Below are 47,021 nucleotides of genomic sequence, written 5' to 3'. Positions count from 1 at the left end.
CAGCAGTCTGAAAAGAGCCTATAAAGGCTCTTTTATATTATAGGAAATTATCTAGTACATTGGCTTTGCTATGGAGTTTACTAATAGAACTAGTATCTAACTGAATATACTTCCTAGTAGTGCCTATCTCGGTATGTCCCATAATCTTCTGAAGTGTGAAAACATCTCCACCATTTTTAACAAAGTTAGTAGCGAAAGTATGGCGGAAAGTATGGGGGCTACACTGAGCTTTGATGTCAGCTTGTTTGCCTAGTCTGTAGAATCTATATCTGATAGCTTCATAGGGAAGTTGTTCACCAAAAGTATTAAGGAATACATAATCGCTATTATAGTCTTTAGATACCGTTACAAGAGCTTTGAGAAGCTTCGTAGTGGGAGGAATCTAGATGCTCTGGTCTTCGCTATTTCGGCTCTGACGGTTATTATTCCAGTCTTTAAATTAACATCATCTATTTTTAGATTTAGAAGCTCGTTTATTCGTATTCCTGTATCTAGTATTAGAACCATGACAGTATAATCCCTCAGACCTACAAAAGTATTTAAATTACATAATTTTAAAAGTGATTTAACTTCAGAAGCGGAAAGTGGATGAACAGTATCTATAGGAGTTTTTAGTAGTTTAATTTTAGAATGAATATTGATGATATAGTCTTCTTTATTTAACCACCTTAAAAAGGCTCGGATAGTTCTTAATCTAATGTTAATAGTATTGTTTGATAGTCCTTTTTGCAATTTCATGTAGGCTATATATTCATTGAAGTATTCAGCTTTTAACTCTACGGACTGAGGGAGTCCGAGTGTATCTAATAGATATTTCATCAAGTAGTTAAAGTGAGTATTATAGTCCTTTAAACTCCTTGCAGATAGACCTTCAAGAGTTTTTTTGTTAATGAACTTTTGATACAATTCCATAAGATTTTCTAGAGTGAATTTAGCTTCGGTTTTAATGTCACACGGACTAAAGTTTTCCTTTAGACTTAAAGCTATTTTCTTTCTAACCATTGATATTACTCCCTTCACAGTGATTTTATTAAAATCAAAAGAGAGCCAATGTACCACACGGACTATAAACATACAAAACAAAAAGGACTCTAAGCACTAAAGTACCTAAAGTCTTTGACACAACTTGTTTGGTGCCGAAGGCGGGAGTCGAACCCGCACGAGTGTTAGCTCGGCGGATTTTGAGTCCGCTGCGTTAATCTATGTTATTCAAACGTAGTGTTTAAGCGGTTTTGTTATAATTTATATTGTTTAGCAACGTCGGACTAAGTGCTTATGCACATTAACTTATTTTGGCAAATCTGCCGTTGTAATTTTATTATACTGCTAAAATGAAAAGATGCCAATGAAAAAGTGATGCTGTCCTAAAAAGAGATTGGCACGTACTAGAAACTTTCTGAGTAGTTACGTTCAAGAAATGTTATCCAATTAGTGTTATAATTTGAAGTAGATATAATGGATCATAATATAAACAACAAATTGAGTGAAACTTTCATATTAAATATTTTAATCAGGAGAGAGTAAATGAAAGAAAATATGATACCTATATGCCATACATTGACAAAGGAAAAACTAGCCCATTTAAGGAAGACCCATGAAATTAAGGAAATTGCAACGATGTATGATTGTAGTAGTACGTATGTTGTAAAACTTATAAACGAATATAAGCTAGAAAAGAAGATAGGGTGGTTGCAGAAGAAATATCCATATGAAGTTATAAAATACTATTACGCTGACTTAGAAATGTGTGCTAGAGAGATCGCACAAGAACTTGGCGAAAAACAAAAGAGAATTGCTTATTTAATCACTACCTATAATTTAGGAAGAGATACTTCTACAGCAAATTATCTTAGAAATAGTAAGCATTCTTCGGTTAATGTAGATTTTTTTAAATATGAAAGTAAGGAGTTTTGGTATATTGTTGGAATACTATTAACTGATGGATGTATAAAGGATAATGGAACTATAACTTTGGGGCTGTCTAATAAAGAGACAATAGATTGGATAGTACGTACTATCGACTACAAAAATAAAATTTATGTAATTAAACCTAATAGTAAAGGAAATGGGATTGTAAAAGGAAGAGCGGTGAAACAGAAGAGCATACACTATGAAATTGCCTTTCGTAATCATGAAGTAGCTAAGATTCTTCAAAATTATGGCCTTGTGCCACGGAAAACTAAAATTCTAAGATCTCCATATGTTCCAGACAAATTTTTAGGTGATTTCCTTAGGGGAGTTCTTGACGGGGATGGAACAATACCCGTGTGGGAAATAAAAAGATTATATGGAGGAATAATTTCGCATAACGGTAATTTTACTGTCTCTGTTGCATCAAAGGACTTTGCATATGGTATCAAAGAATGTGTAGAAAGGTTAATAGGTGGTGATAGAAAAGTGCACGAAAAGGAAGTAAAGGGTTATAGTACAATGTATTACTATAGTATAACCCTTAAAGAAGATTTAATTGCACTTGCTGATAAAATTTATAAAGATGAGCTATTTACTATGGGATATAAGAGAGAGAACTTTAGAATTTTACAAAATGAAGGGATAATTCTACGAGTCTATAAATCTTCAATTAGTGAAGGTGATGTTACTTTTGAACAAGTAGATTATTTATATAATTTCAAGAGATATACGGTTAAACAGTTAGCTGAACATTTCGGTAAATCCCATACTTGTATGCTTGACATAATGGAAAGTCTAAACATAAAGCGTAGGAAAAAGGGATCTTGGCGTACGAGAGAAGATTATCTTATAGACTTTACTTCAAAAGAAGAGCTGATTGAACTATATGTTGAACAGAAATTGTCTGTACCAAAGATTATAGAATTAATAAATAAGAAAAATAACAAAAACTTTAAAGTATCAGCACTATACTTTTGGCTTAATAAGTTAGAAATTTTGCCAGAGTTTAATGAGTATCATAAGAAAAGGAAGTGACTTAAAAATAAAAAGAAGGTCTATTTTAAAACTTCTACTTTCCTATTTCTAACCTCTCTAATCAATGTACTTTTACTTATATTAGTTATATCAGCCACTTCATTATAACTATGCTTTCCACCGTTAACAGATAGCATACTTAAAGCATGATCCAGTTGTTTTCTAGTATAGCTTTTTGGTCTACCTTCTTTAAATCCTGCTTTAGTCTTTGCTATTGCTTTTCCAGTTTGAGTACGCTCTATAATTGTATTTCTCTCCATTTCTGCTACTGCTAAAAGAGTAGTTAAAAAGAATTTACCCATAGAAGTGTTTTCTAGTAATCCAACGTTTAAAACGTGAACCGCTACACCTTTATCAAATAGCTTTTGCACTGTATCTATTCCCTCTACAGTGTTTCTAGCAAGTCTATCTAGCTTGGATACCACTAGAGTGTCCCCCTGCTCTAAATCGCTTAAAATTGATTTTAGCACTGGTCTATCCGTTGTTGTTCCAGTAAATTGTTCTTTGTAAATTACTGCATTAGCGTATTTCTCCAATATGGTATTTTCTTGTTGCTCCAAACTATTGTTATCTAATTGCCCCTTGCTACTAACTCTACAATAGCCTATTATTTTACCCATTTTTGTTCCTCCTTTTTTGAATACAAGTTTTGACACTGTTCTATGCCTTGATTATACGTCATCAATTTACTGGTGTCAATACTATAAAGTTACGACACGAATTCAAGAAAAACAAAAAAAGGCATTACTGCCTTTTCAATTAATACACAATATACGAAATATACGACAGACCCGAATGTAAAATTATGTTGAACCAACCCTACAAATTGGAATTTGTAGAGTTGATTGTTTTTCCACAAGAATCAATTACTTCTCTTCAGTGTATCTTTCTAGCCGCAAAAGTTCCTTAACCTCGCTAAGGCGTAAATCCCAATACTTTTGCATAAGGTAAATGATTTTCTTTTCTTCAACTTCAGCTTCACAGAGAGCCGCAATTGCCTTTTCAATTCCGATGACTCTTTCTTGAAATGCAGCTTCATCTAGCCTTGCATTCTTATTTTCTCTTATGCGTTCCAACAATTCACTACCAAATCCCGAAAGGGAATCTCTAATAGAACGTGCCATATTTATTCCCCCCTAAATTCCTACCTATAATTATATTTTTAACATTAATCATCAAACATTGGTGTATCTCTGTTTTTGTTTATAGAGGAATCCCAGTATATTCTAATTGTGAAGTTTTATTTCACTCAAAAATTTTATGCATAGTTCGAATTTTTTCTAATACATTGCTCGTAACAAGTAGTATCTTATTAAGCTAAGTGTCAAAGATATTTTAATATCAATTTTAAGGATAATATGGGTTAGGCTTAAATAAAACTACACCTATCCCTAAAATCCCTCCTGTACAAAGATATAATATCCCGAAAAATATTCTACCTTCATAAAATTTATGTATTCCTAATACACCTAAAAACAAGCATAAGAAGAATGATATCCATTTATTTTTCGCAACTGTTACTCACCTCTTTAATCACATTTATCTCATTTTAATAGAAACTGGCTTGAGTTGAAAAAGACCGGAAGTCTCATTATATTCTCCAACCGTAGCAATTATATGGATATTAAGACCTACACCTAAAGTATCAGGAACACTATCTCCTGTGAGATGCAAATCAAAATAATTAACATCTCTAAATTGGAAAGAAGGTCCCGAGACACTAGTTTTATTATAGTCTCCAGTATGAATTAGATAGTCAAATCTTGTTTTATAATCTCCATGTTGATTCACAGCAGCGGTATTACCATCAAACTCAATTGTTTTTCCAGCATACTTCTTAGCAAATTCTTTAATAAGAGGATTAAACTCATCTTTTGTGCTAAGTATTTCTGCCAAATCTTTGCAATTATCTATTGTTAAGAGTTCTACTGTCGGTTTTTTTGCATTTGAATCAGCTTTTGCCACAGATTCTGCTGAACCCTCAGTATCTTTTCCTTTGAATGTGTGATACTTAATAATAACCTCTGCATCTGCAGATATCCATTCATCTGCAGAATAATTGACATCGCCGCCAACAGATACTTCTTCAACTTCTCCATCTTTTGTCATCAAACCTGTAATTAAATCTTCAAGTTTTTCTGTTTTGATGTTCTTGAATCCTTTTGATTTAAAGTCATCAACTACCTTATTATAATCTCTACCTTTTTGAATCTTTGAACCTGACGGCGTTTTTGCTTCACCTTCATGTTTGTTCGAATTGCCACCACATCCAACTAATGCCATAACCATAATACATGCCAAAAGAACACTAATTATTTTTTTCATTTTTGATTATCCTCCAATTAATATATTTATCTATTAGTCAATCTACTATAAAATAATTTCTATTTCAACATATATAATCATGACATAAAAACCCAATTAAATTTACAATCCCGACGTAAGTTCTTAATAATATTATACCATGATATACCTTTTGTACGCATATTCTCGTTTCAGTGCCAATACTTTTTAGGTTATGATACCGAGAGAATAATAAATAAGAGCAGATTTCTCCGCTCTTGATGATTCACATTATAACTCAATTATCAATATCCAATAACCTTAGATGATACTTCCTCTATAATTTCTGGAGAAATACAACTCATTTCCAGTAAATAGACATTGTTTAGTCTTGGATTGAATATCCCTAAACTTTTAATTGTCTGAAATTCTTCATGTATTGAATGGATTCCCATTAAATAATACATTAGTAATTGCAAAGTATGAGCATTGGTAGGTGCTTTATTTGAAACTTTAAAATCCCATAAAGTTGTTTCAGTTAGAAAATCACCATCACCGCTTGAAACTATATCTGTATAACCACCTGCAAATGTGAAGCCATCCTTAGTTACAGGTCCGTATTTTTCCATAAACTCCAAACTTCTTTTAATCATATTTCGGATATTAGAAATAGTATTAGAATCAGCCTCAATATCTTGAACAGGTTTATATCCAATCACTCCAGCTCTAAAGCAAACGTCATATCCTACTAATTTACATGCATTAGATATAGAACTATCATCTAAACCTTTTATACCTTTTAATAATTTTTTCGCATAATCATCTTCCTTAATTAAAGAAGCACCTAAAAGTGAAATTCTAAAAGCTTCATCTATTGGTGTCCCCGCAGTATATCTTGTCATATAATCCACTACCAACCCTATTAAACTGCTATGAATATTTTCATCCGAATATAAATCAACACCATCTTCAAGACTTATAATCGTAAATTCTTTCGGCTTTATATATCCTCCTCTTGGTTGTTTTATTTCTTTTATTCTTTGTGTAACAGAAGCCATATAATATCCCCCTTCATTCCATATATTACCTAAAATTATACTCGTTTTAGAGTTAAGTTGCACTTATTAAAATTTTACACAACCTCACCTCTACAGCTTGTACAACTTGATTATTTCCAACAAAAATGATGATTATTCAACTTTTTATTATAAAATAGATATTTTATATAATCCCTTATCTACCTACAGCTTCCATATCAATCACAATATATCCATTCTATTCCCAATCATCTTGTTGTACACCCCCTTGGAGGAAGTAAAGCAACTTAGCTCAAAAGGGGAAGCACCGCTCATCTCGTACCTTGAAGCCACCCTCTTGCAAGAAACACCTCTACCCAATATTCTGTATACGCTTGGTGTAAAACAGAAATAAGCGTGGGAACTCAAATATAGCACATAATCAATAATAATTATTCATTACTATAATCTAGGTCATTACTCAATATGCGAGCAACTAGCAGTACCGCTTGCTCTAGCTTTAAGTATGTCATATTGTGACATGCCACCCTGGTGTGCAAATTTGAATTTATAGAATCTCCAAATTGGATTTTCACTATAGAAATTTTTTTGAAAACACGAGGGGGATAAGGGTGGGTGTCGTAATCTGTCGAACGATTTTTGGGGTGAAGGGGGTTAATTACCCCCCTCTGAATCGCTTATGGATGAGAGAAATACTTTTTAGAAAGGAGGAGAACTAGATGAATACCCTACAAAAGAAAGAATTGGCATTTACTAGAATCATTGAAGCACTAAGGATTAATATAAATTCGCTCTATGATCTAGCAGATGCAAATGACATTGATGATGCGCGATTATTATGTGAGCAACTCGATGATAAAGTATCTTCAATCTATTATCAACTTAATATTAAGTAACTTAGCCATTTGGGTCTATACACCAGATAGTTTTATTATTTTCTAAAATTAATGAATATAAGAGTAAAGGAAGAAATTAGTATGTTAGTTTTTAGCAAAGAAAAGAAAGGTATTATAATTGATTTTTCAGAGGAAAGCAACGAGTATGCTGTTGGAGTAAAAAGAGCGGGCAATCTTGGGCTTGCTGGTATAAGTTTCACTGATGTTTCCGAGGGTTCTGAAGAGCAAGAAATTAAAAAAATGGTATTGATATTTGACGATATTAACCAGGTTAAATTCATAAGAAGAATGTTGCAATCTGTAATGGAAGTTTTAGAGGAACAAAGGAGTGGTAGAAATGAATAATTTGCAAGCATTTAATAGCAGTGAATTTGGACAAGTAAGAGTAGTGATGGTGGGAGAGAAGCCTTACGCAGTAGCATCTGACGTAGCAAGAGCTTTAGGTTATAGTAATCCAAGGGATGCGATATCAAGACATTGTAGGTATGTCGTGAAACACGACACAGTTACTACACAAGGAAATAAAACAAGTATAGCAATAATCCCTGAAGGAGACATCTACAGACTTATAGTAAAATCAAAGCTTTCGGCCGCAGTAAAGTTTGAATCTTGGGTATTTGATGAGGTGCTTCCTAGCATTAGAAAAACTGGAGGCTATGTAAATAACGAAGATCTGTTCATAAAAACTTATTTACCTAATGCAGATGAGGCAACAAAAGGATTGTTCAAAGTTACTTTAGAAAGTGTTAGAAACTTAAATAAGCAAATAGAAGTAATGAAACCTATAGTTGAATACTGTGAAAAAGTTATTGCTCCTGGAAAGCTAGTGCGTACAAGAACAATAGCAAAGGATCTTGGTTTTAGAAGCGACAGAGGGTTATATGAAGTTCTAAAAGAAACTAAAGTCATATATAAGAAAGACGGTGTTTACCAACCATATGCTAACTATGCCTTCTTAGTTACAGATGGTTATGCTGACTACACAATCAATAAATATGGACAAACATTTAAATGGACAGAAAAAGGCAGAAAGTGGTTAATTAATTTTCTTAAAATGAAAGGCGTAATTTCGCCAACCACATTAACAAAAGTAGTTCTATCACAGAAGGATCTAAGTGAGTACTATAGATTAATCTGGGATAGTTTGTCCTTAAACTAAAGAGGGAACACATATAGCCTTTTATTTATGCAGACTTGTAAGGTTATCTTTAGAAGAACAATATTCGGATACCTACGGTCTGCATTATTACTACTTATGATAAAGAAACAACAGTAAGGATGTGACACAAAAGATATGGATACAGCAATAAAGTACTCAGAAGATGGCAGCACACGTTATGTAACTAATATAGAAAGTGGTGAAATTCTACACGAACATAAGAAACAAGAGGTATGGGTTCAGGATGGAGAGCAAGTCTATGTTCATAAACCTAAAAAAGCTAAGGCAAGAAAGAAAACCATACATTTTATCAAACTTCACCGGATTAACTGGCGTGGCATAATAAGGAACAACTTGCTTACAACGCCAGAGTTAGCGTTACTTACATCACTTTTAGCCTTTTTAGATTGGGAATCAAATTATATTATTGATGATGAAACGAAGCAGCCGTTTAACGAATCAAGTCTAGCGAAAGCAATTCACTGTGATAGAAGGAACTTGCACACACTATTGAAGAGCCTAGAACGTAAAGGCTTTCTTTTAATTGAGAAACAAGGGCGGGGAAAGCCAAACAGATTTTTATTAAATCCTAACATCGCAGTATTTGGAGAGTGCGTTAAAGATGCAACAGAACATGATAAATTTAATGACGTTGAATATCGACCAAAATCACCGATTAAACCATAATGGCAGCGTAAAGGGGACACATATATTAATTAACAATTTTAAACTAAATTTAACGCTATGAACGAATGAGATTACTACTACATCCTTCTAGTTAAATTTAATAATTATAAAGAGATATTAGTTTGTTTTAAACGAGCGTAGCGAGTTTAGCAGACACTTGCGAAGCAAGTGGATGCACTAAAGCGGATAAATGTATATAACGCCTTAACTGTTGTAATCAATACTACATTTTTCTAGTTATAAAGTGAGAACGTACTATCAAAGAATAAGAAGTAAACTAAGACTAAAAAGTCGTGTATGCATTGATATTACATGCTTAGAACCTATTTTCAGCATGCGTGTGTAAACACCAAGTGTAGGCGGATACATACACATGTTAAATAATAAGGAGAAATTTAATAAATGAATGATTGAAAATAATAAATATTAGAGAATTTGATAAAGGGTCAATTACTGTATATAGTAGTTTTGATGAGTCTCTATTTTTAGCCAAAGAAGTTGCTGGATGGTTTGGACATAGTAATCCTAGGATGATGCTACAATCAATTGATAGCGATGAAAAGGTAGTAAACGATATTTAGTTGAGGCGTAGTTCCTTACGCAATACGATTTATATGGAGTTCTAATGGAAAGTGGAAAGTAAATATAGCAAAGGAATTTAAAAGACATGTTAGAGCATGGTAAAAGGTATTCGTAAGTATGGCATCGTAGTAACTCAAGAACGTCTAAACGAAATCAGCGACAATCCCGAGGCGTTAAAGCGATTACTTGACACATTATGAAGGATATTAAGTGTCTTTTAATTAGATCTATTAAATAATAATGTTGATGTAGCTATATGTAAGTATGTGGTATAATTTTGATAGGAGTTATTTTATCTGTATAACTTAGAATATAATAAATATTTATAGTCTCAACTTATAATGAATAATTATAAATTAGTGTGGAAGGAATTTTAAATGCAAAATGTAGTGGAAGATGAGATAATTTCAATTCAATTATCAGAAAAACCAGAAATCAGAATGGGGGGGAATGTATATATTCCTCCAGTACAAAGTGCCAATGTACTATTTAGATTTTTTACTAAAATTGATTATCTGAAGGATGTAATTAGATATAAAGCAATGGTCCCTCGTTACTATGAAGAAATGATAGCTTATCTTAAGCTTGAAGAGTGCAAAAAAATTGCTTTCCCAATGTGTTGTTTTTGTGATATACATTTGAATAAATTAGTATCGCACATGGAGTTCTATGGTTATTATGGTATAGGGCTAAATAAAGAATGGGGAATAAATCGAGGAATACAGCCCATTCAATACATCAATCCAAATTCAAACTTAATAAATGATTATAGAGTTGTTTTTTCAAAAGCACTTCAAGCTAATGATAATGATAGAATAATTATAGATGATTACAGCAACTATTTATTAACAAGTTTATTGTTTATGAAACCATTGGAAGGACAAATGTTCAGAAATGGAAAATATGAAAACCGAAATTTCCATGATGAAAAAGAATGGAGGTATATACCAGATATAAGCAGAACTCAAACTGATTTACCATTAACAATTCCTTTAGAGTACATGAATCCAAAAGCATATAAAGCATATTCAGATGGAATTGTACAATGCCAAGATTTATGGCTAAAATTTGAATACGAAAATATTAAGTATTTGATAGTGAAAGATAATAATGACCGACTAGAACTTATAAAGCTTATCAGAGATCAGATTGAAACAACAGAGAATGAAAAACTTATTTTAATTTCTAAAATATTAGTATTTAATGAGCTAAAGGGAGATTGGTAGAGTGATGTTTTCAAATTTTCAAAAAGCATTTTTAAAGAAAAGTGAAATTAATGAATTAATTCCTAAAGAGATTGTAAAATCACTGGGTGAAAAACTTCCTGAAGGATTTGAATATAAATGTATTGGTCATGATACATGTGGAATTGCACCAACTTCTTTACAGCTAAACATTGGAATGAGTATTGAAATTCCAGATGATTTGTTTAAAGAATTTAAACCATCAACTATGCACGAATTAATGGAATTTATTTATAGAACTCAACGTCAATTAAAGGTGGTCCCTGATGAAGAAGGTTGCATATTGCTTAATGGAATAAAATTTAAAATAGAAGATATGATTAAGTTTCCTTTAGAGGATAAAATAATGGTTGGCACAGAATTATATATTCGCCCAGAACCTTTTCAACCGCCATTTAAAGTACGAATAGAGGGGGAAGGTATAACTAAACATATTTCATTTCAAAGACAACCATATGCAGATATGCATAAAAGCTACTTCAAGAATGTAGATGATAGTGTATTGCAAATTTCATATATATTAGATGAAAAAAATAACACAATAAAATTTATATTTAACATAGACATAGAAAAATCTAAAAATGCGAAAGAAATAATTGAAGGTTTAAAATTATATCAATCTTGTTTAAAAGGAGAAGTAAAAATTGCAGGAATTAACCTTGCAAAGTTTATTGATGAAGATAAGGCAATTGAAAAAACAATTGAATTTTGGAATAGAATTTGTCAACTAGAAAGAAAATTAGATGTTGAATTTTTATTAGACTTTCCAATTAAAATAGATGATATTACCTGGATAGAAAAATTGTATAGATCATTTGTAGAAGAAAAACCATATAAACAATATGTAAATGTAGACAAGATTACAATTAGGAAAATAGATAAGTATAATAAAGAAGAATTAACAACCAGCAGTGATTTAATGTTTTATTTTGTTCAAAACTCTGAACTTGAAATATGGGGCGTAAAAATTAATATGTATGATGGTGTTGGACTATTTGGTTTCAAAGTATCAGATATAGTATTAACTAACAAAGAGATGGCGGAGTATGAGTTATTGTTAAAGTCTACAACTGATAGTGGAATTTATCAATCAATTCGTCATTTTGCAAAAAAAGAAGAAGCTGAAAAATATAAGAGCTGTATAAAAGATTTAGAAAATGGAAAGTTAATCAGTATAGACTAAAAAAATATGAATTTAAATAAACGATTGGGCCTATTAGGCAATTATTTATTTTATACTGTTGTACCATCAATTTTATCTATCATGATATAATTGTTTAAAATCTATCTTTTCCTTAATAGTAGGTTTGCATACAAAAAGTGATTAAAAGAAAAAAAGGGCGTTCCATGTGTGGACGTCCTTCATTTTTACTTATTATTATGATTGTCAGATTATATAAAAGGTTAAAGTTCCTAAAGTCGTAATATATCTAAGCTAGGCGTACTATAAGAATTGGGTATTAGCATAAATCTATTTCAGCTTTCGTACCCTAGTCCTAGTAGATGGTCCGCCTTTAATTAATTTATTAAGTGGTGACGCAGTTTTATGTGTTTCAGTTAAGTCTTTACCAGTAAGATTAAGGTATCTTTTTGTCATGCTTAAATCAGTGTGTCCTAGCGTCTTTTGAAGTGTAAAAACATTGCCACCATTACGTAGATATAATAAAGCAAAAGCGTGTCGTAAATCATAGGGGCGAATTTTAACGCCTAGGATGGTGGAGTATTTATCTAGTCGTCCCCTTAAACTATCATGGGTCATTCTTGTACCTTCGAATGAACAAAATAGTGGAATATCATTCGACCATTCATTAGGGCGTACTTTAATTAACTTCTCAATTGCATTTATAGTAGGGGGCAATAGTGGTAAAGTTCTAGACGTTCTTGTCTTTGCTATTTTAGCTGGTATTGTTGTGACTCTGTATTTTAAATCAAAGTCATTTGGCAATAAAGATAGAGCTTCTGATGGTCTAGCTCCTGTATCTAGTATAAAAAGGATCAATGTGTAATCACGTAGTCCACTATATGTTTTTTTGTCTGGAAGAGCTAAAAGTTTTGTCAAAATATCTTCAGGTAGTTCTACTACTCTTGGTTCTGCCTTACGTTTCTTGAATTTAGTTAATGGGTTACTTTTAATATGATCCTCTTCAAGCGCATATTGAAGAAAGCTTTTAGATATGTTAGTCGTAAATTGAAGGTGGCAGGTTTGACATCTTGGGATAGATATTCAAATAAATCACTTTTTAATTTTTCTTCATTAACTTTATTTGTTTCAGCCCAAGCGTTTGGATGACACTTAAAGAAATGATTTACCTGTTTGGTATAGTCTTGTATAGTGCGGTCACTTAAACCTTGAACACGCTTATAATACAAAAAGCTTTCTAGTATTCCCATCCATGTAGGGCGTAAAAAAGTTTCAGAATGTTGGGATGCTGATAGGGTGGTAATTCTTTTTTTACTCATGTTTAAACCTCCTCGTAACCGCTTAAGCTCCGAGTCCGTCGTGTCTATTTTGACGTTTTTAGCCTCGTCGGACTACGTAAAAATAGACATAAAAAAAGCAGTTTCAAAACGTATCTAAAACGTCTTAAAACCGCTTAATGGTACCGAAGACGGGAGTCGAACCCGCACGAGTGTTAGCTCGGCGGATTTTGAGTCCGCTGTAGTAATATATATTCTTGTAGGATAGACTGAAGACACTATTACAGGAACTTTAGCTGAGCTCTACGTTGTAAGACTTACTTTACGAATGTCACCTTTTATATTGTGAAAATCTATTCTCTTAAGTGAGTTAATAGCTTAATGCAAATAAAAAGGCTAATACTATATTAAAAAGCAATTATGGAAAGAATATTTTTAGAGTAGAAGCTATTGCTTAGTAGCAACTTCTGGTGTTTGTATAAATGTGGTTAAAAAATATATAGAAAGTTAAGCTATAAAGTGAGGCGGTTGGGTGTTAAGGGCTTACAAATTTAGATTATATCCAAATGAAGAGCAAAGGATTATTATAGGTAAAACCTTTGGTTGTGTTAGATTTGTTTATAATAAAATGTTAGTTGAAAGAAAAGAAATTTATGAGTTATATAAAGATAATAAAGAAGAATTGAAAAATAAAAAATTACCAACACCAGCAAAGTATAAAAAAGAATTTCAATGGCTTAAGGAAGTAGATAGCTTATCATTAGCTAATGCACAAATGAATTTACATAAGGCTTACAAGAATTTTTTTAGAAAAATTAAGAATGGTGAAAAAGAAGTAGCTTTACCTAGATTCAAAAGTAAGAGAAACCCTATAAAATCATATACTACAAACAATGTAAATAATAATATTGCAGTAGATAGAAATAAAATTAAATTACCTAAGATAGGATATATAAAATGTAAATTTCATAGACATTTTGAAGGTATTATTAAATCAGTTACAGTATCTAAAGTTGCTAGTGGTAAGTATTATGTATCTATTTTAGTTGATACAAAAATCATCTCTCTGCCAGGAGTAGAAAAAGCTGTAGGTATTGATTTAGGCTTAAAAGATTTTGCAATAACATCAGATGGTGAAGTGTTTAAAAATCCTAAGTTTCTAAGAAGATTAGAATATAAGTTAATTAAAGCACAAAAAGGCTTATCAAGAAAAAAGTTAGGCTCTAAAAGATGGTATAAGCAAAAACTTATAATAAGTAAAATTCATGAACAAATAGCTAATGCTAAAAAAGATTATTTACATAAGTTATCAACTAAACTTATAAACGATAACCAAGTGATATGTTTAGAGGATTTACAAGTGTTAAATATGCTTAAAAATCATAGACTAGCAAAGGCTATAAGTGAAGTAAGTTGGAGCAAATTCAGAATAATGTTAGAATATAAGGCTAAGTGGTATGGCAGAACAATATCAGTTATAGATAAAACTTTTGCAAGTAGTCAATTATGTTCTAACTGTGGCTATAAAAATAAAGATGTAAAGAATCTAGCGTTAAGGGAATGGCTATGTCCAAGGTGTGGAGTAAACCATGATAGGGATAAAAATGCTAGTATAAATATTCTCAAAGAAGGACTTAGATTATTAACTTAAAAGAATACAATTGAGGTAGGAATGACCTTATTAGCTCGGGTAAACTTGCTACAATGGTAGTATTGATCGAGAAGCCCACACTTCTAAAGCGGGGGTAGTTCACTGATAAAATCATAACACCATATATAGAAGATAATTCACCTATATCTAGTATGATTAAATCCCAAGCTAGATTCTATATACATAGGAATAATAGTTTGACAGAATTACAAAGTATTGTACAAGAAGCTAAAAAATTGAATTTAGTAGTTAAATTGAATTTTTTAGATAGTGAATTAGAAGAAATAAAGAAAAAAATAAGGAAACAATTTTCTATGGTATTTTTATTTCAGTATATGATAATGTAGAGCTTCCTTTAAGCTTTAGAAAAATTTTTAAGAAAACAAAAAAAGAGATTGTCTTAAAATACTTAAAACGACCTGGCGTAGAGGATAAAATTAATAAGAAGCCAAACCAATTATCAAAGGGACAACAACAAAGAGTGTTATTGCTAGAGCATATGGCATTCTTTATCTAAATAATACATAATTTTACGATTTTTATACTTTTCTCTAATCTCTATCACAAAGTTCGCTTATCAGCTATTTTTCTTATCTTGCGAACATATAATTTTATTTTCAATCCATATTTGTCTTTTTATTATATATTACTAGAAAATATATAGGAATAGTATAGTATAATATTTTTAAAATGATTGGAGTTGGTTAGTATGCATTTTCCCATTTCTGGCATTGATGTGTCCCCTATTATTCCGCCGTTAATATCATTAATAGTTTCATCATTGACTGCTTCAGCTGGAATATCAGGAGCTTTTTTGCTTCTTCCTTTTCAAGTTAGTGTACTTCATTTTACTAGTCCGTCTGTAAGTCCCACTAACTTACTTTATAACATTATTGCTATACCAGGAGGCTTATATCGATACATAAAAGAAAAACGTATGACTTGGGCATTGACTTTGATAGTTTCTTTAGGGACATTACCTGGAGTTTTTATTGGTGCATTGATAAGAATATATTATCTTCCAAATCCTAGAACTTTTAAGCTGTTTGTTGGTATTATACTTCTATATCTTGTTTATCTCCTTATTTCTGATATTATTGGACGGAACAAGAAGATTAAGCAAGGAAATATTTCATTGAATAAGAAATTCGCAAAACAGGCTACGTTAGGGAAGCAAAATTATTTAAAATGTTTCGTTACTAGATTACCAGAAGAAGCAGTAGTAGAAACAAAAAATATTTCGTTCTCAAAGATAGAATATGAGTTTTGGGGAGAAACATACTCCTTTAATCCTGTATCTGTATTTATATTAGCGTTAATAGTAGGAAATATTGGAGGTATTTATGGAATTGGTGGCGGAGCAATGATATCACCCTTCTGCGTATCAATTTTGAATCTGCCTATATATACTGTAGCAGGAGCGGCTTTAGCAAGTACATTTATAACCTCAATAGCTGGTGTGATATATTATCAAATTTTAGCTGTGACACCCTTTTCTGGACATGCATCTGTATCACCAGATTGGCTTCTAGGATTATTGTTTGGTTTAGGAGGATTGATTGGGACTTATTTAGGTGCCTACCTCCAAAAGTTCCTTCCAGAAAAAGTGGTTAAGATTCTTTTAGTATTTCTTATTTTATTGGTATCATCTTCTTATATTATTCAGTTTTTTACGACGTAAATTAATTGGTATTAAGTTTGTAGATCTTTTTTATATATTTTTGTGAAATTTGGGAATTTATTAGTAATAGACTCAAGTGCACTACAAGAGTTTAGTTAGTTAATAATTTTTATAATGGATTTTTAGTGGTAGTATGATTTACATTAGACTTTGTAGAAATGGATATATCTATGCAAGAATTGAGGTCGGAACGACCTTATTAGCTTGGGTAAACTTGCTACAATGGTAGTATTGACCGAGAAGCCCACACTTTTAAAGTGAGGGTAGTTCACTGAATGTAAATATAACAGAAGGAAGAAAGCATAGAAAAGAAGAAAATAAAAGTTGTATCGGATAATATTATCCAATAACTATAGAATTAGAAAGTCTATATTCTTTGCTTTTTATGGTAAAACAATATGCTAATAGATATATTAATTAAAAGAAATAGGGTGTATAAAGAAGTCTGTGCCTCAAAGTGGATATAATATAAAAAGATATCCAAAAGGAGACACAGACTTTTATTATTTTAAAAAAGAATTATTAAGAGAGTTTATAAGAAAAAATGATTTAACTACAGCTCAATAATTATATTAAGAATTATTGAGCTGTTTGCAAACACATTGCTAAGAATTAAGAACTTGTCCTACTTAAGCGAATGTATCTAGATAATAAGCACCCGGCAAGTTTTTTAAATCAACATTATTGTATCCTATAAAGTCTATTCCATTAAATATAGCTGCATCATAGTCATTTATTGAATCGCCTATTATTACAGTTTTTGACTTATCATAACCGTTAAGTTCAATAATTTTTTTTACTATATAATTTTTATGGGTAGGAGATCCATCTATAGATTTAAAACAATTGTCTATACCTAACTTTTTACATAAATAATTTAATTCTTCATGCTCTGACCCTGAAGCAATATGCAAACTTTTTATATCTTTATTTCTTCTTATAAATTCTACAATCTCCTCAATAAGGTATTGGGGATTGCTAAGTTCTTCCCTCATCATAGTAGTAAAATCTTCTGCATAGCTTTTTACCATATTATCATCTATATCCATATTTAATATTTGCTCATAAAAATATCTTATCTTATGAAATCTAGATAACCCACCATTTAAATTATGATACTTTACTAGTTCTTCTACTGCACTCTCATCAAATTTTGAAAATATATTTCTGAAACCGCTCTCTCTAATTGGCATAGAATCTATTATGACTCCATCAAAATCAAATATTATCGTATCGTACTTTTCAAAATTAAACATTATACCATCACAACCTTTACTATATTATATACTATGCCCCCCGAGATGCTGCAAAAGACTGAAAGGAAGCTAGCAGTTCTTGGTTATAATAATCTATTTTTAATATCCATTAGGATTGTTTAACTGCCATATCCATAAGTCTCTGCACATACCTTGAAGATTCTTTTCTACTTTCCAACCTAATTCCCTAAGAGATTTAGTTCTATCTGCATAGCGTGTAGCAATATCATCTACCCTACGATTGGTTAAAATACATGAAATCTTTTATCCTGCATCCTTTTTTCAGAAAATGACATAATACAAAATTTAGGTTAATTATACATAAATTACCTAAACAAATCAAGAAAGAACGTAAGAAAAAAGGGGGAAGAAAGGAAGAAAGCTAAAGTTAAAAAAGTAATTTTTTAATAAAATCAAAAAGTCACTTTTAGAAGGAATAACAATAACTAAGGTACTGATTAATGATATAATATTTATATATGAAACAAGAATGAAAGAAACATATTTCATAAGAATAGAAAATAATAAAATGACTTTTTAAGTAAGAAGCTAGGTGTTGTTATTATTTATGTAGGAGGAAAAGTAAATGAAGAAAATAGGTTTTATAGGTGTAGGTGTAATGGGGAAATCTATGGTACGAAACTTAATGAAAAATGGTTTTGAAGTGTCTATATATACACGTACGAAAAGCAAAGTATTGGATATAATTGAAGAAGGTGCACTTTGGTGTGATACTGTAGCAAATTGTTCTAAAAATAAGGATGCAATCATCACTATTGTAGGTTATCCGAAGGATGTGGAAGAAGTCTATTTTGGTGAAACCGGAATACTTGCAAATGCAAGCCAAGGTACTTATATAATCGATATGACAACTACAAGTCCTAAACAATCTATTCGAATTTATGAAGAAGCAAAAATAAAAAACATCTTCGCTCTGGATGCTCCAGTTTCAGGAGGAGATATAGGTGCAAAAAATGCAACTCTGTCCATTATGGTAGGTGGAGATAAGGATGCTTTTGATGCATGTAGAGATATTTTTTCTAGCCTAGGTACAAACATTATATATGAAGGTCCAGCGGGTTGTGGACAACATACAAAGATGGCTAATCAAATTGCGTTAGCTGGTGCTATTGCAGGTGTATGTGAAGCTATGAGTTATGCTAAAAGTGTAGGAATAGATGTACACACAATGCTGAACAGTATTAGCAAAGGTGCTGCAGGAAGTTGGCAGATGACGAATATGGCACCTCGTATATTAAATGGAGACTTTGATCCGGGATTTTTCATAAAGCATTATATTAAAGATATGAACATAGCTGCTAGTGAAGCTAGTGATGTGAATTTAGAATTAGATGTTCTGAATAATGTACTAGAAATGTATAAAAAACTTGAAGAAGAAGGCATGGGTGATCTTGGAACACAAGCGTTAATTAAATACTATGAAAAATAATTGGACATTATTAAGCAATTTATACTGAAATCAAAAGCAGCAATCTATCCAAAAAGGCAATGGGCTCCGTTTGAAGGTGCAAATCAACAAAATAGCATGAAAATCACAGGCTAAATCACATATTGCAACCTGTCCGTAAATAGAAGAAGCTTTTCATTAAATTTTTATATATAAAGGAGATAAATTATGAATAATCAGAGAATTGTAAGAGATGGGCACATTCATTCACCATATTGCCCTCATGGCACAGATGATTCCTTTGAACTTTATGTAGAAGAGGCTCTTAAGTTAGGATTGAAAGAAATAACTTTTACAGAGCATATGCCTTTACCAGGTAGTTTTATGGAACCAGAATTTCTAAAAACCTGTGCTCCAACACTAGATGTAATAGAAGAATATATTAAAGAACTAGATTATATAAAAGCTAAGTATAAGCAGAATATAAAAATAAATACTGGCTTTGAGGTAGATTATGTTGAAGGCTATGAGGAAAAAATTAAAGAGCTGTTAAATAGATATGGTGATAAGATAGAGGATAGTATATTGTCTGTACATTTTATCAAAGTAGAGGATAGATACTATTGTGTTGATGTAAGTCCTGAAGAATTTGGTAAGTTAGCAGAAAAATTAGGTGGTGTAGAAAAAGTTTATGACAGATATTATGAAACTCTGCTAAAAGCAGTAAAAGCTGATCTGGGAACTTTTAAACCTAAGCGTATAGGTCATCCTACCTTGGTTAGGATTTTTAATACAGAGTATCCTTTAGAATATACTAACATTACACTTTTAGAAGAAATTATAAAAGAAATAAAAATAAGAAATTATGAGGTGGACTTTAATACAGCAGGAATTAGAAAGCCATACTGTAAAGAAGTTTATCCATCTGGTATATTTGCAGAGTTAGTAGAGCGTTATGCAGTGAATGTAGTATATGGTTCTGATGCCCATACTGCATTAGACGTTGGGAAAGATTTTGTGTAACTATGTAAAGATATATAGTGGTATTCTTAAAAACTCACTAGGTATAGAATTAAAAAATTTCTATTTGGTGTATATGCCTTCAGAGAGGGCAAATTATTAGTGCTTTGAGGATAATAGGTGACGGTTATGTTAAGGAGGTTATCATTAAAAATAGGGGGAGTTTTTAATTGATACAGGATTTGGTGTAATAATACTTATCAATAATATAGTAGGGTCGAGAGTAAATTATAGAAAAGCTCTACTCTCAAAATAGGAGTTATCTATAGGTTTTAGTTTCGAGAATACAATTGCTAAGGGGCATAACCCTGATATTCCTTTATGAAATAAAAATAGAAGAAATAATAAAGAAATATATAACCCTACATTTTTACACCTTGGTAATTTATTGTGAAAGAATGTAAGTACGAGGAGATGTTATATATGAATTTGATTTATGAATCTATGACTGAAAAATATTGCAATGAAGTAATTGATATTTTTAATTATTATATAGAAAATAGTTTTGCCGCATATTTTGAGAGTAAACTTCCATATCAATTCTTTAACAAATTTCTAGAGATAACTAAAGGATATCCAGCTTATGTGCTAATAGATGATAAATCAAAAAAAGTTATAGGATTTTGTTTTTTAAAGGCCTACAGTCCATTACCTGTATTTAAAGAAACAGCAGAAATAACTTACTTTATAGAAAAAAGTGAAACTGGCAAAGGAATTGGAAAAAAAGTATTAAATTTACTTCAAAGTGAAGGTAAAAAAATAGGAATTCAACATATTTTAGCAAGTATCTCTTCACATAATAATCAGAGCCTAAACTTTCACAAAAATAATGGCTTTTCTGAATGTGGAAGATTGCATAATGTAGGTAAGAAAAATAAAAAGAGTTTCGATGTAGTGTGGATGGAAAAATCAATTTAAATTAATTTATAATTGTAAATAAGTGAGTCTTAATAGTAGTTTTAAATACTATATACAAGAAGGGATTGTTAATTGATGTATAATTTTATTACTCCTCCAAATCATTTTGGATTTAAAGCTAAAAAAATAACTGAAGAAATTAAAGGGAAAATTTCTGATTGCTCTATTGCATATATTGAGTCACAAGGAGGAGGACCAGAACCAAGCCATACCCATGTACATGATCATTTTTTTGTAGTTATTGAAGGTATAGCAACAATCAAGATGGGAGAAAAGAAAATTACTGTAAATGTGGATGAATCTATCATAGTACCTGGTTTAATTATTCACTCTATATGGAATGAAACTGATAAACCTTTAAAAATGATTGGTATAACTATACAACCAGAAAAATAATAAATTTGTAATATTTTTCAGATCACAATTTTCTTATATCGTTAATCAGGACCACCCGTAAAATGAAGTGAACCCCAAATGTTAGACATAAAAATCTAATATTGTGTGGATGAAACTGTCAAGGTTTTGTGTCTATCTTACAGGGTACAGTTTACCCCATTTTTATTTTTTTGATTTACACATAAAAAAGAATAAGTATAGCAAAAACTGCAAATATTTAAGATATATTAGAATATTAGAGTAAATAGGGGTGATCAAATGCTTTTAGAAGTACCTAAGATTGAAAAAATTGAATTTGATGAAGGAACTGCAAAGGTTAAAATTGATGAGTTTAATAAAAGAATTAAAATTGTAAGTTTTCAAGGAGAGGTTAAAAATTTAGTTAATAAATTAATGATTTTATCAGACAAAAATAACATAGGAAAAATTTGCTATGTTTCATCTAAAGAGAAAATTGAAGAGTTTAAAGCCGAGGGATTTATAATGGAAGCAAAGGTTTATAATTTTTTAAATGGGAAACCAGGTTATTTTTTATCTAAGTTTATTACAGTTGAACGAAAGATGAGTATGGTTATTCCAGAAGAGGAAGAAGTTTTAATTAAATCAAGAGAATATGCAGATGAAGATTATAAATATGATACATATAACAAATATTTAATCAGGAATGCAACTAAAGAAGATGCAAGGCAATTAGCAGAACTTTATGATAGTGTATTTGAAACCTATCCATCACCTATGAATAATTCGGATTACATTAAATTTGTAATGGATAATGATGTATTTTTTAAAATAGCAGTTTATCAAAATAAAATTGTTAGTGCAGCCTCTGCTGATATAGATCCAACTAACTTGAATGTTGAAATGACTGATTGTGCAACGTATAAAGCACATAGAGGTAAAGGATTAATGGGACGATTAATTTTTGAACTTGAGAAAGAATTAAAGGGCAAACAGTATAAAGTACTTTATAGTATGGCAAGATCTATTTCTACAGGTATGAATATAGTCTTTTCTAAGCATGATTATGAATATAGTGGGAGATTGGTTAACCACTGTCACATCTGTGGAAAGTTTGAAGATATGAATATTTGGGTTAAGGTATTATAATAGGCCAAGAATTAAAAGGACTAGTGAAGTAAATGGCATTTTTATTCGAAAAATTCAATTTAAACAATTGATAATAAAATATTTGTCAAAATTAAAGTAATATAAATAGGGGTAATACCAGCAGCTCTGTAATCAGGGGCAAGGAGTTAATCTTAAGAATCATATGCTCTGAAGATTAATAGTTTATGCTTGTCCCGCAATGCTGTATGTATCTATTGGAATTCTTACATTCATATCTAAGTCAAAATTTCCATACGGATTTACGTGATTATATATTAATGGAGTTAAAGCTCTAAAATCTTCTGATGTCATCATATCATACCATTTCTTTTCAGATAACACTTGTTGTATCATCAATGTGTTTACATATACCATACAATTTTGTAAGAGATGGAGACTTAATACTGAAAGTTCCTGATCTTCAATTCTATTTGTTGATATTTCACCACTTTTACCATAAAAAATAAATGAATTAGCTGAATTCCAGTTTTCAACCACATTAAGGCCTTCATGTATTTCTATTCTCAATTCTTCTGAATTTAAGTACTCACAAAGGAATATAGTCTTTATAGCTTTTCCTAATTCAGCAAGGGCAAGATATGTAGGATGCTTTAAATTATTTCTAGTAAATCTTTTTAATATAGCTTCTGTTTCAGCAGTACCTAATCTTAATGCAGTTGCATATTTTATCATTTGATCATACTGCTGTCTTATAAGTTCCCAATTTATAGGCCGTGTTAGCACTGGCTGCAAGTTAGGATATGCTTCACTCATTCCAGGATCCGGTCTGTATAATTTTTGTGAATGTATTGCTTTAATTCTAGGCATTAGATTAAATCCTAACAGGTGGCAGAAAGCAAAAGCAACTTCACTTTGGCCATGAGAATCCATAAAGTTTTTTTCTATTTCCATATCTGTACAATGCTTTAATAAACCTTCTATCATTGCCGATACCTCAGAAGATGAACACTGCTTTAACTGTGAGTATATGCAGATAGAATTTTTTTCAACATGCCAATATATCATTACACCACGTCCACGGTATCTAATATGCCATTTCGTCATTAAATTTTGATCCCATGCTCCAAACTTTTTACTATCTGAAGCACAGGTTGTTGTACCTTCACCCCAGATATCTTCTACTCTACTAAGAAACTATAATACCAGCTTAGAGCGAAAAGTCCCAAGTGATTGGTCTACACTGGGACTTCATTTAAGTCGGGTTAGCTATTTTGTTCTTTAGCTTCATCAAATGGCTGCCCGACTGCAACCAAGCATCGCTTGCTCAAATCCACTGCATATTGCTTATTTGGTTGCATACTATTTGGGTCCACATGGAGTAATTCCATTTGTGTTACGTCAACTCCCAGTTCCTTCCCTAATTGAAGCGTTCTCTGCTCCATGATATGTTCTGGAGTTTCATCAGCACCCTCCATGGTTACAACGCTGTGTATGTGTTGTATCGCTCCGTCAGAGCGGTCAAACAAAACACAGCACTTGTAGGACTTCACTTGTGCATTTCCGGTAGATATAAAATCCATGTCTTCCTCCTTTCATTAGTCAAAAAAGTCCATACGTGCTAATATGCCAGCGCCTTGGTTGGCACCATTACCAATGGCAAAGGTAATTGAAATAAGCTTATCTTCAAAGCGGACAGCGGGCCATTGTAGCCAATGTCCGAAGTCAATTGTTTCATCCGAACCTGACGCGTTGCGACGACGGATACTCTTAATCCCTACTGTGCTTGCTCCTCCGCCTGAACGAGCATATAGGCTGACTTGTGATCCAATCCGGGTGGGACTGGGAAGAATTATATCGAACGTTCTTGTTGGCGCATAGGAAGTTACCGCATGCCAATCAGTACGGTATATAGCCATTAAATACATCTCCTTTCTCTGTAAGATTAAAGTTCCAAAACATTCCTTTTTGTAACGACCTCATTCACCTGCAACAGAGCAAGTCTGGTTAAAGCGGTTGATTGGCCGCCTGTGGCCTGCTCACTCGTTTAGTTATAGATGGAGGTCTACAGTTTTTTACTACACAAAGTATTTTTTCACTATCTATGAAAAAATATACAATATTTTGTTTATCTTAAATAAGTTTATCGTAAATGAGTATGTGATTTTTAAATAATCAGAAAAACAAATTATTAATGAATTTAAAATGCATCTATAAAGTATAATTTAATTATAAATATTCTATTAGAGACTTTTTTACTAATTCATATAATCACTTAAATGTAAAATTTAAGAGGAAACTATCTTTTTATGTAGAAATAAATATATAAAGGGGGGATAGTAGTGGGAAATGTAACAAATGAATTGCAAACTAGAAGGATGTTGGTAAACACAATAAGGACACTGAATCAATTTCAAAATTTTTTAGGGCATAAAAACTGGCGTTTAGAATATTATTTAAAGAATTGCCCATTAGCATCAAGAAATGCTAAAAGTTCTGATATTGTTATAGAGAAATTTGTGCATGCTTATCATGAATTTATTAGATTATGCAAGATTTTAAACTTGAACCCAAGCAAAGAATTAAGAAAGAATAATATTGAATTATATTGATGCTATACGACAGAATAAAAGTCTGGGCCTCCTTTTGGATATATTTTTATGGTATACCAAAAGGAGGCCCAGACTTTCTTATACACTCTTCATTAGTTAATTAGAATTATTCAACTACTGGAATTAAAAAAGAACTTACATAAATATTATCATCTGTTCTCATTGAGTGCATTACTCCAGCTGGAACAATAAATGCTTTTCCTACTGTTAATTCTATTTCTTTATCTTCTAATATACCAAAGCCAGATCCTTTAATACAATAAAATACTTCATCATGATTATCATGTTTATGAAGAGGTACTTTTCTCTCTGAATCAATATGATAAACATTAGTAACAGTATTTTCTTTTATGTTTTGTAAATCCATAGATGTTTCCTCCTAATATATATTAGATATGATTTCTTAAAGCTTTTTATAGTGGTACATGATATTTATACTATTATTTAAATATATGTGCACAAAGTATTCTTAACTATCTAAAATACACATATACAAATTTTCAAACCTCTCTTTTAGAAGTTAATTTTTCTTGGGGGTTGACCAGAAAAGTCAGCTATAACTGCTTCGCCATGCTCAATATAAAACACCTCAAAAATAGGGTTGTCTACTGATTTATATATATTCTTTATTCCTGGTTGCTTTTCAAATATTTTTGTTGCTAAATTCAATTTTAAATCTGAATCTTCAACGAAGATAGCTTCACCAGATAATCTTACGGTAACATAATCGTTTGTTGTAGCTGTAAATGAAACAAATGAATTTTCTTTCATTTGTTTATACACGTCTTTAGTATTAGCAGTACAAAAATAAAATTTTCCGTCCTCTTCAAATTGGAACTGCCAAGGTCTTACATCAGGCTTTCTATTCTCAACAGTGGCAAATGCTCCACTTATACCTTCTTTTAAATGCTTTAATATTTCCTTCATTTTCATCCTCCAAATATTTATAAAATTTGATAAATTACATGTAATTAAATATAATATTATAGTGTATTATATAGTTACACAAGTACGATGTTTTTTTGTACATAGTATGAAAAACTGTACTATGGAAGGGGTATAAAGGTTGCAAAGAAGAACAGAATTGTTAGAAATTAAGTGTCCTGTAGGTGTTACTCAAAATGTAATAGGCGGGAAATGGAAGATTGTGATAATATGGCAGTTAAAAGATGGTGTTAAGAGATTCAATGAATTACAAAAAGCTTTACCAGGTATAAGACAAGGGTATTTAACACAACAGCTAAGAGAACTTGAACAAGACGGACTTGTTCATAGGGAAGTTTATAAGGAAGTTCCTCCAAAAGTGGAATACTCTTTAACTGACATGGGTAATAAATTTTTAAAAGTTATGGATAAGATGTTTGAATGGGGAATAGAATATATTGATTTTATTAGAAGTTAATATTAAAAGGTCTATGAAACTTTAAGAAGATGGTTTCTGTATTTTACAGGAGTCATCTTTTTTAGCTTCTATTGTGAATGATGATTATTATTATGGTTAGAGTTACCACAAGTCTCTTAAATTTCTATAAATACGTTTGTAGTAACTTCGGAGTGGTTACTGTGCACCAATATTTAATTTCATTTTCAGTTATATATATTTAAGAACTCTATATTAATTTTTTCAATACAGCTGTTATCTATAGCATCACAACATGCAATATCTTTATAATTTTCATCTGCTAATTTACATGGAATACGTATACTAAATTCAGTGCCATAACTCTCTTTGCTTTTTACTGAGGTTGTTCCACCATGTAGAGTGCTATTAAGAGGAGTATTGGGTATTGGTATTATATAAACGTTGCCATAAGAATACGCGTGAAATTTCATTTATTTAGGAGCTTGTACCTAATATTTGTTATTTAAGGAATATGGCGATGTTGAAAAGTAATAATTATTTAGTTATAATATTTTCTAAACGCAATAATAAATTTTTGGTATTATCTACAAACGTTCCAATAATGATGAGATTTTAAGTCTCATTTATTTAGGATCTTGTAGTTATTTGGTTATAATATATTAACTTTTATACAATATACTGCATTGTATATAGCTGAATAATTACAAAAATTATTTATAAAATATAATGAAAAGGAAGAGATGACATGAATAAGAAACAAAATTTAATCAAAAGACTAATTTTATTTTTTGTAGGAATGAGCATAATTCAGATTGGAGTAGCATTGTATTTAAAAACTAATATAGGATCTGATCCATTTACTGTGTTTACTCAAGGATTAGCATTTAGATTAAACATAACACCAGGAATGGCTAATATGATTATTTTGTTTACATTTTTCTGTGTAATACTTTTTGTTGGAAGAAGTCATATAAATATAGGAACACTTATTTGTGTTGTTGGAGTAGGTCCAATTATTGATCTTGGAATAAAAGCAGTTTCATATTTTCCAATTGAATCTTATAATATAGTTGTAAGAGCACTTGTAGTTGTATTAGGATGTTTTATAATTGCAGTTGGATTTGCTATACTTTCAGCAAGCGATGTAGGAGTTGCACCAAATGATATTATTCCATTCATAATACAGGAAAAGACTAATTTTCAATATCGTTGGATTCGTATGGGATTAGACATCAGCTTTTTAGCAGTAGGACTTTTATTAGGTGGAGTATTTGGTATTGGTACAATAATATCACTACTATTAATAGGACCATCAATACAATTTTGTCTTCCTCATGGAAAAAAGTTTGTAAATATGATAATTGGAACTGAAGAATATGAAATAAGTGCCCAAGCTTAGATTATATTTAAACAAAGATTATAACAAGTATACTCAATATTCTATATACAAAAAGGCAGTGTATTTAAAACACTGCCTTTTTTGGTTAAAATATTAATTGCTTGCAATTATCACTTATATATTGAAAGAAGTATGATTTTTTGCTATTTCTAAAAGTTTTTGTTTTTTATCAAACGCTGGAGTCTCGAAATCACTTCACCTTCGAGTTTAAATTATATTATAGCTATAGCCTTATGTATCTCAACTATTTATTAATTAAATTTCTTTAACACTATAGTTTTGTAATTACTCCTGAAATTAATTTAGAAACAGTTGATAAAATCAAAAACTATTGTTATATTTTAGATGAATATAGTAGGTAAAAAGTAATAGGGGGATTTCTTATGATCAAATTTAAACGAATTGCTGTAGTTATTTCAGTCTGTATGCTTTTAAGTTCAATTTTTACAGCTTGTTCTTCAAAAAATAATTCTTCAAAAGATCAGTCAGGCTCTTCAGCATCGAGTAGTAGCTTAGACAATAAAAAATCAGAAGTACTAGAGGCTTATAAAAAAGTTAATTTAGGTATGACAAAAGAAGAAGTTGATTCTACATTAGATTTAGAACCTAAGGCTGAAACTGGTAAATATGCAATAAAAGGTACTGTTAATTATGAGGATATGGATACTGGCTATGGAGTTTCTGTTATATACAATGATAAAAATATGGTGTTTGCAAAAACAGCTATTTATAGTTCAAACTCAGAAATAGCATCTCTTTGCAAAGAACCTGTAAAGGAAGAGCAAGTTGATAAAATTAAAAAAGATATGGATTATAAGGACGTAATAAACATATTAGGGGGAGAAGGAGTAGAATGTAATATTACTGGAAAAGAAACTGATCTTAGTGTTATTGGAGTAATACGCAGATGGGCTAATAAAGATGGTTCAGGTATTCAGATTGTTTTCTCTAAGGATGATAAAGTTGGAAATGTAATTTATTTTAACCATGATTAAATTTGTTGTTACTGAAAAAGTCTAGGATAAACTCCTAGGCTTTTTATTAGCTTATTTTTAATTATCATTTTTAAGTGATTTGAGTACCGCATACATATCATCAATATCTTTATGGTCAAGCTTATCAAATTCATCAAGCTTATTCTTTATACCCTCAATAATTTCTTCTTTATAGCTTTTATATACTGTTTTCTTGTCTAAGAAAAAGGTTGCTATAGTACCTGTAAGCATTCCAATGAACCCAATACCAACTAACATAAGTACAGCCGCAATAATTCTACCAATTCCAGTAGCAGGGGATATATCTCCATATCCAACGGTGGTCGCAGTTACATAAGCCCACCATATAGCATCACCAAAACTCATATTTTCAGCTATACTAATACCTATAGCTCCACTGAATACTATCAAAATAGTTATAAAAATAACATAATTAAGGTTATTTGTTGTTATAAATTTATTTATCTTACTTTTAAATTTTGAGAAAAATATAATTGTTCTTAAAAATTTAGTGAATTTAATTAACTTTACAAGTCTAGATAATCTAACTATTCTTATAGATTTAAGTAAGGAATTAATAGGAATTATAGCTATTAGATCTAGTTTGTTATTTTTTATAAAAGACCATTTGTTTTTTGATAAAAATAGTCTTACTATATAATCAATTAAAAAAATAGTCCAAATAGAAGTATCTATATAATCTAATATTAGGGATTGAGTAGGGGTAAGATTTATAGTAATTTGGATAGTTAAGATAAATACCACTAGCAATGATAACATGGCCATAATTATTTCGTAAAAAACAAACTTCCTATTCATTTTAGTACCTCATTTCACTAAGTCAAAACAATTTATATATAGAATATTATAATATAATTTACTTAAATACAAAATAGTGGAAAATAATAGATAGAAGTAAGAGTTGTTATAATATATAGTAAATATATTCAAATATTTACTATATAAACAATAAGCATTTAGAAGGCTATCAAGAAATCTAATCTGGTATAATAATTTAGCGGCTTTATAGCTATGAAGGAAATTATTACTATTGTTTAATGGTTATATTTTGAAAGATAGTAAAATAGAATTGGGAATTATATGATATAATTATATAAAATTATGTCGTAGTATTAAATTATTTAATAGAATACATATAGTAGATTTAGGTAAGTATCAAAACACAAAAGAAGTATGTCATAATTAACATTGAAAAGACATCGAGTCTTTTTAGTGTTAGTTAGATTTCACTTAATGAAATGACAGCAATTAAAAATATAGTGCTAATTCACTATATTTTTAGGGGGAATAAGCTATTTTGAAAAATAATAAATACAAAAAAACAATGTATTTTTTTTATATGTTTTATTACATTTTTTCTTCTTTTTCCAAGAACTGTTCTTGCTCAGAGTATAGGAGAAAAAAATGTGCTAATTTTAAGTTCCTACGGAAATGAAAGTACTATTTTATCTGGAAATGAATCAAGGAAATGGACTGATCAAATTATATCTTCAATAAATTCACAGTTTGTAGATAGTAAAAAAATATAAATGTAAAAATGGAGTATATGGGTTTAGGAGAAAGATCTTGGTCACAATATTATGAGTTGTATAAACATAGTTTTTTAAATAATAAATTTGATGTCATAATTGGTTTAGATGATAATGCATTTAATTTTTTGCTAAAGTATGGAGATAAGTTATTTCCTAATACCCCTGTTGTATTTAGCGGTGTATATAACTTTAATGAGTCTATTATTAGCGAACACCCGCTTTTTACAGGGTTAGTAAAAAGTTCAGATATTCAAAAGACTATTGATATTGCTTTAAAGTTTCATCCTAATACTAAACAAATATTTGTAGTTACAGATAATACATCAATGGGAATAAGTTATAAAAATTCAATAGAAGATTTAATACCTTTATATAAGGATAAAGTTAATTTTTTATTTTCAGATGAAGAGAATATTACAAAAGTTAAAAATAAAATAAGTAATTTACCTAAAGATACTATTATTTATTTAGATGCACAATTTAAAGATGATGCTGGTAAAAATATATCAATAACAAAAGCTGCAGAGATTTTATTTAAGGATGTGAATATACCTGTATACTCTAAATCACATAGCCAACTTAAAAATGGAAGTGTTGGAGGGGTGATTACATATGGTACTGATTTAGGAAAAGAAGTAGGTAAATTGGCTTTAAGAATATTAGATGGTGAGAAACCATCGGATATTCCGGTTATTGAAGATTCGGCTCATAACTATGTATTTAATTATGATAAGCTAAAACAATTTCATATTGATTTAAAAACTTTGCCTAAAGGGTCACAGATAGTCAATCAACCTTCTAAATCTTATAATATATCTAAAACCCAAGTTTTATATTTAATAACAGGTATTATATTTATTAGTATATTAGCACTAGCTTTTGTCATTACGAATATATATAGACGTAGACTTGCTGAAAGATTATTATTTGATAGTGAGAATTTGTTATATACAGTAATGGATTCCACTCCTAATATAATCTACATGAGAAGTCCTGAGGGCAAATTTCTTAGGGCAAATAGTACAGTGTTAAGCTTATTAAATATTAGTGAAAAAGATTTTGAAAATAAAAATCTTGATGAATTAATTAATTTATCAATTCATGAAAAGTATGTACTAGCAAATTGGATAAATAAAGATGAAGAAGCATGGAACACAGGTACTATGTATAGAAATGAAGAAGTTATACTAGATAAAAAAGAGAACATTAATAAATTTTATGATACATTAAGAATACCTCTATTTAATGATGATGGAACCCGTAGAGGATTAGTTTTATTTGGACTTGATATAACAGATCATAAGAACAATGAAGAAAATGCAAAGCTTATTCAAGAAATGATGCATTATGATAAGTTAAAAACTAATTTCTTCTCTAATATTTCTCATGAACTGAGAACACCATTAAATTTAATTTTTAGTGCTCTTCAAATTATAGAATTGAAAACTAGTGCATTTAACGAAGAACAAAAAAGTGTAGAAAATTATATAAGTATAATGAGACAAAACTGCTATAGGCTTCTTAGAATCATAGGGAATCTTATTGACATAACAAAGATTGATGCTGGACATTTTTTTACTCAGCTTTCGAATAAGGATATAGTAAATGTAGTGGAAAATATTGTATTATCAGTTGTTAATTATGTTGAAAATAAAGGTATTTCTATTATATTTGATACAGAAATAGAAGAAAAAATCATGGCTTTTGATCCAGATGCCATGGAAAGAATAATACTTAATCTACTATCAAACTCTATAAAATTCACCCCTAGTGGTGGAAGTATAGAAGTTAGTATATATGATAAGGTGAATAGCATAGTTATATCTGTTAAAGATACTGGAGTAGGAATACCTGTTGAGAAGCAACCTTCAGTATTTGAAAAGTTCGTTCAAGTGGATAAGTCTTTATCTAGAAATAGAGAAGGAAGCGGCATAGGTCTTTCATTAGTTAAGGAATTAGTAGCTTTACATGATGGAACTATTGAATTAGAAAGTATTCCGGGTAAAGGAAGTGAGTTTAGAATAGAGATTCCTGTAAGATTGACACATGAGGATGAAAACTCTAATGACCTTAATATTTATACAAGTGAAGATAAGGTGGAAAGAATTAAAATAGAGTTTTCTGATATATATAATTAGGAAAACAACTAAATATATGAGTATTTGGAAAGTAGAAGTTTGTATTAAAACTTCTGCTTTTGTTTTTATGAAATGTTAGATATTGCAACTTTTCTAAGAGAGATTAGTAAAAAGGGTATTTTGCCTTCTATTTTAATAATAGCACCTGCTTTTAATGAAGAAGAAACTATTATAGAGAGTGCAAATTCACTTTTAAATTTAGACTATGTTAATGAATAGTGTTGATAATATAGTAATTCTCGAGGGAAGCGATTTTGCACTTCCCTTAATTCACATTTTATAAAAATGTAAACTTAAAAATATTTTAAAACAGAGTTGCTTGAAAGCATAATATACCATTACTAAAACCCTTGATAAGATTTCCTTCATATTTTACACAAACTGGATTACATCCATAAACAGGATGAATATATTTTACTTCTATTTCATTAGTTTGAGTTGTATCACAAAGTTCTTTCAGGATAAACAATCCTTGTACAACGGGATTTTCCGTAAGATGAATAGAATTTGTATCTCCTGTTAGATGACTAAAATCTGCAATTTCTTCTTTTGAGAAATTACGCCATAAAGTCCCATTATCTTTAATAGTTTTTGTTTGAACAGATTCTTTAACTGTTACATTCATCATTAAATAGACTGTTAATGTTTCTGCAATTTCATTGTTAACATATCCATTACAGTTGATTATACAAAGTCTTCCATTACTTTTTACAACTTCATTTTTATAAGTTTCTTTATCTAATTTTGATTGAAACCGTTGATATTTTACTTTAGCAATAAATGCACCATCATAAAAAAAATCTTCCTTTGTAGCAAATGCTCTAAATAAATCTATCATTTTATTCGCCACCTTATATCAATATAATAAGTATCTTCACAAAAATTATAATTGTGTCATTTTTTATTATATAGAATATCAACTCAAAATCCAATACTTAACATTATTATATATAAATTGGTTTTCTTATACTAAAATTCTTTAACTTCGTATCGGAGTGAGATGTGTGTGACTGAATTAATAAATGCGTACTTTTTATGGTATCCTTTTCTGTATTAAAGAACTGTAACTATTTAAACCAGTACATATAATTAGCAAGATACTTTGTAGCAACTCCATGAAATTTATACATCCATTCTTTTAGTTTGCTGTGAAAGGCATTTATATGTTGTATATGATATATGCCTTCCTTGTGCTTCCCACGCTTAATCTGTTGTAGTTCGATACCTAAATTTTGAACGAACTGAATATAACTCTTATGCGAGTCAGTACAAAGGATAGATTCATCCTCAATCCTATCTTTAAAGAGTCTTTCTAAATCTGTATGCTTCATTCTGCCTTTGCATATAAGTTCAGTAATTATGTTGCCTACTCTATCTTAAGGCTGAATCTGTAGTTAAGGAGTTAAAAACTGCAGCTTAATTTAGAGATGAATAAAAAATATTCATCTCTTTTTTTATTTTTTATAAACAATTGGTATAACTTATTAAAGTCTATGGTAGAAAAAAACGATCTATAAAAATATAAGCCTGTTAATGCTGATCAACTCTCAATATAAAAATGGTAATATTTAATTAATTTCCGTTATCTATATATAAATTATTAAAGATAGTACACTCATCTTCAGTATGCAGTGAAACGTCTAAAACATCATACAATTTTTCTACTTGTTTTATGATTTGTTCTAAACGTTCATCATCTTTAACAAGTAAATACATTACGCTAGTTTTTCCGCTTCCTATTCTTGTGCACAATATTCCATCTAGATTAAATGCTCTTCTGGAAAAAAGCCCTGTAATATGTGACATAACACCTGGATGATTATTTACTATTAATTTAATAATAAAGTTATTGTTCTTGTTCATACTATTCACCACCTATCATTTCAAGGTTACCACAACCAGGTGGTACTATTGGTAAAACATTCTCGCAACTATTAATTGGTACGTTTATAACACAAGGTCCTTTTGTGTTTAATGCTGCATAAAGTAATTTTGCTGGATTAGTATTTTTTTCTAGACTGTATGATTCAATACCAAATCCTTGACTAATAACTGAAAAATCAGGATTGGTTATAAATTTTGATGCAATATAATGCTCGTTATACAATATTTCCTGCTGCTGTCTTACAAGACCTAAATGACCATTATTTAGTATTATTACTTTTACATCTAGGTCCAAATCAGCAAGTGTTGCTAGTTCTTGAATATTCATTAAGAATGAACCATCTCCTGAAAAACATACAATTTTCTTATTAGGGTTTGCAATAGCTGCTCCAATAGCTGCTGGTAAACCAAACCCCATAGTTCCAAGACCGCCTGATGTTAAAAAGGTTCTTGGAAACTTAAAAGGGTAAACTTGAGCAGTCCACATTTGATGTTGCCCTACATCTGTAGTAATAATTGTATCTTTATTAACTAATTTACTTACATTTTTAATTATATTTATAGGATGAAAACAATCTGAGCTGTTAGGTAATAAGAAAGGATTCTCCTGCTTTTTCTTCTCCACTTCACTGATCCAATGAGCTCTCTTGTCGTCATTTATTAGAGTAATCATTTTATCTAATATTGAACAAATATCTCCTTGAATTGATAGATATGATTTTTTAATTTTGTCAATTTCAGCTTTATCTATATCTATATGAATTATTTTTGCATTAGGACAAAATTTAGCTACATTTCCGGTGGCTCTATCATCAAATCTTACTCCTAAAGCTAAAATCAAGTCTGCTTCGCTAAATAATATATTAGTATATCTCGCTCCATGCATACCTAGCATACCTAGATATAAAGAATCATCTTCTGGAAAACTTCCTAAAGCCATTAATGTTGTAGTTACTGGTATACTATTTTTTCTTGCAAATTCACCAAGTATATTACTTGCATTTGAACTTATAATTCCACCACCAATATAAAGTAGAGGTTTTTCAGATTTATTAATCATTTCGGCAGCTTGTTCAATTAATTGTTCATCAAACTCATTGATAACATTTTCTGCTTCAATTATTGGCCAATTATCAAATTCAAATTCTTCCATCTGTATGTCTTTGGGAATATCTATTACTACTGGACCTGGGCGTCCACTTGTAGCAACTTTAAATGCCTCTGGAATAATTCGAAATAATTCATCTACAGAGTGAATAAAAAAATTATGTTTTGTAATTGGTATGGTTAACCCATAGGTATCTACTTCTTGAAAAGCATCCGTCCCTATAAGGGAAGAGGGAACTTGACCAGTTATCGCAATAATAGGAACAGAATCTAATTTTGCATCTGCAATGGCTGTTAATAGATTTGTTGCACCTGGTCCAGATGTTGCAAAGCAAACAGCTGCACTACCAGTAGAACGTGCTATTCCTTGAGCAATAAATGCAGCCCCTTGTTCATGCCTTGTTAAAATATGTTTAATACTACTTTTATACAGTGAATCATATAGTGGAAGATTTGAACCTCCTGGAATTCCTGCAATTACTTCAACACCTTGCCTTTCAAGTAATTTAATAGTTATATCAGCCCCACTTAACCTCATATAAAATCCTCCTTTATTTTAAATATTGTTTAATTTGCTATCATTTCACAAAGTGAAATCTGGCTAAAGCTATAGATACGCAACTTCATAACTGAATTTATAATTAATGATATAAAAGTTCATATTAAATTAAGAATTTTAGGAAAAGTATTGAATGCCGAGACTATTTCCTAAAATTCGTTAAGGATTGAACTTGTATATCCTAGAAAAAGCATTACATGTCGAAACTATTTTTGTTAATTATTTAAGGATTAAAGTTGTGTATCTTTAGTTAACTTAATAAACTGTATTAAACAAAATAAATATAAAAACCCTTCGTCCTATATTAAGGACGAAGGGTAAAACTCCGCGATACCACCTTTTTTTGTACAAATGTACACACTCTAAACATAGTACGGGCATATACGCCGATACTACTTCCCTTTTAACGGTAGGATTCCGTCAAATTCTACTCTCTAAAGATTTCGATTCACAGCTCCAAGGCTACCTTCTATATATCTATCATGGGAGATTTCCACCATCATTCCCTCTCTTTATTTCAAAGATATATATACTCCTCCTCTTCAAAGCCTTTATAGAATTATATTTTAAAATAATTTTATTACTACAATAGAAAAATGTCAAGTATTTTCTGAATATTCAATCAATGAGCCGATTAGTTTAGTAAGCAATAATTTCATATTGATTTTCATTAGGTCATATGTTTATCACGATCGGTTCTTTTTATTAACACTAATAAATTACTTGCATAATATAGAATTATATAGATAACAATATATATTAGTTTTAATTTTATATTAATGGATAAGTAGTATGTTGACAGTAGGTAGATAAACGTCTATATTATATATAGATAATTATCTATATAGGAGGTAATTAAGTGGATTTAAATTATGATGATAATGCAAAAATTATCAAAGCACTTTCTGATGGAAATAGATTAAAAATAATCGATATTTTATCCTGTGGAGAAAAGTGTGCCTGTGATATTTTAGACCATTTTGACTTTACTCAACCGACGCTTTCTCATCACATGAAGGTGTTAATGGAATGCGGAATAGTAGACTGTAGAAAAGATGGATTGTGGAGTTACTATTCTCTCAATAGTTCTAACTGTAATAAATTAATATTATTTATTATGAATCTTGTAACAGATACTGATGATTGTATCTGCAAAGATAAATCTAAATGCGAATGTAAATAAGGAGATGGAATTTATGAAAAAGATGATTATATTTGATCCAGCTATGTGTTGTTCTACTGGAGTTTGTGGCCCAGGTGTTGATCCCGAGCTACTAAGAGTGTCAACTATATTAAATAATCTAAAGAACAAAGGAATTACTGTTGAAAGATACAATTTAACTAGTAGTCCACAAGCCTTTGTAGATAATAAGCTTGTTAATCAATTATTAAATACTGATGGAGTGGATATTCTACCAGTAATTATTGTGGATGGTGAAGTAGTTAAAACTAAAGCATACCCAACTAACGAAGAGTTTTGTAAGTTGTTAGAAGTGCCAGAAAGCTATATTAAAGCTACAATCAAAATCAAATCTAAAGGTTGTGGTTGCAAAGGTGGTTGCTGCTAAAAAAGAAAGGGAAAATAGCTATGATTAATAAGTTTAATCCTAATGATATTGAATTAACTAAATATTTATTTTTTACTGGCAAAGGTGGAGTTGGTAAAACTTCAACAGCTTGTGCTACTGCTATGACTTTAGCAGACCAAGGAAAAAGAATAATGCTTGTTAGTACAGATCCGGCTTCAAACTTGCAGGATGTATTTAATACGGAGCTTAATAATAAAGGGGTTCAAATAGAGGATGTTCCAAATCTTGTAGTTGCAAACTTTGATCCAGAACAGGCAGCCAATGAGTACAAGGAAAGTGTAGTTGGTCCTTTTAGAGGAAAACTTCCAGAGGTAGTCATTAAAAATATGGAAGAACAACTTTCAGGTTCATGTACTGTTGAAATAGCTGCCTTTAATGAATTTTCTAACTTTATTACTGATGATAAGGTTCAAAAAGATTTTGACCATGTAATATTTGATACAGCTCCTACAGGGCATACATTAAGAATGCTGCAGTTACCTTCAGCTTGGAGTAACTTCATTAGTGAAAGCACTCATGGAGCGTCATGTCTTGGACAATTATCTGGACTGGAAAGTAAAAAGGAAGTCTATAAAAATGCTGTAAAAACCTTAGCTGATAAGAATATGACAACACTTATTTTAGTATCTAGACCAGAAGTATCACCACTAAAAGAAGCTGAAAGGGCATCTCTTGAATTGCAGGATATAGGAGTTAATAATCAAATTCTTGTTATTAATGGCGTGCTGCAAAATCATGATGATGAAGTATCTACTGCTTTATATGAAAAACAACAAAAAGCACTTAAAGAAATGCCACAATATTTAAAAAACTTAATAACCTTTGAAATACCATTAAGACCGTATAATATAACAGGTCTTGAAAATGTAAGAGCATTTTTGAAGGATGATAATATAAAGTATAGCGACGAAAAGTTAGAAGTTAATGAAATCCCTAAGTTAAAAGCTGTAATTGAAGATTTGTATAATAGTGATAAGAAGGTTATTTTTACAATGGGTAAGGGTGGAGTAGGAAAAACAACTATTGCCGCTGCTATTGCTTTGGGATTAGCTAAAAAAGGTAAAAAGGTTCACCTTACTACTACAGATCCAGCAGCTCATTTAAAGTTTGTTTTAGATGAAAGCTCTGGTATCACTCTTAGCAGTATAGATGAGAAAGAAAAATTAGCAAAATACAGAGAAGAAGTGCTAGGTAAAGCTAGAGAAACTATGAGCGAAGAAGACATTGCTTATGTTGAAGAAGATTTAAGATCGCCATGTACTCAAGAAATAGCTGTATTTAGAGCTTTTGCACAGATTGTTGAAAGGTCAGAAAATGAAGTAGTTGTCATTGATACAGCTCCAACAGGACATACTTTATTGCTACTGGATTCTACTGAGAGTTATCATAGAGAAATTCAGCGTTCTCAAGGGGATATACCAGAGTCTGTTAAAAAGCTACTTCCAAAGCTTAGAAATGAAGATGATACAGAGGTAATTATAGTAACCCTAGCTGAGACTACACCAGTTCATGAAGCTTTAAGATTACAAGAAGATTTGAAAAGAGCTGGTATTCACAGTAAATGGTGGGTCATTAACTCTAGTATGTATACTACAAATACAAGCAATGAAGTATTAAAAGCTAAAGCTAGTAATGAAATTCAGTGGATTAACAAGGTTAATGAAATATCCAATGGGAATTTTGCCATTATTGATTGGAAAGCAGAAGAGGTTAAGGGTGAAAAACTAAGTGAACTACTAAGTTAGTTACTATACTCCACCACTCTTTTAAGAATTCGTGGTGGAGTATGTAATTTTAATGGCTAAGTGTTAGGAGGGAAAACCATGAGATTTGCTGTCATAGGAGATATTCATAGCAATAAATATGCATTAGAAAGTGTTTTGGAGGATATTGATACTAAAAATGTTGATTTTATAGTTTCGACAGGGGATTTAGTAGGGTATTTACCTTTTCCAAATGAAGTGATTCAGCTTATAAAGAAGTATAGAGTGATTTCAGTTCAAGGAAATCATGATAAGTATATTGCAGAATCTAATCCATTACAAGAAAAAGATATAATTGACATGTCTGAAGAAAAGATTCAAGGTAATGCATCTTCAATATTCACTAATTTGGTTATCAGTGATGAGAATAGAGTGTATCTAAAGGGTCTACCAACTAAAATTAGTTTTCATTGTAATGGGCTAAAGATACTTGTAGTACATGGAAGTCATAGGGAAATAGATGAGTATCTATATGAGGATAAAGAAAACTTATATAACTTATCAAAATCGATAGATGAAGATATATTAATTTGCGGTCATACACATATACCCTATAACTTAACTATTAACAAAAAACATTTTATTAATGCGGGTTCTGTTGGTAAACCTAAAAATGGAGCTCCACAAGCTACATACATTACAGTTGATGTTAAAGATGAGAAAGTTTATAGTGAGATAATAAAAGTTGATTATAATATTGAGGGTATAGTAAAAGCTATAGAAGAAAACAAAATGATTTCTAATAAGCTAATATCCATGCTTAAAGAAGGTTTTTAAAGAAATTAATTCTAAGATATGTCTCTATATTTTAGGATTTTTATTAATTTAGGCAATTATAATTTATTCTGATCATGATTAAAATTGTTTTTCACGAAAAAGTCTAGGATGACCTCTAGGCTTTTTTATTAGTTTGTTCTAAATTACCATTTTTAAGTGATTTAAGAGTCTACACTTACATTAATGTAAGTAACTTACCTAAATGTGCGTACTGGCTATTGGAAAATAAATGTTATATAGTGTAATTATAACTTTTTATTAGCAAGACCATTGGTTACAGGGCCAAATTTAATATGTAGATGGTCAAATGATTATACTGGTAAATTAGGTAAAATATATAAATTAAAATAATTACTCTTATAGAAATAAAACTAAAGGGGATTGTGGAAAGAGGGATGATGTAAAAATGATTACCATAGTTGCAAAATGTGTAGTAAAGGAAGGCAAGGTAGAAGAGTTTAAAGCTTTAGCAAAAGACCTTGTTAATGAGAGTAGAAAGGAAGTAGGTTGCATATCATATAGTTTAAATCAAGATTTAAATGATAGAAATGTGTTAACCTTTATTGAGAAATGGGAAAACAAAGAGGCAATAGAATTACACAATAATAGTGCCCATTTTACTAGAATTATACCTAAACTTGGAGAATTTCAGGAAAAAGGTTTAGAAGTAAATTTATATGAAAGAGTTTAAAAATATCTAAGAAGCAGATGGAATATAAATATATATAAATATATTTTATATTTTGAATAAATTAATAGAGTTTTATCGTAATTACAGCATAAGAATCTTTTATAGTTAAATGAGAGGTAATGAAAATGACAAATGCACTTTTTACACCACAAAAAATTAAAGATTTAGAAATAAAGAATAGAATCATTTTACCACCGATGGTTTGTTTTAAATTTGCAGACAAGAATGGTTTTGTATCTGAGAAGAATATAAATCACTACGAGGCAATAGCAAAGGGTGGGACAGGCCTAATTATTGTGGAGGCAACATGTGTTAATGAAAATGGAAGATTATCCGCAGACCAATTGGGAATTTGGTCCGATGATTATATAGATGGTCTAAGTAAAATAGCTAAGGTTTGTCATAAGCATGGAGCAAAGGTTATTATACAACTTCATCATGCAGGACTTCGAACTCCTAAGTCTATTAATGAAGATACTATAACTTCCTCTGATTATAATAACGGCGATATATCAGCTAGGGCTATGACAAGGGATGAACTCTATGCACTGCAGCAGGATTTCATTAATGCTGCTGTTAGAGCAGAAAAAGCTGGCTTTGATGGAGTTGAGCTTCATGGAGCCCATTCATATCTTATGACGCAGTTCTTTTCTGCTAAAATAAATAATCGAACAGATGAATATGGTGGAAATTTTGATAATAGATTGAGATTTACAACAGAGATTTTCGAAGGAATTAAACAAAAAGTTAATGAATCTTTAATTGTTGGTATTCGAATGGGTTGTAATGAGAATGACTTAAAAAGCAGCATTGACATGGCTAAAAGATTTGAAATTCTAGGGATGGATTATATTCATATCTCTACAGGTTTTGATAGTACGCCAATCAACGAAGAAGTACCAGAGGGTTTTCCAGGTAATTGGATTGTATATGGTGCAACTAAAATAAGAGAGCATTTAACTATTCCGGTAATTGCAGTAAACTCAATTAAGACACCAGAGGACGCCAATTATTTGATTAGTAATAACCTAGTAGATTTCGTTGCTATAGGCAAAGCCCAACTTGCAGATTATAACTTTGCAAATCATGCAAAGGAAGGGAAGGCTATTGTAAAATGTTTAGGATGTAAGCCATGCAGGTGGTTTACTAATGGAAGTAATTGTCCAAGACATTTATAGTATTCCCAATATTAAAAAGGCAAGAAACCTTAGATAATATAAGGTTTCTTGCCTTTATTGATTTGTTGCCACTTAACTGCAGTTATTTATCTTAAGTAAGTTACTCATAAATGAGCATTGGATTTTTAAAATAATTCAAATTAAGAATTTTTTTATTAAGTGATTAAATGATACGTAAAACCAATAAAAAGAATAAAGTTATAAGTAAATGGATAAACTTTTTAAACGCATTATCATAATAAAAGAGAGGAGTTTATTCAAAATGAATAGTTTTAATCCTAAAGATTTTGAGGAGATATTAGATTTAATAAAGGGCAAAATAGGAACTTGGGTTGAATGTGATGGAATAAGACCTATTGAAAGCAATTTTAATACAAAAAGTATGATGTTTAGAACTAAAAATAGTGACAAAGAAGGAATGATAATAGTTGGAGAGGACAAAGAATTTATAGCAGTAGATATAAGTGTGATTGATGGAGATGTAAGAAGTTTTATACTGAAAGACAAGAATGATGTAGGTGCAATAAATAACATAGTAGGATGGTTCGAAGAAAATTATATGCTAGAAAAGAGTCTTAAATATTAAATAGAGACGGTAAAATATTTATAACTTTTAGTTCATATTATTATTATTATTAAGCGTAGGTATCCTGAATATTTGATAATTTCCCATTATCCATATAATTAGTATATAATTCAATAATAGAAATTAATACTTTATATGCTTTCAAACTATTGATATCCATAGCATTAATAGAAATTAAAAATAACACAATAACGGGAGTAAAAGGTATAATATTAAAGTTATATGTATTTTTAGACATATATTAGGGCAAATTATATATGAAAATTAAATACAGCAATTTTGTGTGAGGTATCATTATGATGGATAAAGAGACAGACATAGATAGAGAACTAGGAAAACATGTAAAAAAACTTAATGAACAGCAATATGAAATAGATAAGCAGATAGATAGCATATTAGCTTATGGTTCTGTTAATTTAGGATTAAATAATATAAAGAGAGAAAATTATTCAGAGGAAAGAATAAAGGAAGATTTAAAAAAATAAATTTGAAAAGTTCACGAATATTAATAGTAGTAAATTGTGCTCTGGTAACCTTTAAGGTCCAGAGTTTTTTATTTTTATGATGATAGACTGATTAGTATTGTAAGTTTCAATGTGCAGTTGATTACTATAATATGAATATAAGGAATAATTTTAGAATTAATTTATAAGGTATTAAGTTCATACTTGTATAATAATGCGAAGCAAAGGTTATTTATATTTGATGTATAAAAAAGGTAGCCTAATTGTTACCTTTTTTAAACTGAAAATTGAATTTAGACAACATCATACAAGAACTATTTAATTATTTATGTTACCCTTAAAAACAGATAGAAAGAAAGGAGGAGAATAAATGCCAAACGAAACTCGAACTGTTTGTTTTGATGCAGAGTTGAATATAGAAGCCTATAATTTCAAAGGGATTATGCAGAAGTTTCCAAACCATTTTCATGAGTATTATGTGGTTGGCTTTATTGAAAGTGGGAGGCGGCATCTATCTTGCAAAAATAAGGAATATACAATTGAAACGGGTGATTTAATCCTATTTAATCCTAGTGACAACCATACCTGTGAACAAATTGACGGCAGAACACTTGATTACCGATGCATCAACATTCAGCGGGATGTGATGAGAAAAGTTGCACTTGAAATAACGGGCAGGGATTATCTTCCTTATTTTACAGAACCTGTCTTGTTTCATAACGAACTTGTATCTTCTTTGCGCGAGTTACATGTTATGGTAATGCAGGAGGAAAAAGATTTCAAAAAAGAGGAACTCTTTTTATTCATAATTGAACAATTGATAGCTGAATATTCTGATGCTGTTCCTGCAGTCGCTGCACAAGAACCCAATACAGAAATCAAGACAGTGTGTGATTTTTTGGAAAACAACTACATGAAAAATATTACACTAAATGACCTAAGTGCTTTAATAGGATTAAATAAATATTATTTGGTACACTCTTTTACCAAACAAAAGGGAATATCACCATACAGCTATCTTGAAACAATTCGTATTGGTAAGGCGAAGAAATTTTTGGAGCAGGGGATTGCTCCAATAGATGTCGCATTGCAAACAGGTTTTACAGATCAAAGCCATTTTACAAACTTTTTTAAAAAACTGATTGGACTGACACCAAAGCAATATATGAATATTTTTATTGACGGATGTAGGAGGAAAGAAGATGACTGACAAAAAAACTATCGCTGGACATTTGTCGGTAGTTATCACAATTTTGATTTGGGGAACAACTTTTGTTTCCACTAAAGTATTATTAAAAGATTTCACGCCGATTGAAATACTATTTTTTCGATTTATAATTGGTTATATCACATTACTACTGGTATATCCGCACCACATCAAAATGTTAAATCTCAAACAAGAAATATATTTCGTAGCAGCTGGACTATTTGGAGTAACTTTATACTTTCTTATGGAAAACATTTCTTTAACTTATACACTTGCGTCTAATGTAGGTGTCATTATTTCAATCGCCCCATTTTTTACGGCCATTTTTGCGCATCTGTTTCTACACTGTGAAAAGCTAAGGTTACGCTTTTTCATTGGGTTTACAGTGGCCATAATAGGTATTATCCTAATTGGATTTAATGAAAATTTTATTTTAAAATTAAATCCTTTAGGTGATATATTAGCGGTGCTTGCTGCAATTGTATGGGCTGTTTATTCTGTCCTTATGAGAAAAATTAGCGGATTTCAATATAATACCATCGGGTGTACCCGCAAAGTGTTTTTTTATGGATTATTTTTTATGATTCCCGCCATATTTATGTTTAATTTTAAGCTACGCTTAGATAGATTTACCAACCTGTCATACCTGATGAATATTTTATATTTAGGTTTCGGTGCTTCTGCATTATGCTTTGTCACTTGGAATTGGTCTGTCAAGATTTTGGGAGCTGTAAAGACAAGTGTATATATTTATATGGTGCCTGTAATTACAGTTGGTGCGTCTGCTGTTTTGTTACACGAAAATATAACAGGAATTGCAATTGTAGGAATCATTCTTACATTAGTAGGGCTTTTTATTTCAGAGGGAAAACAAGTTATAAAATTGAGGAAAAAAATAAATGATATTAGAACAAGATACAAAATGCTATAGTCATAGATGAAAATCTTCCTTTAGGAATCCTTGCAAATACCGTCGCAATATTGGGTATTACGTTAGGAAAGCATACCCCCGAATTGGTGAGCAAAGATGTTACTGATGCTTTGGGACAAAGCCATTTAGGTATTAGTGCAATACCTGTGCCAATCCTAAAAGGAAACAAGGAAACCCTTAGAGAATTAAGAGAAAAACTATACACTTCTTATTATAATGATATGATTGTAATTGACTTTTCTAATGTTGCACAAAGTTGCAATATTTACAACGAATATTTACAGAAAGCATCAACCATATCAGAAGCAGAACACACCTATTTTGGTCTTACTATCTGCGGTGATAAGAAAAAAGTCAACAAGCTAACGGGAAGTATGCCTTTGCTAAGATAATGAATATAACGTGTAGTTGTGTTTAATTCACATCTTTCTTATGTTGCGAAGTTTTGGGTTCCATAGTTATATATTGTCTTTAGAAACTTTAAGGAGATGTATTATAGATACTCTTTTATGTGTGAAAGGAAGCTAAATAAAGGCTTCCTTATTTTTATTAATAAAAATTAATCATATAAATAATAATAATTACGATATAAGAAGTATAGGGTGAAAGTATGGAAAATGTAAAAGATAAAAAATCTAACTTGTATTTAAGTGCGAAGGAAAAAATATATAAAGTTTATTTGAATATTGTCTTATGCTAAAATTGATTTATAAGTTGTAACTTATAAATAACTGAAAAATCTATATAGTTTTCTAGGGTTCCGCAGTTTATAACTGGCAGGTCCGAGAGAAAACGCACGGTTAACTGTGTACACGGAAGGATAAAAGCCTGGGAGATATTTTAATAATATTTCTATTGGCTTTATTTTTACTTATTTTAGAATTATGCCAAGAAATATTATCATTTAGAAAACGATTAGCGTAGTATTTATAAAAAGAAAGGATGAAAATAAAATATGTCAGAAAAAATATTAACAATGAAATTATTAAAAGAAAGATATGGAGTTTGTAGATTAGATAAAACTGAATTAATTCCTGAATGGGCAAAAAATAGTGACTTTTTCTCTATAACAAGAACATCAGATGAATTATCAATCGTATGCTCTCAAGATAATATTCCTGATGATATAAAGTACGAAAAAGATTGGAGAATTCTAGAGATTCAAGGACCATTAGACTTTTCTCTAATAGGAATTCTTGCTTCAATTAGTAAAATACTAGCACAGAATGGAATAAGTATATTTGCTATTTCCACCTATGATACAGATTACATTCTTGTTAAAAATAAGGATATAGATAATGCTATAGAATCACTTATTAAAGAAAGATATGAAGTTATAGGCTAAGTTAAATAATGTTAAAAAGTTATTTAGTAATATTCTTATTTTATGAACTAAAAGTTATAAACAAATTTATTAACAGAATATATAAAGAAGGAGTATATTATACATGTATAATATACTCCTTCAGACTGCTGACAAAGTGTCAGCAGTCTTTGTTTTTACTGAATTATGAAGTAAAATTAAAAGTATAGAATTTTATTTCATAGGAGTTATTCAAATGATACGAGAAAGAAAAG

The 47,021-nt window shown here is 30.4% G+C and carries 50 protein-coding genes, 2 pseudogenes, 1 riboswitch and 1 other annotated feature; of the genes and pseudogenes, 32 read left to right on the top strand and 20 right to left on the bottom strand.

The window, feature by feature from the left end:
* Nucleotides 1-37 precede the first annotated feature (37 nt).
* A pseudogene (locus CPJCM30710_RS18265) lies at nucleotides 38-912 on the bottom strand (tyrosine-type recombinase/integrase).
* Nucleotides 913-1,524: 612 nt separating this feature from the next.
* On the opposite strand from CPJCM30710_RS18265, the gene CPJCM30710_RS14025 reads away from it, so the two are divergent.
* Nucleotides 1,525-2,946, top strand: coding sequence for an LAGLIDADG family homing endonuclease (locus CPJCM30710_RS14025; RefSeq protein ID WP_212904799.1), 1,422 nt, complete (start codon nucleotides 1,525-1,527; stop codon nucleotides 2,944-2,946).
* A gap of 20 nt (nucleotides 2,947-2,966) precedes the next feature.
* Here the strand turns inward: CPJCM30710_RS14025 and CPJCM30710_RS14020 are convergent, their stop codons facing one another.
* From CPJCM30710_RS14020 to CPJCM30710_RS14000, 5 genes are all read right to left on the bottom strand, one after another.
* Nucleotides 2,967-3,566 (bottom strand): recombinase family protein, encoded by a 600-nt coding sequence (locus CPJCM30710_RS14020; protein WP_212904798.1) that lies wholly within the window; start codon nucleotides 3,564-3,566, stop codon nucleotides 2,967-2,969.
* 246 nt (nucleotides 3,567-3,812) lie between these two features.
* Nucleotides 3,813-4,070, bottom strand: a complete 258-nt coding sequence (locus CPJCM30710_RS14015) for a hypothetical protein (protein WP_212904797.1) — start codon at nucleotides 4,068-4,070, stop codon at nucleotides 3,813-3,815.
* A 223-nt stretch (nucleotides 4,071-4,293) separates the two neighbouring features.
* Nucleotides 4,294-4,443 (bottom strand): NINE protein, encoded by a 150-nt coding sequence (locus CPJCM30710_RS14010; protein ID WP_212904802.1) that lies wholly within the window; start codon nucleotides 4,441-4,443, stop codon nucleotides 4,294-4,296.
* A 42-nt stretch (nucleotides 4,444-4,485) separates the two neighbouring features.
* Entirely contained in the window at nucleotides 4,486-5,271 is a 786-nt protein-coding gene (locus CPJCM30710_RS14005) for a DUF4839 domain-containing protein (protein WP_212904796.1), read from the bottom strand.
* 263 nt (nucleotides 5,272-5,534) lie between these two features.
* Nucleotides 5,535-6,287, bottom strand: a complete 753-nt coding sequence (locus CPJCM30710_RS14000) for a hypothetical protein (protein ID WP_212904795.1) — start codon at nucleotides 6,285-6,287, stop codon at nucleotides 5,535-5,537.
* A 698-nt stretch (nucleotides 6,288-6,985) separates the two neighbouring features.
* Here CPJCM30710_RS14000 and CPJCM30710_RS13995 point away from each other — a divergent pair.
* The 6 genes from CPJCM30710_RS13995 (at nucleotide 6,986) to CPJCM30710_RS13970 (ending at nucleotide 12,017) form a co-directional block, all read left to right on the top strand.
* A complete protein-coding gene (locus tag CPJCM30710_RS13995; protein ID WP_212904794.1) occupies nucleotides 6,986-7,162 on the top strand; it encodes a hypothetical protein in 177 nt (58 codons plus the stop codon).
* 81 nt (nucleotides 7,163-7,243) lie between these two features.
* Nucleotides 7,244-7,507: a hypothetical protein gene (locus CPJCM30710_RS13990; RefSeq protein WP_212904793.1), complete on the top strand. Its 264-nt coding sequence runs from the start codon at nucleotides 7,244-7,246 to the stop codon at nucleotides 7,505-7,507.
* Nucleotides 7,500-8,321 carry a BRO family protein gene (locus CPJCM30710_RS13985; RefSeq protein ID WP_212904792.1) on the top strand — a complete coding sequence of 274 codons (822 nt, stop codon included), beginning with the start codon at nucleotides 7,500-7,502 and terminating at the stop codon, nucleotides 8,319-8,321. Before CPJCM30710_RS13990 ends, CPJCM30710_RS13985 begins: the two co-directional genes overlap by 8 nt.
* A gap of 135 nt (nucleotides 8,322-8,456) precedes the next feature.
* A complete protein-coding gene (locus CPJCM30710_RS13980) occupies nucleotides 8,457-9,008 on the top strand; it encodes a hypothetical protein (RefSeq protein ID WP_212904791.1) in 552 nt (183 codons plus the stop codon).
* A 959-nt stretch (nucleotides 9,009-9,967) separates the two neighbouring features.
* Nucleotides 9,968-10,816 carry an abortive infection system antitoxin AbiGi family protein gene (locus tag CPJCM30710_RS13975; RefSeq protein ID WP_212904790.1) on the top strand — a complete coding sequence of 283 codons (849 nt, stop codon included), beginning with the start codon at nucleotides 9,968-9,970 and terminating at the stop codon, nucleotides 10,814-10,816.
* Nucleotides 10,817-10,820: 4 nt separating this feature from the next.
* Nucleotides 10,821-12,017, top strand: a complete 1,197-nt coding sequence (locus CPJCM30710_RS13970) for an abortive infection system toxin AbiGii family protein (protein ID WP_246503548.1) — start codon at nucleotides 10,821-10,823, stop codon at nucleotides 12,015-12,017.
* Between the two features lie 288 nt (nucleotides 12,018-12,305).
* Here CPJCM30710_RS13970 and CPJCM30710_RS13965 read toward each other — a convergent pair whose 3' ends face one another.
* Together CPJCM30710_RS13965 and CPJCM30710_RS13960 are read right to left on the bottom strand one after the other, a co-directional pair.
* Entirely contained in the window at nucleotides 12,306-12,893 is a 588-nt protein-coding gene (locus CPJCM30710_RS13965; protein ID WP_212904788.1) for a tyrosine-type recombinase/integrase, read from the bottom strand.
* Nucleotides 12,894-12,949: 56 nt separating this feature from the next.
* Nucleotides 12,950-13,294: a site-specific integrase gene (locus tag CPJCM30710_RS13960; RefSeq protein WP_212904787.1), complete on the bottom strand. Its 345-nt coding sequence runs from the start codon at nucleotides 13,292-13,294 to the stop codon at nucleotides 12,950-12,952.
* 490 nt (nucleotides 13,295-13,784) lie between these two features.
* Between CPJCM30710_RS13960 and tnpB the strand changes: the two genes are divergently transcribed.
* Complete coding sequence (tnpB, locus tag CPJCM30710_RS13955) at nucleotides 13,785-14,903, top strand: IS200/IS605 family element RNA-guided endonuclease TnpB (RefSeq protein WP_212904786.1); 1,119 nt, start codon at nucleotides 13,785-13,787, stop codon at nucleotides 14,901-14,903.
* Between the two features lie 709 nt (nucleotides 14,904-15,612).
* Nucleotides 15,613-16,584 carry a sulfite exporter TauE/SafE family protein gene (locus tag CPJCM30710_RS13950; RefSeq protein WP_212904785.1) on the top strand — a complete coding sequence of 324 codons (972 nt, stop codon included), beginning with the start codon at nucleotides 15,613-15,615 and terminating at the stop codon, nucleotides 16,582-16,584.
* Nucleotides 16,585-17,213: 629 nt separating this feature from the next.
* Here the strand turns inward: CPJCM30710_RS13950 and CPJCM30710_RS13945 are convergent.
* Complete coding sequence (locus CPJCM30710_RS13945; protein ID WP_212904784.1) at nucleotides 17,214-17,840, bottom strand: HAD family hydrolase; 627 nt, start codon at nucleotides 17,838-17,840, stop codon at nucleotides 17,214-17,216.
* A gap of 586 nt (nucleotides 17,841-18,426) precedes the next feature.
* On the opposite strand from CPJCM30710_RS13945, the gene CPJCM30710_RS13940 reads away from it, so the two are divergent.
* The 5 genes from CPJCM30710_RS13940 (at nucleotide 18,427) to ablB (ending at nucleotide 22,689) form a co-directional block, all read left to right on the top strand.
* A complete protein-coding gene (locus tag CPJCM30710_RS13940) occupies nucleotides 18,427-19,290 on the top strand; it encodes an NAD(P)-dependent oxidoreductase (protein WP_212904783.1) in 864 nt (287 codons plus the stop codon).
* A gap of 186 nt (nucleotides 19,291-19,476) precedes the next feature.
* Nucleotides 19,477-20,271, top strand: coding sequence for a histidinol-phosphatase HisJ (gene hisJ / locus CPJCM30710_RS13935; RefSeq protein ID WP_212904782.1), 795 nt, complete (start codon nucleotides 19,477-19,479; stop codon nucleotides 20,269-20,271).
* Nucleotides 20,272-20,691: 420 nt separating this feature from the next.
* Nucleotides 20,692-21,186 (top strand): GNAT family N-acetyltransferase, encoded by a 495-nt coding sequence (locus CPJCM30710_RS13930; RefSeq protein ID WP_212904781.1) that lies wholly within the window; start codon nucleotides 20,692-20,694, stop codon nucleotides 21,184-21,186.
* A gap of 75 nt (nucleotides 21,187-21,261) precedes the next feature.
* Entirely contained in the window at nucleotides 21,262-21,582 is a 321-nt protein-coding gene (locus CPJCM30710_RS13925) for a cupin domain-containing protein (RefSeq protein WP_212904780.1), read from the top strand.
* Between the two features lie 258 nt (nucleotides 21,583-21,840).
* Nucleotides 21,841-22,689: a putative beta-lysine N-acetyltransferase gene (gene ablB / locus CPJCM30710_RS13920; protein WP_212904779.1), complete on the top strand. Its 849-nt coding sequence runs from the start codon at nucleotides 21,841-21,843 to the stop codon at nucleotides 22,687-22,689.
* Between the two features lie 183 nt (nucleotides 22,690-22,872).
* On the opposite strand, the pseudogene CPJCM30710_RS13915 reads toward ablB, so the two are convergent.
* From CPJCM30710_RS13915 to CPJCM30710_RS13905, 3 genes and pseudogenes are all read right to left on the bottom strand, one after another.
* Nucleotides 22,873-23,829 (bottom strand): annotated as a pseudogene (locus CPJCM30710_RS13915) (transposase); the annotation flags it as partial.
* A gap of 83 nt (nucleotides 23,830-23,912) precedes the next feature.
* A complete protein-coding gene (locus CPJCM30710_RS13910; RefSeq protein ID WP_212904778.1) occupies nucleotides 23,913-24,230 on the bottom strand; it encodes a hypothetical protein in 318 nt (105 codons plus the stop codon).
* Nucleotides 24,231-24,245: 15 nt separating this feature from the next.
* The gene (locus tag CPJCM30710_RS13905; protein ID WP_212904777.1) at nucleotides 24,246-24,566 is read right to left on the bottom strand and encodes a hypothetical protein; all 321 of its coding nucleotides are present in this window, start codon (nucleotides 24,564-24,566) and stop codon (nucleotides 24,246-24,248) included.
* A 423-nt stretch (nucleotides 24,567-24,989) separates the two neighbouring features.
* Here CPJCM30710_RS13905 and CPJCM30710_RS13900 point away from each other — a divergent pair, with 423 nt between their 5' ends.
* Nucleotides 24,990-25,259 (top strand): hypothetical protein, encoded by a 270-nt coding sequence (locus CPJCM30710_RS13900; protein WP_212904776.1) that lies wholly within the window; start codon nucleotides 24,990-24,992, stop codon nucleotides 25,257-25,259.
* A gap of 106 nt (nucleotides 25,260-25,365) precedes the next feature.
* Here the strand turns inward: CPJCM30710_RS13900 and CPJCM30710_RS13895 are convergent, their stop codons facing one another.
* Together CPJCM30710_RS13895 and CPJCM30710_RS13890 are read right to left on the bottom strand one after the other, a co-directional pair.
* Nucleotides 25,366-25,626, bottom strand: a complete 261-nt coding sequence (locus CPJCM30710_RS13895) for a cupin domain-containing protein (RefSeq protein WP_212904775.1) — start codon at nucleotides 25,624-25,626, stop codon at nucleotides 25,366-25,368.
* 146 nt (nucleotides 25,627-25,772) lie between these two features.
* A complete protein-coding gene (locus tag CPJCM30710_RS13890; RefSeq protein ID WP_212904774.1) occupies nucleotides 25,773-26,186 on the bottom strand; it encodes a pyridoxamine 5'-phosphate oxidase family protein in 414 nt (137 codons plus the stop codon).
* Nucleotides 26,187-26,325: 139 nt separating this feature from the next.
* On the opposite strand from CPJCM30710_RS13890, the gene CPJCM30710_RS13885 reads away from it, so the two are divergent.
* A complete protein-coding gene (locus CPJCM30710_RS13885; protein ID WP_212904773.1) occupies nucleotides 26,326-26,661 on the top strand; it encodes a winged helix-turn-helix transcriptional regulator in 336 nt (111 codons plus the stop codon).
* A 185-nt stretch (nucleotides 26,662-26,846) separates the two neighbouring features.
* Here the strand turns inward: CPJCM30710_RS13885 and CPJCM30710_RS13880 are convergent, their stop codons facing one another.
* Nucleotides 26,847-27,092 carry an ATP-binding protein gene (locus CPJCM30710_RS13880; protein WP_212904772.1) on the bottom strand — a complete coding sequence of 82 codons (246 nt, stop codon included), beginning with the start codon at nucleotides 27,090-27,092 and terminating at the stop codon, nucleotides 26,847-26,849.
* A gap of 275 nt (nucleotides 27,093-27,367) precedes the next feature.
* Here CPJCM30710_RS13880 and CPJCM30710_RS13875 point away from each other — a divergent pair, with 275 nt between their 5' ends.
* Nucleotides 27,368-28,021 carry a YczE/YyaS/YitT family protein gene (locus tag CPJCM30710_RS13875; protein WP_212904771.1) on the top strand — a complete coding sequence of 218 codons (654 nt, stop codon included), beginning with the start codon at nucleotides 27,368-27,370 and terminating at the stop codon, nucleotides 28,019-28,021.
* Between the two features lie 383 nt (nucleotides 28,022-28,404).
* Nucleotides 28,405-29,016: a hypothetical protein gene (locus tag CPJCM30710_RS13870; protein WP_212904770.1), complete on the top strand. Its 612-nt coding sequence runs from the start codon at nucleotides 28,405-28,407 to the stop codon at nucleotides 29,014-29,016.
* 57 nt (nucleotides 29,017-29,073) lie between these two features.
* On the opposite strand, the gene CPJCM30710_RS13865 is transcribed toward CPJCM30710_RS13870, so the two are convergent.
* Complete coding sequence (locus CPJCM30710_RS13865) at nucleotides 29,074-29,835, bottom strand: potassium channel family protein (RefSeq protein ID WP_212904769.1); 762 nt, start codon at nucleotides 29,833-29,835, stop codon at nucleotides 29,074-29,076.
* 608 nt (nucleotides 29,836-30,443) lie between these two features.
* Between CPJCM30710_RS13865 and CPJCM30710_RS18110 the strand changes: the two genes are divergently transcribed.
* Entirely contained in the window at nucleotides 30,444-30,566 is a 123-nt protein-coding gene (locus tag CPJCM30710_RS18110) for a hypothetical protein (protein WP_281413990.1), read from the top strand.
* A 17-nt stretch (nucleotides 30,567-30,583) separates the two neighbouring features.
* Entirely contained in the window at nucleotides 30,584-32,707 is a 2,124-nt protein-coding gene (locus CPJCM30710_RS13860; RefSeq protein ID WP_212904768.1) for a sensor histidine kinase, read from the top strand.
* A gap of 304 nt (nucleotides 32,708-33,011) precedes the next feature.
* Here the strand turns inward: CPJCM30710_RS13860 and CPJCM30710_RS13855 are convergent, their stop codons facing one another.
* From CPJCM30710_RS13855 to ilvB, 4 genes are all read right to left on the bottom strand, one after another.
* Nucleotides 33,012-33,545, bottom strand: a complete 534-nt coding sequence (locus tag CPJCM30710_RS13855) for a MaoC family dehydratase (RefSeq protein WP_212904767.1) — start codon at nucleotides 33,543-33,545, stop codon at nucleotides 33,012-33,014.
* 229 nt (nucleotides 33,546-33,774) lie between these two features.
* Nucleotides 33,775-34,068: an IS1595 family transposase gene (locus CPJCM30710_RS18260; RefSeq protein ID WP_407645000.1), complete on the bottom strand. Its 294-nt coding sequence runs from the start codon at nucleotides 34,066-34,068 to the stop codon at nucleotides 33,775-33,777.
* A gap of 211 nt (nucleotides 34,069-34,279) precedes the next feature.
* Nucleotides 34,280-34,570: an acetolactate synthase small subunit gene (ilvN, locus tag CPJCM30710_RS13845; protein ID WP_212904765.1), complete on the bottom strand. Its 291-nt coding sequence runs from the start codon at nucleotides 34,568-34,570 to the stop codon at nucleotides 34,280-34,282.
* 1 nt (nucleotide 34,571) lies between these two features.
* On the bottom strand, nucleotides 34,572-36,236 hold the full coding sequence (gene ilvB, locus CPJCM30710_RS13840) for a biosynthetic-type acetolactate synthase large subunit (RefSeq protein WP_212904764.1): 1,665 nt from the start codon (nucleotides 36,234-36,236) through the stop codon (nucleotides 34,572-34,574).
* Nucleotides 36,237-36,560: 324 nt separating this feature from the next.
* Nucleotides 36,561-36,812 (bottom strand) — a binding site (T-box leader).
* A 304-nt stretch (nucleotides 36,813-37,116) separates the two neighbouring features.
* Here ilvB and CPJCM30710_RS13835 point away from each other — a divergent pair.
* The 12 genes from CPJCM30710_RS13835 to CPJCM30710_RS13780 all read left to right on the top strand — a co-directional run bounded on the left by CPJCM30710_RS13835 (nucleotide 37,117) and on the right by CPJCM30710_RS13780 (nucleotide 46,788).
* A complete protein-coding gene (locus CPJCM30710_RS13835) occupies nucleotides 37,117-37,440 on the top strand; it encodes an ArsR/SmtB family transcription factor (RefSeq protein WP_212904763.1) in 324 nt (107 codons plus the stop codon).
* Between the two features lie 13 nt (nucleotides 37,441-37,453).
* The gene (arsD, locus tag CPJCM30710_RS13830) at nucleotides 37,454-37,825 is read left to right on the top strand and encodes an arsenite efflux transporter metallochaperone ArsD (protein WP_212904762.1); all 372 of its coding nucleotides are present in this window, start codon (nucleotides 37,454-37,456) and stop codon (nucleotides 37,823-37,825) included.
* A gap of 20 nt (nucleotides 37,826-37,845) precedes the next feature.
* On the top strand, nucleotides 37,846-39,591 hold the full coding sequence (gene arsA / locus CPJCM30710_RS13825; RefSeq protein ID WP_212904761.1) for an arsenical pump-driving ATPase: 1,746 nt from the start codon (nucleotides 37,846-37,848) through the stop codon (nucleotides 39,589-39,591).
* A 78-nt stretch (nucleotides 39,592-39,669) separates the two neighbouring features.
* Nucleotides 39,670-40,386, top strand: a complete 717-nt coding sequence (locus CPJCM30710_RS13820) for a metallophosphoesterase family protein (protein WP_212904760.1) — start codon at nucleotides 39,670-39,672, stop codon at nucleotides 40,384-40,386.
* A gap of 406 nt (nucleotides 40,387-40,792) precedes the next feature.
* Nucleotides 40,793-41,077: a putative quinol monooxygenase gene (locus CPJCM30710_RS13815; protein WP_212904759.1), complete on the top strand. Its 285-nt coding sequence runs from the start codon at nucleotides 40,793-40,795 to the stop codon at nucleotides 41,075-41,077.
* A 125-nt stretch (nucleotides 41,078-41,202) separates the two neighbouring features.
* Nucleotides 41,203-42,255: an NADH:flavin oxidoreductase gene (locus CPJCM30710_RS13810; RefSeq protein ID WP_212904758.1), complete on the top strand. Its 1,053-nt coding sequence runs from the start codon at nucleotides 41,203-41,205 to the stop codon at nucleotides 42,253-42,255.
* Nucleotides 42,256-42,517: 262 nt separating this feature from the next.
* A complete protein-coding gene (locus CPJCM30710_RS13805) occupies nucleotides 42,518-42,841 on the top strand; it encodes a hypothetical protein (RefSeq protein ID WP_212904757.1) in 324 nt (107 codons plus the stop codon).
* Nucleotides 42,842-43,137: 296 nt separating this feature from the next.
* Entirely contained in the window at nucleotides 43,138-43,326 is a 189-nt protein-coding gene (locus tag CPJCM30710_RS13800) for a hypothetical protein (protein ID WP_212904756.1), read from the top strand.
* A 349-nt stretch (nucleotides 43,327-43,675) separates the two neighbouring features.
* A complete protein-coding gene (locus CPJCM30710_RS13795; RefSeq protein ID WP_212904755.1) occupies nucleotides 43,676-44,515 on the top strand; it encodes an AraC family ligand binding domain-containing protein in 840 nt (279 codons plus the stop codon).
* Complete coding sequence (locus CPJCM30710_RS13790; RefSeq protein WP_212904754.1) at nucleotides 44,508-45,443, top strand: DMT family transporter; 936 nt, start codon at nucleotides 44,508-44,510, stop codon at nucleotides 45,441-45,443. Before CPJCM30710_RS13795 ends, CPJCM30710_RS13790 begins: the two co-directional genes overlap by 8 nt.
* A gap of 50 nt (nucleotides 45,444-45,493) precedes the next feature.
* On the top strand, nucleotides 45,494-45,835 hold the full coding sequence (locus CPJCM30710_RS13785; RefSeq protein WP_407644999.1) for a DUF2000 domain-containing protein: 342 nt from the start codon (nucleotides 45,494-45,496) through the stop codon (nucleotides 45,833-45,835).
* 349 nt (nucleotides 45,836-46,184) lie between these two features.
* Nucleotides 46,185-46,280: riboswitch (guanidine-I (ykkC/yxkD leader) on the top strand.
* A gap of 118 nt (nucleotides 46,281-46,398) precedes the next feature.
* Nucleotides 46,399-46,788, top strand: a complete 390-nt coding sequence (locus tag CPJCM30710_RS13780) for an ACT domain-containing protein (protein ID WP_212904753.1) — start codon at nucleotides 46,399-46,401, stop codon at nucleotides 46,786-46,788.
* Nucleotides 46,789-47,021: the final 233 nt, after the last annotated feature.

Source organism: Clostridium polyendosporum (assembly GCF_018332455.1).
Classification (GTDB): domain Bacteria; phylum Bacillota; class Clostridia; order Clostridiales; family Clostridiaceae; genus Clostridium_AY; species Clostridium_AY polyendosporum.
The sequence above is the reverse complement of the archived record's forward strand: the minus strand, read 5'-3'. Positions and strand labels throughout refer to the sequence as shown.

Bases quoted from the DNA above. Each gene is read 5' to 3' on its own strand.
- arsD (WP_212904762.1), top strand. From the start codon at position 37,454: ATGAAAAAGATGATTATATTTGATCCAGCTATGTGTTGTTCTACTGGA.
- CPJCM30710_RS13890 (WP_212904774.1), bottom strand. From the start codon at position 26,186: ATGAAGGAAATATTAAAGCATTTAAAAGAAGGTATAAGTGGAGCATTT.
- CPJCM30710_RS13795 (WP_212904755.1), top strand. From the start codon at position 43,676: ATGCCAAACGAAACTCGAACTGTTTGTTTTGATGCAGAGTTGAATATA.
- CPJCM30710_RS13990 (WP_212904793.1), top strand. From the start codon at position 7,244: ATGTTAGTTTTTAGCAAAGAAAAGAAAGGTATTATAATTGATTTTTCA.
- CPJCM30710_RS13925 (WP_212904780.1), top strand. From the start codon at position 21,262: ATGTATAATTTTATTACTCCTCCAAATCATTTTGGATTTAAAGCTAAA.
- ilvN (WP_212904765.1), bottom strand. From the start codon at position 34,570: ATGAACAAGAACAATAACTTTATTATTAAATTAATAGTAAATAATCAT.
- CPJCM30710_RS13970 (WP_246503548.1), top strand. From the start codon at position 10,821: ATGTTTTCAAATTTTCAAAAAGCATTTTTAAAGAAAAGTGAAATTAAT.
- CPJCM30710_RS13975 (WP_212904790.1), top strand. From the start codon at position 9,968: ATGCAAAATGTAGTGGAAGATGAGATAATTTCAATTCAATTATCAGAA.
- CPJCM30710_RS13960 (WP_212904787.1), bottom strand. From the start codon at position 13,294: ATGAGTAAAAAAAGAATTACCACCCTATCAGCATCCCAACATTCTGAA.
- ilvB (WP_212904764.1), bottom strand. From the start codon at position 36,236: ATGAGGTTAAGTGGGGCTGATATAACTATTAAATTACTTGAAAGGCAA.
- CPJCM30710_RS13870 (WP_212904770.1), top strand. From the start codon at position 28,405: ATGATCAAATTTAAACGAATTGCTGTAGTTATTTCAGTCTGTATGCTT.
- CPJCM30710_RS13980 (WP_212904791.1), top strand. From the start codon at position 8,457: ATGGATACAGCAATAAAGTACTCAGAAGATGGCAGCACACGTTATGTA.
- hisJ (WP_212904782.1), top strand. From the start codon at position 19,477: ATGAATAATCAGAGAATTGTAAGAGATGGGCACATTCATTCACCATAT.
- CPJCM30710_RS13790 (WP_212904754.1), top strand. From the start codon at position 44,508: ATGACTGACAAAAAAACTATCGCTGGACATTTGTCGGTAGTTATCACA.
- CPJCM30710_RS13985 (WP_212904792.1), top strand. From the start codon at position 7,500: ATGAATAATTTGCAAGCATTTAATAGCAGTGAATTTGGACAAGTAAGA.
- CPJCM30710_RS14005 (WP_212904796.1), bottom strand. From the start codon at position 5,271: ATGAAAAAAATAATTAGTGTTCTTTTGGCATGTATTATGGTTATGGCA.
- CPJCM30710_RS13930 (WP_212904781.1), top strand. From the start codon at position 20,692: ATGAATTTGATTTATGAATCTATGACTGAAAAATATTGCAATGAAGTA.
- CPJCM30710_RS13855 (WP_212904767.1), bottom strand. From the start codon at position 33,545: ATGATAGATTTATTTAGAGCATTTGCTACAAAGGAAGATTTTTTTTAT.
- CPJCM30710_RS13780 (WP_212904753.1), top strand. From the start codon at position 46,399: ATGTCAGAAAAAATATTAACAATGAAATTATTAAAAGAAAGATATGGA.
- CPJCM30710_RS13865 (WP_212904769.1), bottom strand. From the start codon at position 29,835: ATGAATAGGAAGTTTGTTTTTTACGAAATAATTATGGCCATGTTATCA.
- CPJCM30710_RS13950 (WP_212904785.1), top strand. From the start codon at position 15,613: ATGCATTTTCCCATTTCTGGCATTGATGTGTCCCCTATTATTCCGCCG.
- CPJCM30710_RS14020 (WP_212904798.1), bottom strand. From the start codon at position 3,566: ATGGGTAAAATAATAGGCTATTGTAGAGTTAGTAGCAAGGGGCAATTA.
- ablB (WP_212904779.1), top strand. From the start codon at position 21,841: ATGCTTTTAGAAGTACCTAAGATTGAAAAAATTGAATTTGATGAAGGA.
- CPJCM30710_RS13905 (WP_212904777.1), bottom strand. From the start codon at position 24,566: ATGGCTATATACCGTACTGATTGGCATGCGGTAACTTCCTATGCGCCA.
- CPJCM30710_RS14000 (WP_212904795.1), bottom strand. From the start codon at position 6,287: ATGGCTTCTGTTACACAAAGAATAAAAGAAATAAAACAACCAAGAGGA.
- CPJCM30710_RS13940 (WP_212904783.1), top strand. From the start codon at position 18,427: ATGAAGAAAATAGGTTTTATAGGTGTAGGTGTAATGGGGAAATCTATG.
- CPJCM30710_RS13800 (WP_212904756.1), top strand. From the start codon at position 43,138: ATGATGGATAAAGAGACAGACATAGATAGAGAACTAGGAAAACATGTA.
- arsA (WP_212904761.1), top strand. From the start codon at position 37,846: ATGATTAATAAGTTTAATCCTAATGATATTGAATTAACTAAATATTTA.
- CPJCM30710_RS13945 (WP_212904784.1), bottom strand. From the start codon at position 17,840: ATGTTTAATTTTGAAAAGTACGATACGATAATATTTGATTTTGATGGA.
- CPJCM30710_RS13895 (WP_212904775.1), bottom strand. From the start codon at position 25,626: ATGGATTTACAAAACATAAAAGAAAATACTGTTACTAATGTTTATCAT.
- CPJCM30710_RS13820 (WP_212904760.1), top strand. From the start codon at position 39,670: ATGAGATTTGCTGTCATAGGAGATATTCATAGCAATAAATATGCATTA.
- CPJCM30710_RS13805 (WP_212904757.1), top strand. From the start codon at position 42,518: ATGAATAGTTTTAATCCTAAAGATTTTGAGGAGATATTAGATTTAATA.
- CPJCM30710_RS13910 (WP_212904778.1), bottom strand. From the start codon at position 24,230: ATGGATTTTATATCTACCGGAAATGCACAAGTGAAGTCCTACAAGTGC.
- CPJCM30710_RS13815 (WP_212904759.1), top strand. From the start codon at position 40,793: ATGATTACCATAGTTGCAAAATGTGTAGTAAAGGAAGGCAAGGTAGAA.
- CPJCM30710_RS13875 (WP_212904771.1), top strand. From the start codon at position 27,368: ATGAATAAGAAACAAAATTTAATCAAAAGACTAATTTTATTTTTTGTA.
- CPJCM30710_RS13860 (WP_212904768.1), top strand. From the start codon at position 30,584: ATGGGTTTAGGAGAAAGATCTTGGTCACAATATTATGAGTTGTATAAA.
- CPJCM30710_RS14025 (WP_212904799.1), top strand. From the start codon at position 1,525: ATGAAAGAAAATATGATACCTATATGCCATACATTGACAAAGGAAAAA.
- CPJCM30710_RS14015 (WP_212904797.1), bottom strand. From the start codon at position 4,070: ATGGCACGTTCTATTAGAGATTCCCTTTCGGGATTTGGTAGTGAATTG.
- CPJCM30710_RS13995 (WP_212904794.1), top strand. From the start codon at position 6,986: ATGAATACCCTACAAAAGAAAGAATTGGCATTTACTAGAATCATTGAA.
- CPJCM30710_RS13810 (WP_212904758.1), top strand. From the start codon at position 41,203: ATGACAAATGCACTTTTTACACCACAAAAAATTAAAGATTTAGAAATA.
- CPJCM30710_RS13880 (WP_212904772.1), bottom strand. From the start codon at position 27,092: ATGAAATTTCACGCGTATTCTTATGGCAACGTTTATATAATACCAATA.